The sequence below is a fragment of the Pedosphaera parvula Ellin514 genome (assembly GCF_000172555.1).
GTDB lineage: Bacteria > Verrucomicrobiota > Verrucomicrobiia > Limisphaerales > Pedosphaeraceae > Pedosphaera.
On record NZ_ABOX02000018.1, the window covers coordinates 57,672 to 115,342 of the forward strand.

Here is a 57,671-nt window from a genome sequence, read left to right on the forward strand (position 1 = left end):
ATCGCGCTCCCACTTCCGTCAACCGGCGCGCCAAGAGGCAACCCAACCCAAACTTGCCAGTATTATACTTATCGTAACTCTCCTTCGGCTCGAGCGAGAGATCAAAGGCCTTTGAGGCCGGAGAACTCAACAGTCGATGCGCATTGTCCATCGAGCGCAGCAGCGATTGTTGCTGATAATCGCTTCCATATTCCATAATGGGACTTTTCGCCATCAGCTTGCGGTAAAACTTGTCGCGATTCTCGAACCGCGATGGGCTCATGCCCGCTGGCGGACGCACACTTTGCACGGCTTGCTCCGGATTGGAGATGGCAAACGGCCCATATTCGCTGCCAAGAAAACCAGCCGTATGGAAAGCCTTCAGCTCTTCCCCTTCACCCAGGTCAAAACGCTGCCCAATATCGATGAACGCCGGCACCGCCGGGTTCAATGGCCCCAACGTGCGCGCAATGAAAGCGCCCAGATGCGGTGCCGCCACCGTCTGCGGCGGAGCATAGCCCGTGTGCCATTGGTATTGATGCCGCGAGTGCAGGATGAAACCGAGATCTCCAGCAGTATAGGAACGAATCAGCGTGGCCCGATCCATGACCTTCGCAATATTCTCCAGGCCCTGCGATACCTTGATATTGTCGACCGCCGTATCAATCGCCGGGAACGTGGACAGCACCCGGTTCGATTCCAGCCCCTTCTCATAAGGAGTGTAGCGCTTGGGATCGAACGTCTCGGTATGTGCCATGCCGCCAGCCATCCACAGCACGATCACCGTGTCCGCTGTCGGCTTGATTTTCTCTTCCTCTGCCGCCCACATGGCGCACGGATAGCCTGCAGCCAATGCTCCCAGCGTGGCGGCGCTGGCCGTTTTCAAAAAGTCTCTCCTGCTCCACTCATTACTCATAACAATCCTTCCTCAATAAATTAATTGAAATTCCGGCAGCATCGTCACTGCCCATAACAAATCCTCAATGCCGGCATTCTGGACCGGTTTGCCAACCATCTCCTGGGCCAGTTTCAGCTCCTCACCGGTCGGCTTTCTTCCCAGTGCGCGCAGATACAACCGGGTAACCAAATCCTTGTCGGAACTTTCGGCCATTAATTTCTTCGAACCTTGCTTGATGATGTCGGAGAGTTCATGCCCATTTGTCAGTTCCAAAGCTTGCAACGTGGTGGCAGCGGATAAACGGGTCGTAACCACTTGCTCCCGATTGGGCCGTCCTAACGCCACCTGCAAGGTATCGGCATTCACTAGCGCCGACCGCACCCTCCCGAACTTCTCCGGCGCAATCATGGCACTCTTGAATTGCGGCTCAAGATTCCACGGACCGAGGCCAATGGCCCCCAATTCAGCAGCAGCCGACCAGTTGGCACCGTTAAATTTTGGTTTATCCCAATTCTTCTCCTTGTTACCGGACCATACCCATGATTTATCCGTCCCGAAATCCATTACCTTGGATGCCTTATTTCCAAAACGAACATAGGCATATAAAAACAAACCCGCAGGATTCGGCTTGTCACCATCATTCACCGCGCTGACAGCGATGTAATTGGTTCCCTTTACCAGGTGTTTGCGTAAATCCACGACCTGCAATTCGTCATACTTCTTGCCGGCTCCGGCCTTTTTGCCATTCACAAATAGCGTGAAACTGTTGTCAGCAGTAATGACACCCATGGCTGATGTGGGCTCACCATCAAGCACCACCACCTTGCGAAAATAATTCGTGCCCGGTTTGGCGGCCTGTGCCGCTGTGGCTTCTGTCCAAATCCATTTGGCCGCAAAGGGGGCATCAAAATTCTGGTTGCTGGCACCCGCCGAAAAATCCACCTGCGCCACCGGTTGCTCATACCATATCCCGGCCACTTCCCCCAATGAATCACGGAACTGCTCCGCCGACATCCGCCTCACAATTGGCCCTTTGAAAACGTAGTCCTCGCTGCTCTTCTCATCGAGACTGACCGCCGGCATTTGGTAGGCGCGCGAAGTCAGGATGCGTTCCATGGTCTTCTTCATGTCGAAGTTCTGGTCAGCCATGTCCTCCGCCAGCCAATCCAGCAAATCCTGGTTCCACGCGGTTTTCTCCATCTCATCGGCGGGTTCAATCAAACCACGCCCCATGAATCTCTGCCACAACCGGTTTACGATCGTGCGGGTGAGCCGCGCATCCTGACGTCCTGAAACTACCTCTGCCAACTGCTTCAATCGGGTGGACCGATCGGCCTTGGGATCGATCTGTCCCAGCTCCGGGTAAATAAATTTCAAATCCGCCTTTTTCCCCGTCGGCTTGTCGCAGTGGACCATCTCCAGCGGGCCTTCCGCATAAAGCCCGGCGAGCCCGTAAGCATCCGCCAGAGTAAGATCATTGATGAAACTATCGTGACAGGACGCGCACTTCAAGTTCACTCCCATGAACACCTGTGAAATGCTTTGGGCAGCTTGCATTTGTGGCGCCTGGCTGGCATTCACCGCGCCACGCCAGATAATTCCCCTGGTAAACCCTTCGGATTCGGGAGTGGGATTAATCAACTCTGCGACGAACTTGTCATATGGCATGTTCTTTGCCAAAGCCGTGTAGAGCCAGCCGGTGATCTGTTTGCGACCGCCATCGATGTAGCCCGTCCCGCGATAATCATTCCGCAACATGTCATTCCAGCAGCTCATCCAGTGCACCGCATAATTCTGATTGTCCGCGAGCAAACTCCGCACGAGTTGCTGCCGCTTGTCCGGACGCTTGTCTTTTTCAAACGCATCCAATTGCTCCGGCGTAGGCAGCAGACCAATCGCATCCAGATACACGCGCCTCGCATAGAGCCGGTCATTCACTGGCGTCGCAGGTTTGATATGATGCGCCGCAAAGTAAGGTTGCAAAAAGCGATCAACCGGATTCATTTCCCTGTCCCCGGCGGGAACTTCAGGGCGATGCGGCTTGAGATTCGCGGGCTCCAGTCTTCCGAAGGTGACTCCGGCATCCCACTTTGCTCCCTGGTCTATCCAGGCGCGCAATATTCCAACCTGTTCCGGTGTCAGTTTGGTGCCCTTTTTAGGCATCATTTCATCCGGATCAAATCCCTGGACTAGTTCGATTATATAACTTGCCTCGCTCTTTCCCGGCACCACCGCCACCCCGGAGTCGCCTCCCTTGAGCAACGTTTCACGGCTGTCCAATTGAAAACCACCCTTGTCCCGACCACGACCGTGACACTTGATGCAGCTCGACTCAAAAATCGGCTTCACCTCTTTTGAAAAATCCACCGGATGATTCGCTGGCGGGGGTAATTGTTTTGCTTGCTCAGGCGTGATCTTTGCGCTGAGAACTGCACAACTGCTTATCCACGCAACCAGAGTCAATATTGGAAAATGGGAACGCATCTAGATTTAACTGTACCAAATTAGCATCAAAAATACAGAGAAAGTTTGGTTGCATTTACCTAAACCGCGTGACGGGTCTGCATAAAAATTCAGAAAGCACACCAACTCTAATCTGTAGCCGTAAACCTTGGACGTGTTTTGCGCATTTTCCATTCACAATCGGCACGCGCAAATCTGTGTTTCACAAATTCCGTCAGTCAAAAATTAAAGGACCGCGGTTGCACCAAGGCATTACCGCGGTCCTTTAAATATTTCCAGACTCCCTGGCTTACAAAGCCGTTCGGGCAAGATTATTGGCTGCTTGGAGCGTTAGTGTTGATGTTTACGTTGGGAGTCGTGATATTTACGCTGGGGCTGCTGATGGACTCCGATGGTGCCTTCGTCTGTGATGGTGTGATTGGCTCCGCTGAGGTAGTTGGCGGCCCAGAAGGTGTTATGGTAGTGCCCGAAGTGCCCGAAGTAGTTCCGGTTGTGGTGCCAGTTGCACCGGCTGCATTTCCACCATAATGGGTGGCGGAGGTTTCCGCATCAATACGGCGACCTGTTGGCGCTCCGGTGGGACTAGTGATGCGATTTTCATTGTTAATAACTGGAGCCGGACCGGTTGCGGCCACTTGTGGCTTGATGACAAGACTGTTAACCACCTCCCGTACACCATCAGCGTGCCGGGCGACGTCCGAGGCCCTGTTTTTCTGATCCTGGGTATTAACAAATCCGCTCAGTTGAACCACACCGTCATAGGCCGCGACATGCACATCAGTGAACTTATACACGGGTTCTTCCTTGAGATCCTTCTTGACGCGACTCGCGACTTTCTTGTCGTCCTCGTAGCGACCGGCACTGCGGTCACCGCTTGTTTGACAGCCAGCCAAACCCGCCAAGCCGACGACTGCGCCAAGGCAGACAGTTAGTACTAATTTCTTTGGGTTGAGTTTCATAATTTGATTTTTGGTATCCTTTCCTAATTTGCAAAATACAACACTATCTCCGCGGAGCCATGGGGTATTACCCTTCTGAAATCCGAAATTTTACCCATAGTGTTTGCGGCTGTTTTTGGGCATGCTCGGCTTTCCAACTTGAGGTTGGTAAAGCGTGGTTGCTGAACTCACGCCTTGGTGTTTGCTGAAATAAAATTATACTAAGCCTGAATGGACGAACCGACGCGAAAAAGAGCACCTCTTTGGTTCAAGCTTGGATCAGCGGTAACTGCTTGTGCCGCCATTTTCTTTGTCTTTCGTCACGTCGACATGTCGGATTTGGTGCGCACGTTCCACCACGCCCATCCCGGTTGGTTGCTCGTCTCCATCGCGTTCTACGGAATTGTTTTTCCTCCCAGCGCCTGGAGATGGCACCTGATGTTGCGGTTGACCGGCAACGCGGTTCATTTTGGCGCCACCTTCACCATGTCTCTTATTGGACATTTTTTCTATACGTTACTTTTTGGAGTAGCCGGTGGCGACCTGGCCAAATCCGCCCTCTATGCAAGCTGGTACCAGCTACCCCTCCCGGAGATTCTCGCGGCAGCCCCATTGGATCGTTTGCTCGGTTTTGGAGGTTTAATAATTTTTATAATACTTTCTTTCAGCCTGGCCGCGTGGAACGGCGCCTTCTTTCAGTTAAATACCAGCTCCCTCCATATTTCGACTGCATGGATATTAATCACCCTGGTCCTGATTGGTTTGGCCGTGGCGTTGTTCATGAAGTTCGGACGTATACCGGGAGTAGCAAAGTGGCTGCAAGCATTGCGATTCAGCCTGGCTCAAATGATGGTTTCCAAAAGCATTGTGCTGCAGGGAGTGGCCTGCGGTTTCCTGGTTCAAGTGGGCCTGGCAGGTTCACTGGCGCTCAGCTTGCAAGCTGTCAGCCATACAGAGATACCGTGGGGGCAGTTGCTTTGGACCTTTCCCATCATCTGCATCATTAGTGCCGTTCCCTTTACCGTGGCTGGCCTGGGTTTCCGCGAAGGTGCTGCGTTGAGCCTTCTCGGTCTTTATGGAATTTCACCTGCCGACGCCGTTGCGGCTTCCCTCCTCACTCTCGTTGGCCGGCTGGCGTGGGCTGCCGTGGGTGGAATGGTGTTGTGGAAGGAACGTCAGTTTCAAACCAAAAGCCGGCCTTTGCCCAGGACGATCTCCGTCATCATTCCGACCTACAACGAAGCCCAATGCCTGCCTGAAACCATCCATCACGCGCGAGCCATTCCCGAGGTATCAGAAATTATTGTGGTTGATGGCGGCAGCAAGGATGGGACCCGCGAAGTGGCTGCGGCCTTAGGCTGTAAAGTAATGCAATGTGCTCCAGGCCGGGGGGGACAGATGCGTCTCGGCGCGGCACAGGCCAGTGGCGACATAGTTTTACTCTTGCATGCGGATACCTGGCTTTCCGCAAATGCCGGCAGGGCTGCAATTTCCTGCCTTCGAGATGTGCACGTGGCAGGCGGTGGATTTTGGAAGCAATTTCGTGCTGCGCCTGCTTTGCTGCTCGGTTCCCGTCTTAAATGCGCCATTCGACTTTATCTTGGCCGTCGCATTTTGGGAGATCAAACAATGTTCTTCCGGCGGGAAACTCTGGAGTCCGTTGGAGGTGTGCCCGACATGCCGCTCATGGAAGAGTTTGAACTTTGTCGGCGTTTGCGAAGGGTAGGTAGAATTGCCCTGGCCGAAAGCACCGTGCTTACTTCTGCCAGACGCTTCACCAGGCGCGGAGTGATTCGAACCTATCTGTTGATGTGGCGGGTAACCTGGCGATACCGGTTGGGCGCTTCGCCACAGGAACTGCGTAAATTGTACGAACAGCCTTAGCTTGGAAGCGACGGTGGCATCGCACTTGTGCCCGTAACGCTGGCCTGTCCGATGGCACGGCGCACCGCTACCATGAACTCCTCGTAATTGATCGGCTTCTGAAAGAAGGCAATGGCACCGGCCTCGAGAGCCTTCTCCTTAAATGTTTCTGCTTGATTTGAAGTGATGATAATCACGGGAATCCTGCCTATTTCTTCAAAACGCCGCAGCCACTGCAGAATGTTAAATCCGTTCCACTGCAATCCCGAGCTGCCCACATCTGGTGGAAAATTGATATCCAACACGATAATATCGGGCTTGGCTTGTCGTGCACAACTGACAGCCGCTGAGCCGTCCGTCGCCGTCAAAACTTGGAAGCCGCCGGCCTTTAATTTTAATTCAAAGGCTTTAAGCACTACAGAGTTATCATCCACCACGAGGATTTTCCTGCCCGAACCAATCGCATCCTTGGGGCTGGCACTGAGTTCAGGATTATCGGTGGCCGAAAACGGTTTCGCCTCGGCAAGAGGCTCTTCTTTTTTCCATTTTCCAAACAGTTTCATGTTTGTATTTTATTGTGTTGCCACCGACGTTGTATCATTTCCAGACACTCGACTGGCTTGGTTTCATGCCGTTTTGTCGATCCATCAACCATTTTTTCGATATCAGCCTGTCTTTCAATATAATTTCCGTACTATCAGCCTGTCTTACACAATGACTGTTGCTTATCCTAGCCGAAATCGTGCCAGCTTGGCTTTTTCATTGGTTCAATGCTAGCCTCAAGACCGACGTGACAAATAAATTTTACGATTCAGGCAAGGAACGAGCCGCCAAGGTAAACGCCTTGTTCGCGACCATTGCTCCGCATTATGACCTGATTAATGATCTTCAAAGCTTCGGATTGCACCGTTTTTGGAAACAGCGTCTTCTGAATTTGGCTCACGGCAGGCCGGGAGAACGGGCCTTGGATCTCTGCTGCGGGACAGGTGACGTCACCTTTGCCCTCGCTGCAACAGGCATGGAAGCCGTAGGCTTGGATTTTAGCGAACCCATGTTGAAAGTGGCCCGCCAAAGAACCCAAAGCCAGAATCCCAAACCTTCCGTCCGCTTTCTGAACGGCGACGCTCAAAACATTCCATTTCCGGATGGCAGCTTTGATGTGGTCACAATCAGCTATGGACTTCGCAACCTGGCGGATTTGGATCTGGGTTTGCGCGAAATGAAGCGCGTCGCCAAACCAGGCGGGCGATTGTTGGTGCTGGACTTTGGCAAACCGGACAATGCTGTCTGGCGATCTCTTTATTTCACCTACCTCAAATTCTTTGTGCCAGTCATGGGCAAGGTATTGTGCGGAGATGCTGATACTCATGGCTACATTCTCGAGTCTCTGAAGCACTACGCCGCACAAAGAGGCGTCGCCGCCAAAATGACAAACCTGCAACTCACCGACGTTCGCATCATCAATCTCATGGGTGGCACGATGAGCATCAATTACGCCGAAAAGGCTGCGTGAGAACCCGGGCTGACTTCACACACTTTTCTTAGTTCGCCTGGAGCACAATTCACATCCTCTTCAGGAAAAAACTTTCTTTCATGGAAATACAGCTGTGCCCGATTACAAAAAATCAACCACTCACTAAGGTGAAAAAACCCGATAGAAACGAAGAAGATTTGTAGGATTCGATTCATCAAACTGGAATAGTCCTCCACCAAGCTCCGTGGCATTTCCCAGTACAGGCCAGTTGACCAGGTTGGTTGATCCTTGAATGAGATAGCTCTGCCCGGCGTTGCCGGAAAACTGCGAATGAAACGCTCCATTCGTCAGATGGGCAGCCAGGGTGAATTGCGGCAACGTGATGCTTCGCGTGAAGGTACGATTCGTACCCTGGCTAATTCCAAGATTGTTGGTTGCCATGCCGCGAAAATAATAGGTTTTGGCGGACTGGATACCAGCTATGGAAGCGCCCATCTGGAAATTCGAGCTTCCGTTACCCAAACTTTGCACGGGTGTGATATTACCGAAGTTGGTGGTCGTTCCCCATTCAAACCAGCCTGATGTTAAAACATGATTGGGATTAACCACAGCGTTCAACACCGCCCCAGTCGACGTGATACTTGTGGCAGCTGTCGTGACAATGGCAGGGGGAAAATATCCCGAAACACGCATTTGAACAGAGGTTTCTCCAGGCGTGTAAGGATCATTTCCCGCCTCCCAAATGACGATATAATAAGTCACACCTGCACTCAAAGTGGCGGTGATGACAGCTCGCGTCCCACAGGCATTATCGTTGCAAACCACAAATGTATAGGGTCCACTGCAGCCACTGGGAGAGGTATAAACAGCCATGAGAGTATCGTAGATAGTTGTCGCTGTATCCGCGCACGTCGAAAGCTCGTAAACCGCTGACGCATTCGGAGTGAAACGATACCACACGCTACGGGAAAAATTAGTGTTACACGACGGTGCAGGCGGATCACCCGCGGTTGTAGCCAGGGTTGTATCGGCCACACTCGTCAAATAAGGAAAAGGACCATTTCCAGGAATGATCTCCGCGCCTGCACAAGTATCGTTTGCTGGAACTACCGGTTGGGAAACCCGAAGTTGCACGGCAGTTTTACCCGCTGATGGAGCCACCGAACCTGATATCCAAACAACAAGATAATAAGTCGTTCCAGCATTGAGAGTTTTTGAAATGGCCGCGGCCAAACCACCGGAATCATCATTACAAGCCACCAGGGCGAAAGGACCTCCACAATTGCTGGCGGACGTATAGATAGCCATGACCGTATCAACCACTGTCGTCGCCGTGTCACTGCCGGTGGAAATCGTATATAATTTCGTGGCTGACGGAGTAAACTGGTACCAAACACTTCGCGATATACTGCCGGAAATGCAGGCTGGTGAAGGTGGGTCACCAACTGTCGTCGCGCCGGAAACATCTGCCGCGACTCCTGAAAGATAGGGAAAAGGGCCTGCAGATGGAATCACCTCAGCCCCCGTGCAAGTGTCATTCGGTGGAGCTGTTGCAGCAAACACGACTGTCGAACAGCTGATAAGGACCGCCAGCAGAAAAAAAATCGCAGGATAACGAGCGGAAAACCAGGCTGGCATTTGCCAGCCTGGTTGTCTGAAGCACAGTTTGGTTCCCAACTCGAAACAGGCTTTCTCGGTCATTAAGAAGCATTGGCAGCGTCAATAAGTCGCTGTGCAAAGGTTATAAAGTGATCCGCCAGGGCAGGATTGATCGGAGCAACACTGCTGCGCACCTTGTCCTGGAAGAGAACCAACTGGTTTACATCGTATCCGGTTGACTGCCCGGGCGTGGGAGGCGGATAGACCTGGCTTAAAGTTTCAAACAACGGTCGCTTCTCATTCAGAGTCAGCCCGGAGTCCAGAACCTCCAACTCAAGCTCGAATAAGCCTTCGTATTTATCGAGCACCTCGACCGCAATACTGATTTTTCCAGTCGAGGTCCCATTATTGACCGTCAATGTGATTACCTGGACACCCAAATCAAATGAATTGGTAATGAGCGCTCCAGTCGCAAACGGTGCATTCGTACTTTCACTCCAAGTATACGTCAGCAGCGCATTGGTCGGATCCGATGACAACGAACCATCCAGAATAACCGTGGCATTTGATCCATTTGCAGAAATCACAAACTGATTGGTTGACCTGATCGATGGAATAACCGGGGATGCTGCAATCCTCGCGGTCGGCGCATTGGTATCGGTTGTGGTCGGAGGAACCTGGACCGAATTGGTGGAGGTCTGCACAATCTGGAGACCGGATAGCAGGGCATAACCATTGACTCCGGCACGAATGGTAAGTGTCACCCCTTGCGCGGCATTGGTAATAGCTACGTCCTTGAATACGACATACTGCACGCCCTCCTGCCAATTGACCGGATTCACAATCGCAGCATTGGCTGTGGATTTGCTGCCATAATTGTTCGCATCCACATTCAACTGGTAGCTGGTATCCAATCCATAGACATAGAAGTCGTACTGACCTGTTGCGAGATTGGTGATAATCACCGAGGCGCTGCCACCATCCAGCGGATAGATGTAGCCGTTATACATCGAGTCTGACGAACCGTTGGCCCAGTAGCCAGGGGCATTAACTACGGTCATGCCTGCACCAGACAAGGTTCCATCGACAAATTTCAGGCTTCCGAGTGTTCCGAAAGTTAACCACCCTCCCTGCCCGTCATCACGCGAATAAAAGTTCCAGAAATCGTTCGTTGTCTGGCCGATGGCAGCAAACCCGGATTCGCCAGTACTTGTGCCAGCGCCGAAATCAACATCGATCAAACCTCCGGCGCTCATTTCCAAAACATTCAGGCTCACTGTTCCCGCAGCTGAATTCGTGTGGCCGTCATTCACTTTGAAAGTGAAGCTATCGGATCCGCTATAGCCGGCGGTCGGTTGATATGTGAGGTGCGGAGTGATTCCCGTCAAAGTCCCATGGCTTGGGAGACTGACCAGGCTGTAGGTCAACTCATCGCCATCAACATCGGAACCAGTGACAGTAATGGACGCTGAACCGTTGGCGGCCAAGGTAACCGTCTGATCGTTCGCCACCGGCGTGTGATTCACTGGAGGATTCGTGGCTGCTGTGGAACTTGCGATCTGCATGCCAGCAAGAATGGCGTAACCACTGGCTCCTGGCAGAACAGTTATCGTCGCCGCCTGTCCGCCATTTGCGATCGTCACTCCCCGGAAGACAACATATTGCACACCTTCCTGCCAATTCACAGAATTCCATCCCGCCTGTGCGGTGGTCAGACTGCCGTAGCTGGTTCCAGCCACATTTAATTGATAAGTGCTGTTGCCATCGTTTGCAGGCCCGTGCCCGTAAAGATAAATATCGTAAATGCCCAAATCCAAATTCGTCAGCGTAACGGTAATGTTCCCGCCATTGAACGGATAGAGGTATCCTTGATACATTGGGTCAGAACTGCCGTTGCCCCATGCACCTGGTGCATTGGCTATTGTTAAACCGGCAACCGAGATGGAACCATCGGCCAGTTTAAGGTTCTTCAGGCCACCCAGAGCCAGGTATCCACCATGGCCATCGTCGCGACTATACAAATTCCAGAAGTCGTTTGCACTTTGGCCGGTTGCAGCAACGCCTACCTTGGCGCTGGCGGTTCCCGCATCGAAATCGACATTGATCAAAGGCTTCGATCCGTCCTGCCGCACGATGATGCTGACTGTCGCAATGGCCGAATCAACCTGTCCATCATTCACTTTGAAACTCAGGCTGTCGGCCCCGGCATAATTGCTGCCGGGCAAATAGGTGAAGTTAGGAATCGTGCCGCTCAATGTTCCATGGGCGGTCGTGCTGACCAGGGTATAAGCCAACGGATCACCATCCGCGTCTGTGGCGGTTAAATTGATTGCTGTCGAAGCGTTTTCGTTCAGGACAAAGGTTTGTGAATTTGCCACCGGCGCATGATTGAATGGAGTTACTGTCAGTACTGCATTCGAGCTGTCCACCGAGCCCAGGGCATTAGCCACCGTAACCGAGTAGTTGCCTGCGCTGCTTAACTGCACATGATTCAATGCCAGCGAGGCGCTGGTCGCTCCCACTATATTGCTCCCATTGTAATGCCATTGGAAACTGAGCGGAGACGTCCCCTTCACTCCGACGCTGAAAACGACATCAGCCCCAGTCATCACGGCCTGACTGGTTGGTTGTGTTACAATGTTCGGTGCGGAGGGTGTCGGCGCGCTCACCTGGGCGATCTGCATTCCAGCAATAACCGCATAACTCGAAGCCTGCGGAGATACTACAACTTTCACAACTGAGCCGTTGTTTGCAATGGTAACGCCTCTGAACACCACATACTGCGCGCCTTCCTGCCAGGTCGTGCTATTCCAACCGGAAAGCGCCGTTGTTTGGCTGCCAAAAGAAGTGCCGTCCAAACTTAATGTATAGGTGCTGTTGCCATCGTTCCCCGGAGCGTGACCATAGACGTAAATATCGTAGGTGCCCGCATCCAGATTGGTCACATTTAGGACGATGTTGCCACCATCAAAGGGATAAAGATATCCCTGATACATACCATCGGCCACCCCGTTGCCCCACGCCCCTGGCGCATTGGCGATTGTTAATCCAGCCTGGGAAATCGAACCGTCCGCAAATCTCAGGTTCCCCAATCCGCCAAATGATTTATAGCCTCCGTGCCCATCGTCGCGACTATAAAGGTTCCAGAAGTCGCCTGCACTCAAGCCCGTTGCCGCAAAGCCAGTCTTGGCGCTGGCAGTTCCGGCATCGAAGTCCACATCGATAAGCTGTGAAACGGCCACCGGTGCGGTTACGGTAAGGCTCGCGTTGGAGCTGATCGCACTTCCTAAAGCATTGCTGACGGTTACGGAATAGTTCCCAGCATCGCCTGCCTGCACGTTACTCAAGTTCAGAATAACGTCAGTAGCACCAATGATATTATTCCCATTAAAGGCCCATTGGTAACTCACGGGGCTGCTGCCGCTCGCCAGGACGTTGAAGGCGACGCTGCCACCTGCGGGCACTACTTTGCTCTGTGGTTGGCCAACAATCACAGGTGCCGCCGGTGTCGGAGCAGTGGTCAGGGCGATTTGCATGCCCGCGATAACTGCATAACTGGAAGCCTCCGGCGAAACGATCACCTGCACCGCCGCTCCTGCATTGGTCACCGCCACATTGTGGAAAACCACGTACTGCACTCCCTCCTGCCAGGCTGCACTGTTCCAGCCGCTTTGCGCGGTTGTCTGACTGCCATAGCTGGCTCCGCCCACGCTAAGAGAATAAGTGCTGTTCTGATTATCCGCCGCGCCATGTCCATACAGATAAATCTCATAGTTACCAGCATCCAAATTGGTTACATTTACGACGATATTGCCTCCATCAAAGGGATAGAGATACCCCTGATACATTGCATCGGAAGCCCCATTTCCCCACGCTCCAGGCGCATTCGCCACAGTCAGACCAGCGCCTGACAGACTGCCATCAGCAAATTTCAAGTTGCCAACTCCACCAAAAGCAAGATAGCCGCCGTGGCCGTCATCACGGCTGTACAGGTTCCAGTAATCATTGGTCGTCTGACCGATCGCTGCGAAGCCCACCTCAGCGCTCGCGGTTCCAGCATTAAAGTCCACATCGATCAGGTTCAGCCCGGGAGTTGGGGGCTGCGGCACATTCACCGTCAGCAAAGCAGTCACACTGTTCGTAACTCCAGCCGGGTTACTTAGAGTAACGTAATAATTGCCGGCATTGGCCGGTTGCACGTTATTTAGCGCCAGTGTGGATCCAGTTGCGCCAGCAATTTCAGTTCCATTAAAATTCCACTGATAAGTCAAAGGCTGGTTGCCAGTGGCCGTGACGCTGAACGCCACGTTCGCCCCTTCCATCACAGTCTGGCTGACCGGTTGACTGACGATCACTGGAGGGTCGATTGTTACGGTAAGCGCCGCATTTGAACTGGTTACGCTTCCGGCGGTGTTGCTGACAATCACTGCATAAATACCTGCGTTGACAGGTTGGGCATTGGAGAGACTTAATGAAATCCTGGTCGCCCCCACAATATTGCTGCCATTAAAATTCCATTGATAGCTGATCGGTGCAGTTCCAGATACTGAAACACCGAAATTCGCGGTTTGACCCGCAGTCACTATTAAGCTTTGCGGTTGGCTCACGATAGTCGGAGCAACGGGAGGCGCACTCGTTACGGTCAAAAGCGCGTTGGTGCTTGTCGCAAGTCCGAAAGCATTGGTTACGACGACTGCATATGTCCCGGCATTGGTCGTCTGGACATTGCTCAGCGTCAAGATGCTTCGCGTGGCACCGGCAAGATTTCCCCCATTAAATTTCCATTGGTAAAACAATGTTGGACTGCCCGTGGCCGATACCGCAAAGCTGACTGCCGCGCCAACTCCAACACTTCTGTTCTGAGGTTGAGCCGTTATGGAAGGGGCCGCGCCAGTTACAGTCAGAAGCGCATTGGTGCTTAACACACTCCCCACGGAATTCGCCACCATCACTGAATAATTACCCGCATTCGTGGCTTGCGCGCCCATAGAGATTGATGTCCTGGTAGCTCCAAACAGGTTTGAGCCATTCAAGCGCCATTGATAGGTCAGGGGTGCCGTGCCGGTGGCAGCAACGGTGAAGGTTGCACTTGCACCTACTGGAACCGTCAGGCTATGCGGCTGAGTCGTGATGGTTGGCGCAACGGGTTGGTTGATTGTCAAAACGGCATTCGAACTAACGAGCGAGCCGACGGAATTGCTAACACTCACCGCATAATTGCCCGCATCAGTTGCTTGAACATTTAACAAGGTCAGAGTTGAATTTGTTGCACTGGAGAGATTCGTTCCATTAAAGCTCCATTGATAACCAAAAGGAGACGTGCCGGTCGCGATTACACCGAATGTTACATTCGCTCCTGCAAACACAGTTTGGCTCACAGGCTGACTCGCTATCACCGGGGCCGTTGGGCCAACTGGAGTGCTGCTGGCAATCTGAATTCCAGAGATGACAGCGTAGGTTGATGCAGCGGGCGATACCACCAGAGAAATATTTTGGGCGGAATTGGTGATTTGCACACCGCGAAAAACCACATACTGCACTCCCTCCTGCCAGACCGCCGAGTTCCAGCCTGGACCCGCAGTGGTCAAACTTCCTTGGCTGGCATTATCCGCTCCAAGGGTATAGGTGCTGTTTCCTTCATTTGCCGGTCCGTGACCATAAACATAAATATCATAATTGCCGACGGCCAGATTAGTCACACCAATGCCAATGCTTCCTCCATCGTAAGGATACACATAGCCTTGGTACATAAGATCGGCCACCACCCCGTTGCCATACGCACCCGGCGCATTGGTCACCGAAATGCCGGCCCCTGAAACGCTCTTGTCTGCATAAAGGAGGTTGGCGGCCGCCCCATTGGGAGTAGGACTGATTAAATTCCAGAAATCCCCGGAGGTCTGGCCGGTTGCGGCAAACCCAACCTCGGCGCTGCTGGTACCGGAGTTAAAATCGATGTTGATTAAGGTTGTGGGCGCATTGCTCTGCCCGTGGACGGAAAACTGCAGTCCAATCGCGCAAACCAACCATGCGGAAAGAAAAAAAACTTTCGGCTTAATTTTCTGATATCCTTTTTTAAACATATGGGCCTTCCTTGATTTAATGCTTCGCTATGAATTCCCCAACCCCATCAACTAAGCCAAACCGACTAAAACCTGTCAACTACTTTAGTAACCATACCAGCACCACCTCGAAGCACTTTGCATACCAACAATCTGGAAATTTGTCTGAGGTGCGGTTCAATTCTCTCGTTGCCAACACTCCAGCATTTCATTCACAATAATTAAAGCGTTGTGAATTTTCGCGAAAAAATTATTTCCTGGGAAAACCTGCCCGCCTGGCGGGCCGCCATGCGTGCTCGCAACCAAAAACTGGTGGTCACCAATGGCTGCTTCGACCTGCTACACCTAGGGCATGTGACCTACCTTGAGACCGCCAGAAATCTTGGGGATGCCTTGTTAATTGGTGTCAACGGAGATTCTGCGGTGCGCGAGCTCAAAGGGCCGAATCGTCCCGTAAACATCGAGGGCGACCGCGCTGCTGTCCTGGCTGCTTTGGAAAGTGTCGACGGAGTTTGCATTTTCGAGGACCGCGACGCCACGAGGTTTTTGACTGCCACCCAACCTGACATTTATGTCAAGGGTGGTGATTACACGTTGGAAACCTTGAACCAGGAGGAACGACGCACCGTTGAAAACGCCGGAGGCAGGATTGTAATTATTCCTTTTGTGCCGGGAAAATCCACCACGTCGCTCTTGCAGAAGATTACCAGGTTGTAGCAAAGTGCGGGCCTGCATTGGATGAACGGTTGTTTTTCATCCGGGTCAGGTTGTGGAGGATTTTGCGTGAAAGTTGTCCGGCCTGCACGACGTTACTTTTTTCCGATGAGCAAGGCACAATTCCATGCCAGGAATTCCCGCACCACCGGTATGTGCATCAAAAATGAGAACTCCGTATAATAACGCGGGGCAATCTTCACCACGCGCAGATTTGGATTCCGCCGAATAATCCCAAGAATTTCACCAATATATGTGGGAAATAAATTCACATAAGGTGTATGCTTGCGCTTGCCGCCCACCACTTTGTCATAGATTAGATGCCCACGATTTCTCCCCAAATAATGAAACGGCGAAAACTCATGCCCACCCCAAATTGAGAGCCAGTTTGTCCAACTCAGGTACAACACCCCGGAAGGAGTTAAAATGTTTTTTACGGCATTGATAAAGTCCACTGGCTTGGCCAGATGTTCCAATACATTGGAACAAATAACGAGATCATAGCTACCGAGCTTGGAAACATCCTCCTTATCGATATTGATTTGACGAAAAGGGGCTCCAGCGAGTTCCGGAAGCAGATAGTTCTCCTCGTCCGCAAAAGTGACCTGGCATCCTTTTTTTACCAGTTCGGATCCGAATACTCCGTGGCCGCACCCAAGATCCAATACCCGCGTCCCTTTCCCCAATGCCACTCCCGACTGCTCCAGCCACCGAATCGCATCCTGCGCCTGCAGTAAATAGAAATAAGCGTCGTCTTTGTGTTTAAGGTGGTGGGCCACCAATTTGTGCAATATCATAATGTGCAGCAATCTTGAAACTGACCGGATTTTCGCCATTTCGCAAGGTTATCCTGTTAATATTCAATCTGCCTTAGAATTAACCAGCCAGAAATAAAGGCTGCGCTCTTCGGGTAATAATGTTCGATCCTTCATTTTGAGATTGTTTCCAACCGCGTGTTTTTAGTTTCATTTCCGCACAAAAATGCCATAAGCTCAGCCTCTTAAACTAATGCGTTTTTTAATGTTGAACTGGAGAGATCCGCACAACCCGAAGTCCGGTGGGGCTGAACGGGTTTCCAAGGCCTATCTTTCCGCCCTGATTGGGCGAGGCCACGAGGCTTTCTGGTTTGCAAACAATTTCCCCGGCTCTAAGCGGGAGGACACCATCGACGGCATCCGGATTGTTCGTGGAGGTGGCTTGGGATCGTCAGTTCTGGCCGCGATCAAGTGGTACCGGCAACAGAAACCCTTTGATCTGGTCATTGATCAACACCACGGCATTCCCTGGTATGCTCCATGGTGGTGCAAAACCAATTGCATCGCATACATACACGAAGTTCTCGGTCCCATTTGGAATGCGTTTTATCCGTGGCCAATCAGCACCCTCGGACGGTGGCAGGAAGCCTGGACTCATCGATGCTATCGCAACATTCCTTTTTGGACTCCTTCCGAATCAACCAGGAAAGCCTTATTGGATCATGGAGTAAAGAGCGTTCAGGTTTTTCCAAACGGGGTCGACACTGTTGCTCTCCCGACACTGCAGGACAAACCATTAGCCCTTCCACTTCGGCTCATAACCGTTTGTCGGTTGGCCCCCAACAAGCGGGTTGATCATGCCATTCGCGCTCTGAAACACCTTCTGGCCGCTGGTGTGCCATCTCAATTGACCGTCGTAGGTGGAGGAGAAGTTGCCGGGAAACTCAAACAACTTTCTGAAGAACTCGAGCTTGATCATGCGATCGCCTTCACCGGCCCACTAAGTGATGCCGATAAGAATACCGCTTTGCAGCAGGCACATTTTCTCATCCATACCTCCATTCGAGAAGGCTGGGGCTTGAACGTGATTGAAGCCAATGCCATGGGCACTCCGGCAGTGGTCTATCCCGTGGGCGGCCTGGTTGATTCCACCATAGATGGTGTCACCGGGAGGATTGCCCCTGCTGAAAGTCCGGAAACTCTTGCCAGGTGTCTGGTGGAAATCTCCAGGGACCCCGACAAATACGCGAACTACCGTTGGAATGCCTGGGAACGTTCCAAAACTTTTGCCTGGGATAAAGTCTTGCCTCGGGCTTGTGATTGGCTGGAAGAGCAGGCGCGAAAGTCGCGTCCCTCCCCCCTCAAAAAAGCGACCTGAACTTCATGGAAACCACCAATTCCATTGAATCCAAACAACCGCGCATCAGTGTTGTGATTCTGAATTACAACGGAGCGAAATGGTTGCAGCGATGCCTGGCGTCACTTCAAAAACAGACCATCTTTTCACAGATTGAAGTCATCGTTGCTGACAATCTTTCCTCCGATGGCTCGGACGCATTGGCAGAAAAACTGTTGAAGGATTGGCCTAACGGCCATTTTCTACAAAATGGTTCCAACCTTGGTTTCTGCGAAGGCAACAATCGCGGCGCGAAACTGGCTACCGGCAAGTACATTTTCTTTTTGAACAACGATACCTGGCTGGAACCGGATTGCCTGGAAATTCTTCTGTGCGAAACAGAAAAACATCAGGCTGGCGCTTCCATGCCACTGGTCCTGGATTATGAGGATAATACATTTCAGGCTTTGGGTGCCGCCGGTTTTGATATCTTCGGTCTGCCAAGCGCCCGTTTCTACCATGCCGATACCCGCGAAGTATTGATGGCGGAAGGGTGTTCGTATCTGATCGAAAGGAATTTGTTTTACGGTGTCGGCCAGTTTGACTCCGAGTTTTTCATGTTTGCGGATGAATACGATCTCTCCTGGCGGGTTTGGATCGCTGGGCGATCCGTGCTCGCGGTCACCCCGGCACGCCTGCATCATCGGGGGATGGCACACGTGAATCCCCAGGGAGGAGGCGAAGTGGTTGAGTTTAGGACGAGTGATACAAAGAGGTTTTATGCCACACGGAACAATTTGATTTTGCTTCTGAAAAATGCTCATAACCTCTTGCTGCTGCTGGTTCCATTGCAGGTCATGTTACTGACCCTTGAGGCCATGGTGTTATTGCTCTTGACCCGACGCTGGTCCTTTGTTCGGCGCTCTTTCTTTTCTGCCCTGGCAGACTGTTGGCGGCTTCGAGACTACATCGCCGCGCGCCGACGTGAGATTAATGGTTTTCGGAAACGCAGTGATTTTCAAATGCTGCGTTTTTTATCCTGGCGCTGGAATCGCTTCTACGAGTTACAACGACTCCGCCGTTATGGGTTGCCGAAAGTGACCGCGCGCTAAATAGAGTTTGCCACCAGTTCACGAATTGTTTGGTTGAACTCTGTAGACTCGAACTCGCCTCCAAACGCTTTCATTGAAATCATTCCCGCCCTCAATGGACGCAGCGCCTTCTGCCGCAAATCTGCCGTGGGCAACGTTTTCACAGCAAAGTTTGGGTGGGAAATGATTCCTTCGGCTTTGAATGCAGCGATTAATTTTTCAGCCCATTCCGGTCGCGTGCACGTTGGCCACGGTCCGCCGAGATGCCAGGGACCGCGCTCGCGTTTCTCGAGCAAGGTAATCAACCATCTGGCGATGTCGCCGGCATAAGTGGGATTGCCGCATTGGTCGGATGGCAGGGTCAAGGCTTTGCCTTCGCGCAAAGCATTCCAAACTTGATAGGCAAAATTCTTTTTTTGCACTTCCGCGCCGTAGACGCAAATGATGCGTGGAAGCAGCGCAGTCCCATCGGTTTCCTGTTGCACTCGTTGCTCCCCTTCCCACTTGGATTGGGAGTAAACATTGATGGGATTTGGCTTGGCATCTTCGTCGTAGGGACCATCAAGGCCATCAAAAATGTAGCTCGTTGAAAAGTAAGTGAAATGGATTCCGCGCTTCTGGCAGAGGCGGGCGAGGTTTGCCGGTTGCTCAGCATTCTCGGCGAAGGCCCGTTTGGGATCATCCTCGCAACCATCCACCCAGGTCCAACCCGCAGCATGGACCACAGCATCCGGCTTTTCCTGATCCAATAACTTCCCGGCTGCTGCGGCATCACCGGCGTCCAAAGGGACCAAACCCGATAGCGGGGACCTGCGGTAGGTGCCGATCGCTTGATGACCGGCTGCCAGCGCTGCTTTTAAAACGTGGGAGCCAACCAAACCGGAGCCGCCAATGACTAATACTTTCATGCTGAGGTTCGACTAGAATGGTGATTGAAAATCTTTTAATGCCGGAAACGCCTTATCACGATCAGAAAGAATAGGATTTTGCACCGGCCAATCGAAGCCGAAGGAGTTCCAAAGAAATCCTGCATCATGCTGTGGCGAATGCACCGTGCTCGTCTGATAAACCATCATGGTGTTGTCCTCCAACGCGAGAAAACCATGGGCGAAACCGACTGGAATAAACAGCATTTCCCGGTTGCTCCCGCTCAGTTCACGGGACATCGTCTTGCCGTAGTTTTTAGACCATTTTCTCAAGTCCACAACCACATCCAACACTTTGCCAAGCGGACAATAAACCAGCTTGTCATGCGCGGCTCCCACCAACTGGAAGTGCATGCCTCGAACCACATTCTTATGCGACACGGAAAAGAATTCCTCCCTTGGCTTGAATGGAATTCCAAGTTCCTCAAAGAGATTCTCGTTGTAGGTTTTAACAAAGCTGCCGCGTTGATCCTCAAAAACGCGCGGCTTCAAGACAAATACACTGGTTAACTCTGTCTCTAAAAGCTGGATCATGGCTGACATGTTGAGGCACCCGGTGGTCGTCAGGATTTTTTCACCAACGTGTGCATGGTCTCGATCATGTAGCCCAGCATCTCCGGCGTCAGTCCCGGATACGTGCCGACGAATACCGATTCATTCATGATCCGGTCCGCCCCTTTCAGATCGCCAATGACTCGAAATGCATCCGGCTGCTGTTGTTTCAGTGTAACAAAGGCTGGTTGACGCAACAGATTACCGCCAAAGAGCATCCGATTGCCAATCTTCGCGGCATCCAAACCGCGCACAAAATCACGGCGGCTGAACGGAGCGGTTGGCTTCACCAGCATCATGAACCCGAACCAGGAGCATTCGGTTTTGTGGCCAGTTGAATCCCAGGTAAAGCCTTTCGGTGACCAGCCCGTCGCGTGCGTCGGCAGATGGAATTCGAAAAATTCTTCCAAATCAGCCAACCCTGTCCGCAACGTGGTCCAGTTATCCATGCGGGCCTGGATGAAATCGGGCAATTTATCCAACTGCTTGCGACCGATGGCAGCCTGCGGATCCAGCGGCTTCAAGTTATAGCCGAGATGTGAGTAAATGTATTTGTGATCGTAACCTTCGGGCAATTCGCCAAGCTTCCAACCGAAACGTTTGTTGCAGGTATTGTCCTTGCCACTGGCGCACCAGCAATCCCGGCCCCAATCGCGGAAGCTTTCAACCAACACCTTTAGCTTCATGTCGCGAATCACGTTCACTGCCCCACCCTCGCCCATGGTCAGATGATGCGGAGGATAAAAAGATTGGGTGGAAAGATCACCAAAAGTGCCGGTGAGCTGGCCATCATAACGGCAACCCAGCGCATCGCAGTTGTCCTCGATGAGCCATAGATTATGTTTCTTGCAAAATTCGGTGACAGCAGCGAGTTCGAACGGGTTTCCCAACGTGTGAGCCATCATCACGGCTTTTGTTTTGCCCGGGACGTAGGCGGCTTCCAGCTGATCAACACGTCCATTCAGAGTCACCGGATCGTTATCAATAAACACCGGAACGAGATGGTTTTGCAGGATGGGAGCGACGGTGGTCGGGAACCCGGCAGCCACGGTAATGACTTCATCGCCAGGCTTGAGCTGACGTTCACCCAGCTTTGCGCTGGTGAGCGAGGAAATGGCGACAAGGTTGGCGGAAGAACCGGAATTAACGAGAATCGATTTCTTTACCTTGAGGAATTTGGCGAGTTCAGCTTCAAATGCGTCCCCTTCAGGTCCGAGGGTCAGCCAAAAGTCGAGTGTTGCCGAGACTGCGGCTTCGACCTCATCTTCCGAGAAGACGCGTCCCGCATAGGGAACCACGGTTTGCCCGGGAACAAACTTGGGACGGGCAATTTGGTTTTTCTCGTAACCCGGCCGGTTATTTTGGTGTGTCAAAGCCGAATATTCGCGGGTAAGGCGAAGGATTTCGGCTTTCAGTTCAGTTGCTGTCTTCGACATGATAAAAGTTAATGTAAGGCCCAGGAAATGGCCAACTGCTGTGCGTGTTGGGAGTATTCTTCAATCTGGCGGGAGGTAAGTTCCTGCGCTGCCTTGAGGTCATTTTTCCCACTCATTTGGTAATACCACTGAGCTGTATGCGCAATGGCTTCTGAAAAATTCCAGACCGGCGACCATCCCAGGAGGCTGTGCGCCTTATCGGTCGCCAACTGAAGCAATTTGGCTTCGTGCAGAGCCTTGGGATCGCTCTTGTCCTCCCATCCCCCAGCCCAATGCTTCAACACCTCAGTTACGAGTTCCGCCACGGTGCGATTAGACTCATGCGAGGGACCAAAATTGAAGGCCGGCGCAACTTTGCTCAGGTCGTATTTTGAAAGCTTCGGATTTGACAGCACGGCTGCGAGCCAGAGATAGCCGCTCAATGGCTCCAGCACATGCTGCCAGGGACGCGTTGCCGTCTTGTTCCGGACTGGAATCGCGTCACCCTTTTGCAATGCTCGCACACAGTCGGGAACAATGCGGTCGAGCGCCCAATCGCCGCCGCCAATGACATTCCCCGCACGGGCGCTGGAAATTTTCACGGGATGATCATGAAAAAAGGAACGATTGTAAGCGCTGGTTACAATCTCCGCAGCCGCCTTGCTGGAACTATAGGGATCATGCCCGCCCAGCGGATCCTCTTCGCGATAACCATACACCCATTCCTTGTTCTCGTAGCATTTATCCGTCGTCACCATGACAGCGGAACAGGGTTTTTTGAGCGAACGCAGCGACTCGAGCACATGGGCTGTGCCCATGACGTTGGTGGCATAAGTTTCCAATGGTTGCTCGTAGGAGAGGCGCACCAAAGGTTGAGCGGCGAGATGAAGAACAAAATCAGGTTGCGTCGCCAGAATGGACTTTTTGACGGCTGCAAAGTCGCGAATGTCAGCAATTTCGCTGCTCAGGCGACCTTCCAGTGCCAGTTGCTGAAATAGAGAAGGTTGAGTGTTGGGAGCGAGCGCATATCCGTGCACCTTGGCGCCGAGATTCAGAAGCCACTGCGCCAGCCAAGCACCTTTGAACCCCGTGTGGCCGGAGAGCCAGACCGTTTTGTTGCGAAAAGTGTCGCCGAACATTACCAAACCTTCCAGGGTGCCTGGTTTCTGACCCAAAGTTGATTAAGCATCTCGAATTCGCGGAACGTATCCATTGGTTGCCAAAAGCCATCGTGCGGAAAGCACACGAGTTGGCGGTCAGCGGCCAATTTTCGGAGCGGCTCCTGCTCCAGAATGGAACCGGCATCGGCACTCAAATATTTGAAAGCATCACGTGAGAAAACAAAGAAACCGCCGTTGATGCGGCCACCCGAAGTTTGGGGTTTTTCATTGAATTCAGTAATGAGTGAGTTGTCAGTCATTAACTCCCCGAAGCGTCCCGGAGGTCGGACACCAGTGAGAGTGGCCAGTTTTCCATGCTGTTTATGAAATTCCAGCAAGGCATTGATATCGACATTGCCCACCCCATCGCCATAGGTGAGCATGATCAAGTCACCTTTGATGTATTTTTCAATACGCTTGACGCGTCCGCCCGTCATGGTGTCCTCGCCGGTGTTGGCCATGGTGATGACCCAATCATCCTCGCCGCCGGAAGTGCCATGAAAGGCGAGTTGCTGATCCTGTCCCAGCTTGAGAGTAAAATCGTTGGACTGGTAGCGGTAATTGAGAAAGTAGTCCTTGATGACGTGTCCCTTATAGCCCAGGCAAAGAATGAATTCCTTGTGCCCGTAATGAGCGTAGGTTTTCATGATGTGCCACAAAATCGGATGCTCCCCAACCGGAACCATCGGTTTTGGCCGAAATTCGGTTTCCTCACGAAGGCGGGTACCCTTGCCGCCGCATAGAATCACTACTTGCATAAGGGCTGATAATGGGCAAATCAGGAACTAAAGCAAAGGCCAAACTTTTCGAAAATCTAGCCCCTGAATAGCAACCAATGATCCAGGCCCGGGAAGCCAAAACTCCCGGAGCAGCGGTCTCAGATTGAATCAAAGGTCCGGGCGAACGCATCTAAATGGGTTCTCCCCTCAGAACGTTGGGTGTAATTAAAAGTGGATGAGGCTAAACAGCCGCGATTCCGAAGAATTACAGTATTTCACTCAATTTAGTGAATTTCCCTCATTCACTTTTAATTACACCCCCAGAATGTTTGCCGCCACACCATTTCTCTCGACACGGAGTCCATCCGTTTTTAAAATACCCTTATTGCCCACTTCCAATAAGGGTATTTTGTTTATGCTGCATCCCGCCAGTTCGTTACTGTGCTAATTAATGCCATGTGCAACTTTCTCGGAGCCATCTTAAACTCTGGCTCCATCGAGAGTTACGGAAGCGGCAAAATACCGTCGAATCCGGACAAAATACCTCATCCTGTTTTGCAAGGGCTTACGACGAAAAGTTGCACATGGCATTAATTAGGTGTTTTGAATTCATCAGGCAACCAGGGTTTACTGCATGTTTAAAGGAGATATCGATTCACCTGCAACCTGTTCGGAGGAAAGGCAACTTGCTTTTGACAGCAACTGATCGCCAGTCGAATCCTTGGCAATAATACGGTTTTCAGCACTCTGGATCGCCTGATTTGGACACCAGTGAGTTCGTTAATTATTTGGCTCAGGGCGGTTTCTATTGGTGACGCATTGGCTGTGGCAGGATTTCCGAGTTGCGGAGGCATTGAACCTGAATCAAAAGGAAACTGTGGTTGCATGCGTCTTCCCGTTCTGATAATGAAAAAATCATCAAGAGTATTTTTCCGAACGGGCTTAAAATGCAAAACCGCCATTATCAGTCAAGCCGTGTCAAAGGCTTTACATTAATCGAGTTACTGGTGGTTATCGCCATAATTGCGATTTTGGCCGGCCTGCTTTTACCCGCCCTCTCCCAAGCCAAGGCTAAAGGTCAGCAAATTGCCTGCCTCAACAATATCCGCCAGTTGCAAATCGCGTGGACCATGTTCATCGACGACAACGGCGATGTGCTTCCCGAAAACAAGTCCGATGGCGCCGGCCAGTTAACTGCCAGCAGCAGGACCAACTCATGGATCATGGGAAATGCTCAAGCAAGCGCAGATCCAATGCTAATTCAAGGAGGAACGCTCTATCCCTACACCTCCAATATGAAGGTCTATCTATGTCCGGCGGACCACTCAACGGTTTACGGCACCAAAACACCACGCATTCGCAGTTTCTCGATGAATGCCTATCTGAACGGTATTCGCACTGACATTGTAACGAAGTATAGCGGCATGACTCGCGGACAATCAGGAGTGTTTGTTTTCCTGGATGAACATCAAGACAGCATTGACGATGGTTATTATCTCATTGGCCGTGACCCGGACAGCTCCTGGCCCAACCTGGCTTCCGATCGACATTCCCAAGGGGCCAACCTGTCCTTTGCTGATGGTCATTGTGAACGCTGGAAATGGCGTGCATCGAAAAAGTTTACCATTTGGTTCCAGTCCAACAGCGGTGCCCAGGATCTTCAAGATCTGCGCCGCCTGCAGGCCGCATTGCCTACTGTCAACTGACCTTGTTTTCAGGATTGGAATTTATTGACCTGATCAGTCGCGGTCTTTCAGGATTTTTGGAGTGCCCACGCTCTCTGTCGACGAATCAATTGCTTCAATCCAGGGAAACCCTTTTGTCTCTGCGCTCCTTCTTGTATATGTTGGGGCTATGCAGCGGCTGACCACGGTCATTCCGGTTTACAACGGCGAGCGATACCTGGCTGAAACTCTTCAATCAGTGGCAACCCAGTCCCGTCGCCCGGACCGACTGGTGGTGCTCGATAACTGCTCCACCGATGGAACTCGAAAGGTGGTGGAGCGGTTTAACGGCATGCCTTGCGAGTGGCGGCAGAATGAAAAGAATCTTGGACTTTTCGGCAACTGCAATCGCGCTCTTGAATTTGCCGCCGAAACGGACTTCTTGCACATTTTGCACGCAGACGACGTCCTTATACCCACATTCTACGAAACCTTGCTGAAATCTGGATCTGATATGCCTGGACGTGCACTCATATACTCCGGGTGTGATTTTATCGATGAGAACAGCCTCGCTATCGCCGCCAGCAGAGCGGATTTGCCGGAGCAACAGGCCCGACAAATCGCCGTACGAACCTTCCTGATCGGGCGGTCAGAACTTCGTCCGTTTTATTTTCCAACTGTGGTCTTAAAAACAAATCGGCAGCCCAGCCCGTGCCAATTCAGAATGGACATGCCGCAACTGGCCGATTTGGTGTTTTGGGCCGATTGGGCATCACATTGCGAGCGAATCATCGAAACTCAAGCCAGGCTGTGCCACTACCGCATTCATCAGAATAACGATACCAGCCGGAACGTTTCCAGCCTCCAAGCCTGGGTGCTGGATGAATGGAAAGCCATGCAATTGATAAAACCGCTGCTTGGGGAGAAGGGCTTGCCCAGATGGATTCGACAACAAAAGCTGAAGTGCATTCTGGCCGCCCGGGCACACGTAAAGATTAAACTTGTCCAAGGCAATTCACCTGAATTTGCGCGTCAGATACATGAGTCCGTCCGGGCCACCACCGGCCTGGCGCCCTGGTCACTGGGCAAGTTAGCGGTTGGCCTGCGTGATTTTCTTCTGTATAATCGCAAGAAATAATCTTTCTGCCCTGGTTTTTGGAAAACTGAAAAGGTGCAGTCAGCCCAAATATGAAATCAGGCAATCCGGCAAACGACCGTCAAATTACCAATGGTTATTATTTTCTTTTTTCCTTCGCGTGCCTCGTGCTCATACTCGGATTGCTTTTCCATAAGAGCTTTGAACCAGGCATAATTGTTCACTCCAATGATGGCCCACTCGGAGCCATCAGCTCAAAGTCTGCTGCTGTTCCCTATGTTTACTCTGGTTTCTGGCAGGATTTAAATTGGATCGGCGGGCCGCAGCCCAGCGCCACCCCAAGTCTGAGTGTCACTCTCGACCTGATCTTTGGCCCGTATATTTTTGCGAAGTTTTATCCTGCCATCTCCCTGCTGATCCTTGGAGTCAGTGCCTGGCTCTTTTTTAGGCAGACAAAATTGGCCCCGATGGCCTGCCTTCTTGGTGCACTCGCAGCCGCCCTCAACTCGGATTACTTTTCCATCGCCAACTGGGGCGTAGCGGCCCAACCCATTTGCGTGGCCATGAACTTTCTGGCACTGGCGGCCGTGGCGGATCTCTCCACGCATCGCTGGCCCAAGATCATTCTGGCCGGATTAGCCGTTGGCATGGGGGTCATGGAAGGTTTCGATATCGGCGCCATCTTCAGTTTGTTTGTCGCGGCCTACGTGGTATTTCAAGCGTGGAACACGGAGGAGAAAGCACCTTCAGGTAAGAAGTTAGGACAAGGCGTATTACGGGTGGCGGTGATCGGCATCTTCGCCGCCTTCATTGCAACGCAAACCTTATTCGTTCTGTACAACACTCAAATTAAAGGCGTCGTAGGCGCCGGACAGGATCCGGCAACCAAACAGGCCCAGTGGGGCGAAAAAACCCAATGGAGCCTGCCGAAAGCTGAAACATTTCAAATATTGATCCCCGGTATTTTTGGCTATCGAATGGATAGCCCCAATGGCGCCGCTTACTGGGGCACAGTTGGAAAATCGCCTTTCATCGACGAACTTGAACAAGCGGCCCCTTCGAACCCCCGGGCAGCAGCAGCCTTAAAACAAGGCGGATTGATGTGGCGCTTCTCGGGTGGTGGAATTTATGCCGGCGTCCTGGTGGTAGTGGTTTCGATCTGGGCATTCTTTCAATCGTTTCGAGGCAAAAACTCAGTTTATTCTCTACCTCAGCGAAGGATCATCTGGTTTTGGGCAATCGCTGCCTTCATCTCGCTGCTGTTGTCATTTGGACGCTTTGCTCCTTTTTACAAGCTCTTCTACGCCCTGCCTTTTGCCTCAACTATTCGTAACCCGGCCAAGTTCATCCATGTCGTTACCTGGGCAATGCTCATCATCTTCGGCTATGGCGTGCATGGGTTGTACCGTGGTTATATGCAGGATTCAGCAGGCAAAATTCAAAGCTTAAGGGCGCAGTTTAAAACCTGGTGGGCCAAGGCTCCCGCTTTTGATAAAGGCTGGCTGAAAGGGAGTGTATTTGCCATAATCGCGGCGCTTGTGGCATGGGGGATTTATGCATCCAAGAGCTCGGATCTGGAAGCCTATATTCGTAGCGTCGGATTTGATCCCGAAATTAACGGTGCTGATCCAGGCATGGCGCAGAGGCTGGCAAGCTTCAGCCTCCACAGCGTGGGTTGGTTTATTCTCTTTCTGGTATTGAGCGTCATCACGCTGGGATTCATCTTTTGTGGGCTATTCACCGGCCCACGCGCCAAGTGGGGCGGGCTTCTTTTGGGCCTGGTATTGGTCGCGGATCTCTCACGCGCTAATCTGCCGTGGATCATTCACTGGGACGTCAACCATAAGTATGCAGGCAATCCAGTCATCGACATCCTGCGAACCAAGGCTTACGAACATCGGGTAAGCCTTCTTCCTATTAGCGTTCCCGACCCGCAGGTGGACCTTTTACACAACCTCTACAAATATGAGTGGACCCAACACCTCTTTCTCTACAATAACATCCAGTCGATCGATCGGGTGCAGGAGCCCCGAGTTAGCCTGGCGAACGAAGCTTATCGGAGCACTCTTTTTGAAGACCAGGGGAGGCCAAAGCTAAACGAATTCCTCCGGGAGTGGAAGCTCACGAATACACGTTACCTGCTCGGACCGTACATGTATGGAACAAACAACATTGTTGATTATTTAAACCAGCAAATCAATCCTGGCAAAACCACCTTCAGGGTGCTGCAGCCCTTCAACGTGGTTCCCAAGCCCGGTTATCCGCAACCGAAAGGGTTAACCGATTTTACTGCCCAGACCAACGACACTGGCAGCCTTGCAATCATCGAGTTCACTGATGCATTGCCGCGGGCAAAGCTTTATTCAAACTGGCAGGTGATCACCAATGATGAAGTAACGCTGAGCACCCTGACCAACAGCGCATTTGATCCCCATCAATTGGTGCTGCTGGCGGATGCCATCCCCGCTCCTTCCCCGGCGAATACCAACCAGCCTTCCGGCACCGTGCAAATCAAGGATAATTACGAGCCCAAACGTGTGGAGTTGGCGGCTGACGTGAAGGTTCCTTCCGTGCTGTTATTGAATGATAAGTTCGATCCAGATTGGAAAGTCTGGGTGGATGGCAAACCCGCAACCATGTTGCGCAGTAATTTCATCATGCGCGGTGTTTACCTGCAGCCAGGCCAACACGAGATAGTGTTCAAGTATTTGCCACCCTTTGGAGTCTTCTATGTCAGCCTCTCCGCTGTCATCCTGGCAATCCTGTTGATCGGTTTTCTCGCGATCTCCTCGGGAAAACCGGAACCGAAGTTGGCCGCTGAAAAGAAGGCCAAGGATTCCGCCAGGTAATTCAACCTGTACAGGTTAACTTAACTGTAAACGTTTTTCGGATGCTTGGGACGACCGAGTATCCGATAAACGACAAGATCGCGTGTTTCCACCACGACCTGGCCCAATAGCCAGGCAATTGGTCCGGTGATTTTTTTCACGGCGGAGACGATCTGCCTGGAGTAATCCAATTTTTGCTGTTCCTTGAAACGTTTGGCTTTGATGCCGGAACGCACCGCGAACAACCCCTTCAATTTAAACCACCTTACCGAACCGGCTTTCTGTCCGCGGAATCCCTCCACCATTTGCATCACCTGCCATTCGTCCAGAACCAGGGTTTGCAGGCCGGGCACATAAGCGGTGGTTGTGTTGTCTCCATGCCAGCGATACTTGGAAAGCGGAAGATTGATCTTCACAATTTTTTTGCAGTGACGCCCCCAATCAGGCCAATAAACCATGTCGGCCAGAATGGGCATATCCAGGCGGAATTGACACGGCGCTTTTTGATAATGGCTCTTCAGCAAGGTGCCGCTGAACGCCTGATTTCCGATCTCCGCCTTTTGCTTGAGATAATCATCCACCGCCTGGATGGTCACAGTACCGTCTGCCTTGCCGGAGATGCTCAGGTGCTTATTGTTTTCATCGATGCGCTCGTCGAGGCAGTAGCCCATGCCGAAACCATCACAGTCCTCCAGATTCCTGACCATCATCTCATAATACTCAGGAACGATCAGGTCATCAGCATGGAGGATGTGCAGGTAATCGGTTTCTTCACAAAATTCCAGGGCTCGATTGCAATTTCCAAAAAGCCCCAGGTTCGTCGCATTCCGTTGCCATTCGCATTTGATGCCAGTGAACTCCTTGACGATCTTTTCCGTGCCATCAGTCGAACAGTTGTCGATGACAATCACCCGGTCCGGTTTCAACCTCTGGGCCGCCACCGATTCCAAGGTCTGCAGGATAAACTTCTCCCCGTTAAAAACTGGAATTACTGTGATGATCTTCGACTTTGCCATGAGTGGAGAAAATAGGGTTACAACCGACGCTCTACAAGCCCGTAGGATGGTCCAGAAAAACCCAGGGCACACTAAACTTTTTGGATAACTCAGCCGCGAGTGCCTTCACGCCAAATGTTTCCGTCGCATAATGTCCTCCATAGAGAACATTGATCCCCTCCTCTTCTGCCAGTGCGTAGGTCCAGTGCTGTCCTTCACCCGTGATAAACGTATCCACCCCTTCGGCAGCAGCTTGCTTGAGATAACTTCCCGCGCCGCCGGTTACCACGCCGATTTTTTTACAAACCGCCGGTCCGCCCGGAAGAACGGTCACTTTCCCACCCACAACCGCTTGCAAACGTTTGACCAGGTCTGCACGCGAAATTTTTTGGGTGGTTTCCAATCCGGAGCATTGCCCTTTTTGCATCAAAAAAGGTGTAAGCTTCTTGAAGCCAAGGGCCTTGCATAACTGAGCATTGTTTCCAAGTTGAGGATGGAAATCGAGAGGCAGGTGGGAACTATAGATCGCGAGATTGTTATCCATCAGCAAACGAAGCATTTCGCGACGTTTGCCAGTCCAGGGATGAGTGGGCGCCCAAAACAGTCCGTGGTGGACGATCAACAAATCTGCCTGTGCGGCAATGGCCAGTTTGATGGTGGCAAGGCTCGCATCCACTGTGGCGGCAACCCGCGTCACCTTGCCATCATTCTCCACCTGCAACCCGTTCACCGCGCCATCATAGTCCTTTATTTCGTCGGTGCGCAACGTGCGCTCGCAATATTCAACGATCGCGGAGAGAGATGCCTTTGCCATATGCCCCCATGGAAGCAAAGCGGACGCCGCTTGTAAAATCCGAACATTCTCAGTCGCAGGAGACAAAATGCTTTTAAAGCACTAAATTTTTTTGAATCGTTCTATTGAATTCTGGCCACATAATCCTATAGTGCGCTGGTTTGAAGTATAAAAATGAGTAATCCGATTGACCCCGCTCAACCCTGGGACCTCCAGACCGCTCGCAGCTTGTACAACATCAATCGCTGGGGCGCGAAGTATTTTGATATCAACGAAGCCGGTCATGTGGTGGCCACGCCGCTGCAGGAAGCCGGCGCTTCGGTGGACATCACCGACGTGATCGAGGAGGCCAAGGGACGCGGTCTGAAGTTTCCCGTGCTCATCCGGTTCCAGGACATCCTGCGTAATCGGGTGGAGTCAATCAACACCGCGTTTCGCAACTCCATCACCGAGTTCAACTACCAAGGTTCCTACCGCGGCGTCTTCCCGATCAAGGTGAACCAGCTCCGCGAAGTCGTGGAGGAAATCCTCGAGGCTGGCAAGCCGTTCAACTTCGGCCTCGAAGTAGGCAGCAAACCGGAACTGTTCGCCGGACTGGCCCTGCAAAATCAAATCGGGTCACTCATTATTTGTAATGGCTATAAGGATGCCGGCTTCATCAAAATGGCCATCCTTGGCCAGAAGCTGGGCAAGAAGGTCATCATGGTGGTGGAGAAGTTGGAAGAACTTCGCCAGATCATCACCATCTCGAAACAACTCGGGGTGGAACCTTCCGTGGGTATCCGCGCCCGATTGCATAGCAAAGGGGCGGGCAAATGGGCGGAAAGCGGCGGTGAAAATGCCAAGTTCGGCCTGAGCACCTCTGAACTCCTGGCGGCCACGGAAATGCTGAAAAGCGAAGGCTTGGGCCAATGCTTCAAGTTACTGCATTTCCACATTGGCTCCCAGGTTCCGGATATTCTCACTGTCAAGAAAGCCGTTCAGGAAGCTTCCCGCTTTTACGCCAAGCTGTTCAAGATGGGTTTCAACATTGAATACATGGACGTCGGCGGTGGCCTGGGCGTGGATTATGACGGCAGCCGTTCCGCCTTTGATAGCTCCACCAACTACACTTTGCAGGAATACACCAACGACATCGTCTACTATGTCGGGGACGTGTGTAACGCTGAGAAGGTCCCCCACCCGCATATCATCAGCGAAAGCGGCCGGGCAATCGTTGCCCATCATAGCATGTTGGTCGTGGAAGTCTTTGGAGCCATCGAAAAAATCCGCTCCGGGAACGGGATTCATTATACGGAAAACGAACATCCTCTCGTAAAAGAGTTGCTCGATATTCGCAAAAACATTTCCAAACTGAACAAGCTCGAAGCGTATCACGATGCCTTGGAACGCAAGGATGACGCTCATCACATGTTCACGTTGGGCATGCTGGAATTGCCTGACAAAGCCAAGATCGAAAATCTCTATTGGGATATCGGGCAGGAAGTGGTCCAAAGCTTCAAGGGCCAGGCTTATATCCCCGAGGAAATCGTCAAACTCGAAGACAGCCTGGGTGATCAGTATCTCTGCAACTTCTCGGTCTTCCAATCCCTGCTGGATCATTGGGCTCTGGGGCAATTATTCCCCATCATGCCCTTGAGCAAGCTGAATGAACGTCCCACCCGTGAAGGAACTTTGGTGGATATCACCTGCGATTCCGACGGTCAGATAAACAAGTTCATTGATCTCCGCGACGTCCGTGACACCCTGCCGCTTCACAAGTTGGGCACCAACGGAAACGGCCAGCAGGAACCTTATTATATTGGCATCTTCCTGATGGGCGCCTATCAGGACATCATGGGCGACCTGCACAACCTGTTCGGCCGCGTAAACGAAGTCCACGTCTTCCTCGATCCGGATGAGCCGGCTGGTTATTACGTCGAGGAGATCATCGAAGGCACCACCATCGGCCAGGCACTCGCCTCGGTCCAGTATGATGAAAATGAATTGAAGCGCCGAATGAAGGCTCAAATTGACGAGGCCATCAAATCCGACCGCATGAAACCCTCGGAGGCGATGCGGTTGCTCGATGATTACGAGCGCGGTCTGAAGGATTATACTTACCTAACTTTTTAGCCTGAATTCATCCACTCAAAACTGGCTGCCAACCGCAATGCCCGAAACACCACCCAATGCCGACTTGTTACGCTCGCTGGGCCGGTTGGTGCGAGGACTTTCAGCCCTTTTTTGGGGTTTGCCGGTGGCTCTCCTCGTGTGTGTGGAAACCGCCAAAACCGAAGTGCTCAGGAGCTTCGGAATTTTCCCCTGCGTCGTAGTCACTGGCTGGCTGCTCTTTGGTCTTTGGCAGCTCGGTTACTTCCAAAAGCAGGAGCGCATCTGGCATAGCGCCCTGGACCGCGCCAAACTCCTGGCAATGATCAATTTTGGACTGAGTCCTTTTTTGCACTGGTGGAATCAGGTGCCGAACATACCTTTTTTTACGGCCATGGTAGGGGTTTTTGCAGTTTCCGGACTGCTCTTCCTTAGTAATCTGAACCTGGTCTTGCATCGCCTCAGCGCCATGCTTCCCGACGAAGGTCTGCGCCAGGAAACCAGATATTTCACAACTCTGAATCGCTACTTGATACTCGGCATCTTGACCGTTGGCGCTGTGCTCTTCCTGCTCCTGCGCTTTCCGAATTTGCTGCCTTACCAGCTCAACTTTCTCCTCATCATGGGGCCGGGAATTTTGTGGCTCATGATCTTCCTGGTGCTTCTCCCATTGGCCATGACCATGGCGCTTATCTGGAAGACCAAGGAAGTCATCCTGGACAGTGTTTTCGGCCAGGGCCACTGAACCAGGTCAGTTTATCTTCTCGGCCACCTCGAAACGGAACATCCGCTTCTTCATCCAGCGCACAGCCAACAAATCATAAAACGAGGCAAACAACCGATTCCAAACTCCATAATTACTTTTGCCGGCGAATCGCGGGTTGTTGCTCACCGCTATCTCAGTCACGGTGTGACCTTCGATTTTGAATAGCGTCGGCAGAAAACGGTGCATGCCTTTGAAAAACTTCAAATTGCCGATGCATTCGCGCTTAAACGCACGATAGGTGCAACCGGCATCGCTGATTTTTTCGCCCGACAATTTATTGCGCACGCTGTTGGCGATCCGTGACGAAATAATGCGAACGATGTTGTCCCCCTGTCCGCGCGATTCCACACGGGTTCCACAAACGCAATCGCAGCTCTTCAATGCTTCGATGAACTTCGGCAGATCACGGGGATCATTCTGCAGGTCGGCATCCAGCGTCACCAGATATTGGCCACGCGCTGCTTTTAGCCCGGCCCAACTCGCGGCCGATTCACCACAATTGAAAACGAATCGCTGCACGCGAATCCGCGGGTCTTTCGCGGCCAGGTCTTTGAGAATGTTCCAGGAATTATCCTTGCTGCAATCATCGGTAATCACAACCTCGTAAGGCAGGTTCAAAGGGTCAACGGCCTCGCGGATCGCTGCGATTAAATGCCGCAGATTCCCCTCCTCATTGTAGCAAGGGATGACGAGACTCAAAATAGGTGCTGGATCGCTCATGAGCTTTGCTTACGACTTCCGGAAACTCGCTATTTTCGTCCGTGGAACTCTGCAATCGCATCGCACACTTTGTCGGCATCCTCCACTGGCATTTCGCCGTGGACTGGCAGTGACAATATTTCTTTCACTGCGGCCTCTGTCTTCGGCAAGCTCGGAATGTTGCTGAACTTCGAGGTGACTGCTGGCTGTTGGTGGTTCGGTACCGGATAATGAATGCCGGTCTCGATTCCTTTTTCCTTCAAAAACTTTTGCAACTCATCGCGTTTCTGCACGCGGATCACGTACATGTGATAAACCGCCTTCGCCCACGGCATTTCCTTGGGGGTGACTACGAGTCCTTTGAGGCGTTGATTGTAGCGGGCGGCCACGGCGCGGCGTTGGTCATTGAAACCGTCCAGATGTTTCAGCATGACCCGTCCAATTGCGCCTTGGATCTCATTGAAGCGCACATTAAAGCCGGTGAATTCGTGCAGGTACTTATCCTTGCGACCGTGATTGCGGAGCATCCGCACTTTCTCGGCGAGTGCGTCGTCATTGGTCGTCAAACAACCGCCGTCGCCGAGCACGGTCAGATTCTTGGAAGGGAAGAAAGAGTAAGCGCCGAAATTGCCCATGGAACCGACGGTTTTGCCGTTGTATTTGGCACCCTGTGCCTGGGCGCAATCTTCAATTACCCAAAGCTTATGCTTCGACGCAATCGCCAGGATGCGGTCCACGTTCACCGGATGACCGTAGAGATGAACTGGAATGATGCCAACTGTTCGGGGTGTGATCGCAGCCTCCACTTGGTCCACATCCATGCAAAACGTGTCATCGATATCGACGAACACCGGTTTGGCTCCGCAATGGATGAGCGGCTCCATGGTGGGAAACGCGGTGTGCGACGGAACGATGATTTCATCGCCTGGCTTTACTTCCTGCGCCAGATGGAGCATATAAACGATCATCGTCCAGGAGGAACCAAGGATGCAATGTTTGGTGCCGGTGTGCGCAGCGATTTCTTCCTCAAAGGCTTTGCACTCTTTGCCCAAAATGTACTGTCCGGATTCCAACGCGCGAATGGCAGCGTTGCGGACTTCATCATTTACAAAACATTTCGAAAGCGGAATTTTTTGCATATTTGTTTTCCATCCGCGAATTACGCGAATTACGCGAATTTAAGTTTGATTTAATGTCTAGGCCAACAAAATTTGGGATTGAGGCGGTTCAGTTTTCATTAGCGTCTTTTCGCGAAATTCGCGGATGAACCTATGGTAGTGTCACGGTTCGGCCAGTCTTCGCTGATTCCTGAGCGGCTTCGAGGATGCGCACGGATTCGTAACCGGCCCAACCATCGGCCAGCGGCGCTTTACGGGTTTGGATGGAATCAATAAATGCCTGGAGTTCGGCTTTTAGCGGTTCCTCCGCTTTCGTCTCGATGACTTGAGAAGCTCCTTCCACGGCTTTGAACTCGTTGCCTTCCTTTACGTGCTTGTTCGCGAAGGTTTTGATTTTATCCTTGGGCGCGTTCAAATCGCAGAGGGCGCTCAGCTCGCTGCCCATGACGCTCACTTCGCGGTATTTGCCGGGCAAAAAGTAGTTGGTCTCGATGGTCGCCCAGGTCAAGCCCTTATCCGTTTCATATTCGAGCGACAGGAAGCACGCATCGTCCTTATCCCCGCGCCCGAGGAAATCCTGCAGGATGGCGTGGACCCGTTTCGGCGTTTTGCCGAGGAAATAGTTAAAGAGATCCACGAAATGAATCGCATCGGCGAACATCATGCCGCTGTCGTTGCGCGGGCGTTTGAAGCCGCTGAAATTGCTGCGCAACATTTGCACACGGCCAAACTGTCCCGACCGAATGGCGTTCTTAAGCCATTGCGAGGCGGGGTCGAAGCGGAAAATGTGTCCGACTTGGAGGATGCGTTTATTCTTCTCCGCGAGTTCGGTCAATTCCTTCGCTTCCTTCGAGGTCAGCGTAATCGGTTTCTCAACGAATACGTCCTTGCCGGCCTCAAGGAATTCTTTGCACAACGGAAAGTGGGTTTGCGCGGGCGTGACCACTACGGCCCCATCCACCTTGGATAGGAAATCCTTGTAGTTCGTGGTGAGACGTGCTTCGGGCAAGCCCAACTTGCGGGCGGGATCGAGTAATTTCGCATCTCGCTCGGCTACGTATAATTCAATCGGCAGCGCGTTTAAATTGCGCAAATGATTTGCACCCCAGCGGCCCAGACCCAACAATAAAATTTTGGTCATGTTCTTCGTTGCGGCGCGCAGGACCTCATTATCAAAGACCTGTGTGGATGAGCAAACAGGCGGGCCAAAGCACCAGCATGGCTTATTTTGAGGAAATCAAAAAAGCCAGCAAGCCAAAATGTCCAAGCCAGAGGTATCTCAATGCCGCCGCAAATCCGGGGGAACCACTTGGGTTTGTGATTTGGTGAAATTCCAAAATCCTACCGCGCCCATACATGCGTCCTGAGCCAAATAGACGAATTACCAGAGACACAAAATAAACTACCCGCATTGGAATCAGGCAATGCGGGTAGTTTAAAAATGTATGAACTCCCTGTCGAGAGAAATTGAGTGATGGCAAAATTCTGGAATACAGCCCGTTCAAATGCATCCCGCGCCGCCAAAAATGGCGAGGCTTAATCCTTTACTGCCTCAACATGCCAATCGAAGAAGAGGTTGTTCCGCACTTTCCCGTGGGCTTTATTGGCGGGAATAAAAGTGTAATACTGGGCGAGGCTGATGGCATTCATCTGGTCGGCATCGACCATGGCCCATGAAGTGGTGGGACTGCGAATCTCGTGTAATCTCTTGGGCGGCTCATTCGTGGTCTGTCCGTTGCTGTTCGGCAGGCTCTTGTAGGGATAGCCAAAGGGACGCGTCACGACATCATCCTTAATATTTGTCACGGTGATGCTGATGATATAGCTCAACGGCTGGCGCAAGGTCGTGGAAAGGTTTCCCGAGAGTGACATTTTGGTGAGCGCGGCTGACTCCGGACAGGTGGCCACCTCTACTCCTTTTATCGTGGAGCTGGGAGCAGGTTGCCCCAAGTAGGTAGCAAGATACCGTAGCAGAAAAAGTTCCTCGTTGTCGTCATAAACCGGATAAAAGCCCTGCCACGCCGGGCCAGGCAGATAATCATTGTGATCATCCGCGTAGAGTTGCATGCCGGCGGCGAGTTGCTTGAGGTTGCTGGCGCACTTGATGCGGCGGGCGGTTTTTTTGGCGCTGGCGAGCGTGGGCAACAGCAAGGCAGCGAGGATGCCGATGATCGCAATCACCACCAGCAGTTCAATGAGGGTAAAGGCACGACACTTCTTTACCACGTTTGTTTGAGCGGAAGAATTCATATCCTTTAATGTCTAACCAGCCACGGAATACGATATCTGTCAGCGGAGGGCAAGAGAAATGCGGTTTAACCACGGATGAAGCCAACAGTTGCCTTTATCTTAGTCTGTTTATGGGCTACTCCCGCCCGAGGCCCAACGGGTCGGCCTTATCTTAGCCCAGACCACCGGTCTGGGTAACTGCCCAAAATAAGATTGTAAGGCCTGAAGGGCCGGTTTAGAAACCCATTACATTCCTATACTTCGAAATCCTGGCCTGATCAAAACGGTTCAATCCCAGACATACCGTTCGTCGTAGGGGACCTGATAACGTTCCAGGAATTTTCTGTATTCTTCCTGGAAGGTCATTTTGCGGTGATGCTCGGATTGGTTGGTGATGTATTTGATCACGTCATCAGCCTGGGAGCTGCCGATGGAAAAGGAGCCGTAGCCCAGTTGCCAGTGAAAATGGGATAGTGCGGGTGATTTGGTTTTCAGCCATTTGGAGGAGGTCGTTTTGATGTGTTCGACGGTTTCGGCAATGGAGAGTGTGCGGGAAAGTCCGAAGAGGAGATGCAGGTGATCCGTGTGGCCCCCGACCTGGAGTGCGGGGCAACCCATATCGCGGAGCACCGTTGCCGCGTAGGGATAAAGTTGGATTGAGATTTCCGGAGTAAGAACGGGGGAACGGTCTTTGGTGCTGAATATGAGATGCACGAGGATGCGTGAGAGGGATTGTGGCATGGGTGGTAGTTAAGCCGGCCCTTCAGGCCTTGCAATGTTTTTTGGCTGTTACCCAGACCGATGGTCTGGGCTAAGATAAAGCCGGCCCGTTGGGCCTGGGAAATGACCTGCGACCTTCTCATTGTTACAACCTCCATTTCCCAATGCTGGATAATATTTACTGCCATTCCTCGCACCAACCCCCACGTCCGAACACGCACCACGCAATACGCAACATTACGCCTAATTCAACAAATTATACCAATTATCCCGTTGATGCGCCTCGTAACCGAGATCGGTAATTAACCGCTTCATGTCGGCCACGCCCATGCGGAAGGTGGTGCCAGCCTGGCTGACGACGTTTTCCTCTATCATGATACTGCCCAAATCATTCGCGCCGTACTTCAGGGCGATCTGGCCAATCTCCTGTCCCTGGGTAACCCATGAGCTTTGGATGTTCGGCACGTTATCGAGGTAAATCCGGCTGAGCGCCTGCATGCGGAGATATTCGTGGGCGCCGACGGTGGTAGCCTTCAACATTGTATGTTCCGCCTGGAAGGTCCACGCGATGAAGGCAGTGAACCCCTTGGTCTTGTCCTGTTGAGCGCGGACGCGTTCGAGATGTTCGATGCGTTCTTCCACGGTCTCGACATGGCCGAACATCATGGTCGCGGTCGAAGCCAGACCCAATTTATGCGCCACATCCATCACGCTCATCCAATCATCGCTCATCGCTTTGAGTGGCGAAATCCGTTTGCGCACGCGATCGACCAGAATTTCTCCGCCACCGCCGGGAATGGAGCCCAGGCCGGCTTTCACGAATTGCGAAATGATTTCCTCCAGCGGCAGATTGAACACTTCGCGGAAATGAATGAATTCGCTCGGGCTGAATCCGTGGATGTTGATCTGCGGGAACTTGGTCTTGATATGCGAAAGCAAATCGAGATACCACTGCAGGCTGAGCTTGGGATGATGCCCGCCCTGCATCAAAATCTGGGTGCCACCCAGCGCGATGGTTTCCTCGATCTTCTTATCCATCTCCTCGTGCGTGATGACATATGAATCATCCTCCTTCTCCGTCCGATAGAATGCGCAGAACTTGCAATACACATTGCAGACGTTCGTGTAATTCACATTGCGATCGACGATGTAAGTGACGATCTTGTTCCCGTGACCATTATAAGCCGGCGCCTTGATCAACTGGCGTCGCCGATCGGACAACGCCCCCAACTCTTCTAGGGGCAAATGATACAGCCGCAACGCCTCAACCGCGGTCACCCGCTGACCATCCCAAACCCGCTGCAGCAATTCATCCAATGACGCATCGTAGATCACGTCTTTAGATTAGCGGATTTTGGACGTGAAACAAGGGGATTGGCGGAGGCCTCGAGTAAATGACTCAATCAATAGCCAACCCGCCATTTCCATATCGGGTTATTTCCCCAATAGCTTTGAGTTACTTACAGGTTATGTTTCTTTGTAAAAGATTATAATCGTAAAGGTCAGCTTCGGGGGAGGCTGGCCTTTTTTGCCAGATATATGCCGACTTCTTAAAATCATCCGCAACCCATCATAAGATGGTGGTTGATTAGTTCTGGCCGGTCCTGGAAGCAGGGCTGGCCCTTTCTTTGTCATCAAATTTGGTGACTACCAAAGTCCGGGGGACTGGATAGCCTTTGTTCGCCTACGGGCAGTCTCCGGCATCGTTATAAGTGCTTTTCAGCCTACGAACCGGAGACTTTCCCCTTATGAACGAACGGCGGTGGCGGCGCTGGTTTAACCGAATGAGGTAGAGCCAGCGGACGCTTTCGTGGATACTTCATCGTAAGCCGGTTGGGAAACCGGCGCTCCGGCACCTCTTGGTCTGCCAACCAGGTCTGATTTGAGGTGTATTTTTCCCAGCTTTTTGGGAGGGTATGGGCACTATGCGCGTATTGATCATGACGGACATGGAAGGGGTGAGCGGGATTGTCGTTTGGGAACAGGTAGAAGGGGGCAAACCGTTGTATGAGGAATGTCGCCGACTCTATACCGAGGAGATCAATGCCGCGGTGCGTGGCGCGAAGGCGGCGGGTGCGACCGAGATTGTGGTGGTCGATTGCCATGGTGCGGGCGGTGGTTGGACCTTCAACTCGCTTGTCCCAGAATTGCTCGATCCGGCTTGTGAATGGGTGAATCATCATCCGTGGGGACGCTATACGGAACTGCTCGAAAAAGGTTGCGACGCCGCGCTCTTTGTCGGCATGCATGCCCGTGCCGGAACTCCTGACGGGGTGCTTTGCCACACGATTTCCTCGACGACGTGGCGCAATTTATATTTCAACGATTTTCCAGTTGGGGAAACCGGCATCAATGCGGCTGTGTGCGGTCATTACAATTGTCCCGTGCTGCTGGTTACTGGCGATGAAGCGACCTGTCGCGAGGCGAAGGAGCTTTTGGGCGAAGGAGTCACCACCGTAGCGGTGAAGAAGGGGCTTTCACGTTTTTCCGCACGTAACATTCCGCCGGTGCGCGCCCGTCAGATGATCGAAGACGGTGCCCGCGAGGCTTTGAAAAATTTGAAAGCGGTCAAGCCTTACAAACCGAAGTCACCTTGCACGATCACGATTGATCTTCCCACGGTGGACAGGGCCGGTGAATTTCGCGGGCGTCATGGCGTGACGATTCCCGATCCGTTGAAAGTGGTGAGCAAGGGAAAGAACTGGATGGAAGCGTGGAATCAGATCTGGCATTGGCGGGTTTGAGGAAAAATTCCCGATGCAGTTGTCGGTGTAAATGCAACTTTCCTCGCCCTGCCCTCACTGATTTCAAAGGTGAATTCCGTTTCGGGTTGAGTATGTTGAGCCGCCTAGAAATCGTGGGCCGAAGTGGGGTCTGCTGACGTTTTAGCGTGCAAATTTTTGGGAGTACGTGGGAATTCCGCCTTATCCTAACCAGAATTCGGACTAGCGTTCGCGTTTAATGCATCGTTTCGATTAGAAACTGCCTTAGTTTTACTAAGTGAGAAATACATGAAAATATATATTGACTCAGTATGCTTTTCACATTAAAAGAGAGCCGCATATAAAACAATGATTTAAAATATAGGTAGGGTTTATTGGCAAGAAGCGATTGCGGCATCGCACATTTCCAAGTTGAGACCGCGACATGGGTTTGATTGAAAGCTATTTTAATCAGGTATCGGAAAGAAAACCGAGGACAGGATGAAGCAAGGAGCGCAACGATGAATGAATATGAACCGACCGGAACAAAAATTTGGGACTCGGTTGGTGTTGGAGGGTTGGGAGTTCTGAAGGCACAGGAAATGGGAGTTTCGAGTTGTGAACGCAAAGTCGGAAGGTATCGGAAGGTATCGGAAGGTATCGGAAGGTATCGGAAGGTATCGGAAGGTATCGGAAGGTATCGGAAGGTATCGGAAGGTATCGGAAGGTATCGGAAGGTATCGGAAGGTATCGGAAGGTATCGGAAGGTATCGGAAGGTATCGGAAGGTATCGGAAGGTATCGGAAGGTATCGGAAGGTATCGGAAGGTATCGGAAGGCTAGGAAAAGTTCGAATGGCGAATTTCAAATTTCAAATGCAACAATGTGACGGCGGATGATGGTGGAAAAAATATTAAGGGACTGGAAAATGGACGGAAGCCAGCGGAAGTTATTGGTCGGTTAAAATTTAATACGTGTATGAGGGTTCGGTCGGTAAAGGTTGGTAATAGTCGCCAAAGGTCGGTAATGGTCGGTTAAAAAAATTTCAGAGACCAGAATGCAAAATTCAGGGGGCAGAATGAAAACCAGTTATTTGGGATGAACGACATGCGGGAAACATTTTGGATCAGAATTTTATACAGAATGCTAAAATTAATTTCGAATGGGAAAAGAGCCGGAATGAAAGAAGACAATAAGCCTGATGAATCTGGAGACTGAACAGAGTCCGGGCCGGTTAGCCGCCAGTCCGGTTATATGTCATATTAGCAGGGAAATTATTTCCCACAAATTTCGATAGACGCAAATATGCGACGTTTCGAAGACCATTATCAGGTGTTGTTCGAGAATAACCCTCTACCAATGTGGGTGTATGATCTTGATTCGCTCGCATTTGTGGCAGTCAACACAGCTGCGATTCAACACTACGGTTACTCGCGGGAAGAGTTCCTGAAGATGACCATCCTGGATATCCGTCCTTTGGAAGATATTCCCCGTTTGAAAGCCGCCATTCCCAAACAGCAAACAGCAAGCAATATTGGCTTCCAGAAAGTCGGTGTCTGGCGACATCGCAAAAAGGACGGCTCACTGATCCATGTGGATGTTTCATCTGAGCAGGTAACCTATGAAGGGAAAGCGGCGCGGCTGGCTCTTTTGAATGACGTCACTGAACTGAAGCGTTCCACGGCCCAAGTTCATCTCCTGGAAACCTGCATCGCACGGGTCAATGACGTGGTGATTATCACCGAAGCCGAACCGCTCGATGAACCGGGGCCGCGGATCGTGTTTGTAAACGAAGCATTCACCAAGTACACCGGTTATTCCCAGGAGGAAGCGATTGGCCAGAGTCCGCGCTTCCTGCAAGGTCCCAAAACCAGCCACACCATTCGCCAGCGAATCCGCGCGGCGTTGGAATCCAAAACCCCGACGCGTGAGGAAATAATTAATTACACCAAGAGCGGCGAGCAGGTTTGGTGGGAAATCGAAATTACCCCCATCATCGATGAACGCGGCAGATGCACTCACTTCGTGGCGATTCAACGTGATGTCACGGAACGGAAGCGCTCTGAAAAGGCACTTAAACAAAGCGAAACCAGGTTGAAGGAGGCGCAACGGGTTGCCAATATTGGGAGTTGGGAATGGAATGTCACGGAGCGCAAGGTGATGTGGTCGGATGAGCTTTACCGGATCTTTGGTTTGGAACCACAGTCTTTTCCCATCACGGCAAATTCCTTTCTGGAGAGCATTCATCCGGACGACCGGCCGATGATGCGTGAAAAAATCGAAGAAATGCGCAAACATGCGCGTCCTTTCCGGGAACACTACCGTATTGTTCGCCCGGATGGCGCGGTGCGGCATATTTTCGCGCATGGTGAGTTTGCCTGTGATAATAATACCAAAGTCGTTCGTTTGATGGGGACTGTCCAGGACATCACGGATCGGAAGATCGCGGAAGAGAGTCGTATTCGCACCGCCAAATTGGAAACTGCCAACAAGGAATTGGAATCGTTTTCGTATTCGGTGTCCCACGATTTGCGCGCGCCGTTGCGAACGATTGATGGCTTTAGCCGCATGTTGATCGAGGACTACGGCGACAAACTGGATGAAACGGGAAAGAGTTATCTCGAATTCATCAGCTCCGCCGCCCATCGGATGAGCCAGTTGATTCAAGATTTATTGGAACTCTCCCGGGTGACCAGCAGTCAGATTCATAGAAACGAATTTAACCTCAGCGCTTTGACGGAAACCGTGGCGGGTGAATTACGTCAACAGGATCCTGAACGAAAAGCCGCTTTTTATATTCAGCCGGACTTAATGGTAAATGCCGATCAACGGCTGATGCGGATCGTGATGGAAAACCTGCTTCGCAATGCGTGGAAGTTTACGAGCAAGATTCCGGCGGCACGGATTGAGTTTGGCATGTTCGCGAGGGACACTGAGAAGGTTTACTTTGTGCGGGATAACGGTGCCGGCTTTGACATGGCTTTTGCCGATAGACTGTTTGGTGTGTTTCAACGGTTGCATCCGGAAGCAGATTTTGCCGGCACAGGCATCGGGTTGGCGACGGTACACCGCATCATCGGTCGTCATGGTGGCAGGGTATGGGCGGAAGGAGCGGTGGATCAAGGGGCCACTTTTTATTTCACACTTCCTGCATGAGTCGGCTCACTCAAACTCGATCAGTAAAATATTTGAGCGCGGGCACTGGTTGAACTTGAGATAATTTTTCAACTTCGTTGGCAGCACGCAGGCAATACCAAACAGGAACAATCCCAATGACTCCAAATGAACAATCGATCAACCTCCAATAAACCGGGATGCCCCGCACTGCGCCCATGATAAACGCATAAGGAATGATCATTACACAGGCAATCATGCCGAAGTTGAACAGCCATTTGTTGCGAATTGGATCCTTCAATGCCCCAACAAAAGCAACTGCGATGGCAAAATGCCCGAACGCAAGCCAGTCAGTTCCATACGCCATGAACGGATACCGCGCGCCATTATCGCGCAGAGCCTCCCGCACCCGCAGTATCCAATGGGCCAATCCCGAGTTCACCTGCGAGCTCGTCTGGCCACCCACGCCCAGAATCTTGGCGAGAATATCCAGTTCCCATTCCAAAGGAATGGCGGTGGCACCGCTGATAACCAGACCAAAAATAAAGAACCAGGTCAGGAACTTTATTCTCCGACGAAGGATGATTTCACGATTCATGTTGCGAGTTTGGAAGGATTATCTCATTTCCACAAATTCTTGCTTCACTTCCAAATCAATTTGTCACTTCACGTTGCTGCGCTGGCTGCAAATGCGTCAGCGCATATAACATTAAATAACCAAGAAACAAAAAAGTTGCGAACAAAGCGGTGAAGCCAATCCAGGTTCTATTAGCCATGGGATGTGTCACCCAATGAGCCATATCACGAACAATTCCCATCGGATCAACCACAACGTCCCAACTATTCCACCGACGAACACGTCCAAGATAAATTCCAAATCCACCCAAACCTGCCGTGACCATGATAAACAGCCAACTCATAGTCCCACCAAAACGATCCGCCACTACTCGCTGCATCAGGTAAAGGGACATGAACCCGAGCAGGAATCCTGTGAAGGCAAACAATAAAATCAAACTCATGTCGGTCCAATAACGGTGCTTGAACCAGGTGGTCAGATGGATGAGATCGGTAAAAATATATGGCGCATTGGGAAAAAACAACAGCCACAACGCTGCGAGTGAGTAAATGGCAAAGCCCAGACGTTCTCCCTTTCGGTATCGACGCGATACACCCACCGCAAACACCAGCGGCATCCAGGCCAGAAATAAATTCCAGATCAGGAAACAGTAATTCCAGTCGCGAGTCCATAGCACTCTCAAGCCCACCAAAACTGCTCCCACCCCAGAAACAAAAAGCAGAGTCAACAAAGGTATCGCTACTTCCTGTTTCAAATTCAGATTATTTGGCTTCATAATTTCTTGTCTGTTCCGATTGGCCGGATTTACCGGCACACTCTCCAATGGGCAATAAGTAACAGCTCCTTGAGCAAATTAGCAAATGACTTAATACTTGGCCGCACTGCTCTCGACCGCATTTGGCCGATCTTCACTTTTCATGCAATCAAGCCAATGGCTGATGAAAAACTTCTTTTCACTTTGTGGCGGAAGAAACCTATCCGAGGTGCCGATCAAAGGACGCAAGGCGGTGGTCATTTGCAAAGCAACCAGAATAAAAATGACCACCCAAATTCTTAATCCTCCTTCTGACTTCGAGCCAAGATACCTGAAACCTGAATTCATAAACCGAACCCCAAATATGGTGGCTACCAACCAGAAACCCAAATGCATGGTTCCCATCACGGCAGCTGATTTGGTGGACTGCGAAAACACCCATGCCACGGGAGCAAAACCCACCAGCAAAACGGTCATCAAAGTCATCAATCCCGCAACCAATCCAAACACCTCTGCGAGACGCGCCTGTGAACCACCAAGGCAGGAAAAAATGTAAAGGCTCGGCAGACAGATCAAACCAGCGATAAGCAGACCTGCGGCAATCTTTACCGGTGCCGCCCAAAGTTGCTGGCCGCCGGAAAATGTTCCGACAATAATTCCATAAATCAGGCTGCAAAGGATGGCGATGATCAATAGCGCGGTGGTTACCCGGCTGGCATTGGGCTGCTTAAGCTGGAACAGCACCCGCCTTGGCTGGCGTAGAATGGCTTCCACCGCGCTTATGATCCCCGTGATCGGCACCTGTTCGGAAGGGTGCGAGCCGAGCGGTTGAAAGCTTGCATTAACCAGTGCGCTCGCATTGGCTGAAGGAATCAAAGGAGGACTGGGCGGCAAAATGGGATTATTGCCTGCGGGAGTTTGGCCGAATGTCTCAGGATTGTTACCGTTCATAGTTTTGTCTGGCTGTGGTTGTTTGGTCAGGAAAAAAGCAAATATTGGACGGATCGAAAAACGCTTTCAAAAAAATTGCCCTTGAAAGCATCCGGTCGCAGGAATTCCACCGGCAAACCTGGCGAACCAATAAATGGCCTTAGAATCCAGCAGAGCTGGCTGCCCAGGAAAAGATTCACCGTCAGCCAGGTAAAAAGCACACGGCGACTCACCGCGATACTTCCACTAAGGCGTTGCAGCAGTTGAACCAACCTCACGTTCGCCGTTATCCCGGCGAAAGCGATAATTATGACATGCGTCAGCTGAATAAAGCTATAAGCGCCGGCGACATGGGCAGACATCGCCGGAGCATTCCACACCAGGAAGAATACCAGCGGGCTGAAGGATCCTAAAATGGTTGCTGCGATGGTGAAACTGATGAGGACAGCCTGCATGGATTGGCGAAAGCCCAGGTTCAAACCGAGCAAGGGCGCAAACATTCCGTTGATCAATCCGTTGCCGAGCGTGGTTAGGAGAATAATCAATGGAAACTTGATGGCGACGTACAACCCCTGCCAGGGATCGCGCCAGCAACCCATGGCAGCACCATATAGACCGGCTCCGATGAAGATTGTGAACACATGCAGGGTCGTTCGCCTCAAACTCCATGTCTGAACCCACTCACTCATCAATGTGGGCTCACCTCGCAGCACAACGCCGATCTGATTCGGGTTCAAAATGTTCGAGCGGGCTGTCATTGGAATTTAGGATGCTTTTCCCCCATTGGAGTTTGATGCAGCTTCATAAGATGGACATCAAATCATTCTCCACGTTCATTCTGCCTCAACGAGTGCCGCCGGCCTGACAAAGGCCCGGGTTGGTGCATAGCTGAATATGCCCGCTGCCACCTCATCAAAAATAAGCCCGCAGTCCCACCAAAATTGTGCAGTCGAAACACCCGCTTCACGCAAAATCTTCCGGTGGTCCCACAATACCACCATGCATGAGGCTCTGAATAGGATTCTCCAGACAGTTCGCAACGCCAGTCGGGACGGAATTGAAAGGTCCACAAACGCGCCTTGTAAAAATTCCATATGGAAAGCCACATGCCCTTCTTCGTCGTGTACAATCTGCGCACAGACCGCACGCACTACCGGGTCATCAACACCGTCACGCACCGCGCGGAAGTAACGCTTGGCAATCATCTCTGGCATCAGCAGCACAAGCAGTTCCTGGTTCAATCCGAAAAGCCGACGCAGCAGGATAAAGCAGGTGTCGCTCCAATGATGCCCAATCAAGGGTGCATCCAGAAGTTTAAGCACCTCTGCCATCAAGCGCGCATGCTCCTGCTCTTCCTTGATGAAAAGATCGATACTTTCCATATAGACCGAATCGTTGGTGGTCGCCGCTTGTTTGCGAAGATGGCGGCCCTCGCCAGATTCGCCAACCTGAAATCGCTGCAACGAATGTATCAACGGTCCGCGTAATCGAGTCGCGACATTCACTCCTTTATTCCAGGGAACCTCCCGGCGATGAACGCGATTGTAATCAAAGTATCTAAGCCAGTTCTTCATTCGATTGCTCCTTTAGTGAGTGTGAGTTCACAGATGGATTCGTGCGCCAGATCCTGTAAATCAGGCCGAGCACCGGCGCTGACATCAGTACCAAAGCAATTAGAAACAAGGACCAATCAAACGAGGTTGGCAACATGGCACGCAATGCATCCTCCCCCTTGCCGGCCACTCGAATGGCGTCCTCCATGAATACGTATAAGGCCAGCAGCATCCCTGCAAAGTTTAACACCCATGCCTTCCATTCAGTTCGAAACGGACAATCCAGCCGGTGTTCCCACTGAGTGGCCAAGGTTCCCCAAATAATCATTAACAATGCGATCAGGACGGGCGCAATGACCGGGCCCCACCAGGGCAATGGCAGCAGGAAGAGAATATCCCAATCCGTCAGCGCATGCGGCCAGCCGGTAATCACCTTTAGAAAAACATAATAAAAAATATCCCACACGCCGAAAGCTATGGCCGCATACCCCCATCGACTCCGCCACGTACGACCTGCCAGCATCCCCATCGTGAAGAGCATGATTAATGTCGCTGCTTCCCGAACCACCTCCACCAAGGCAAGCCCGGCAACCGCCGGCAAAGGATCATTCTGAAAGGGTTCGATGCGATCAGACAAGGTGCGGAGATAGAAAACCACCGCCGATTCCATCCAAGCCATGGCGATTCCAAACACAACCACCGTTAACCACCGTGTTCCTTGTTTCATGACTGTTCTCCTCGATTGATTGAGCCTCTCCCTGCTCTAGTTATGGATACTCCTACCGGGCCATTTCTGCCAGCACCTTCCGGGTTTTGCCATAAAACCAACCTCCGCTTCCACACATTGCGAGCTATTTCCAAAACCGGTGTCGCCATTAAAACCAGTGCGGCCAGGAACAAAGGCCAGTTAAAACTGTTTGGAAGGACATTCCGCGCGGCTTCGCCTCCTTGAGGTGCCACGCGAATAGTATCGGCCATGAAAACGTAAAGCGCCACTGCTGCACCGCCAAAGCTGATAATCCAGGTCAGCCCTCCAGGCCAAAGGCGAACCCCTGCCCGGCTGAATTGCGTGACCAGCGTTCCCCCGAGGATCATCAGCGTTGCGATGCAGCAGGGTGCCAGCACGGGTCCCCACCATGGTAAAGGAATTAAAAACAACAAATCCCAATTGAATATCGAGTGTGGCCACCCACTTATTACCTTGAGAAAAATGTAATAGAAAATATCCCACACACCGAAGGCGATAAACATGTAAGCCACGCGCGAACGCCAGTTCTTAGCCGCCAGCCAACCCACGGTTAAGAGCATCACCATCGTTGCCGCTTCGCGAACCAGTTCTGCGTGACCTATGCCTTTGGCCAGATGCACAGGATAAGGATGATACGGGTCCATTTGAGCCATCATCGTTCTCAAATAGAACGCAACCGCCGATTCCACCCATGCCATTGCCATGGCATATAACACCACCGTCACCCAACGTTTTCTCTCCCTCATAATTCTCCTCGTTCGACTTAACCCGTATTAATCACAGAATTCGTTTCTGCCGCTTGCGTTTGACGCATCACTGCTTTACGTGGACTTCAATCCAGTTATCGCCCCTTTGCCAACATGAGGATTACCTCGCCTGGCAAAAGAGAATTCCTTCTTCGCCCCTTTGATGAGTTGATAAAGTGATACGATAAAGTGCCTCAGTTGCTGCCGCACTTCGCGAAAATACTCCACTCGCGACCCACCAATCGCTGTAAGGCAAGGACCATGATTCACCCAAAGCATCGTCGCTGCCGCAAGCCCAAGCACGCAAAATTGCGTCCTCCAAAGCGCGTTACTGCCCCCCTTCACATGTTGTCGAGAATCTGCCAACCGATCGCGATGAAACGCAACATGCCCTGCTTCATCTCTCAAAATGAGTGTGCACATTTGCGCCACCGGAATATCAGGAGAATGAGCGCGCAACACCCGGTAATAAGCAGTGCTCACAAGCTCGGTGAGCAATAGGACCTGCAGCTCGAATCGCACTCCGAGAGCACGCCGGCACCAGCAGAAAGCAGTGAAGCTCCAATGCGAATTGATGGCCCGCCCTCCCAAACGCTCCACGGCGCAGCCAAGCAATCGCGCATGCTCTGCCTCCTCGGCAAACCACAAATCTACGATCTTTCGCATCTGCTCTGTACTGCTGCGAAACCGTTCCGCGTCAAAAGCGATCAATGACGCAGGTCCTCCGCCATCACCCAAACGAAACTGTTCGATTGATTTTAAGAAAAGACCAAACGTCCTCTCTGAAATCGATACCGGAGCCGACCAGTCAGGCTCCAGGCGATCCAGGCGGTTACGTTCAAAATACGCGATCCATTTGGCATGGTTCATGGTGCATCCTCCTGATTGATTTCATTTTAATTCTGCTCCGCTAGTTTCTGTTACATACGTTGTCGGCCAACTGGCGCAGAGCCTGTTCCACCTCATTAATGGTGCTGTCAGGCGTTGAAGTTCCCGCTGTAATTCCCACTATCCCGGCATTCTCAAACCACTCGCTTCGCAAATCGTTCGCGAACTGCACGTGATGAACCCGGGGACAATATCGCCCACATGTTTTCACCAGTTCGTGCGTGTTGTTGCTATGCGCCCCGCCGACCACCACTACCACGTCACTTTTTTGTGCGAGTTCAACTGCTGCAAATTGGCGTTGTTTCGTCGGACGGCACACGGTGTCTACAAATCGAACTTCTGAATTGGGAAATTTCTTTCTGACGATGCCGACGAGTCGCTGCACTTTTTCAATCGGTTGCGTTGTCTGTGCCGCAATTCCAAAACGGGCACGCTCCTGTAGATTCTCGATATCGGCTTCGCTCAGAACAACGTCGAACGCCTTCAAGTCCCCCGTGAGACCGCGCACTTCCACATGGTCGCGCTTGCCAATAATCACCGGATGATAACCGTCCCTCGCCAACTCGGCCACCGAGCGATGCGCAAAGTGTACCAATGGGCAGGTTGCTTCCAGGACCTTCAATCCTCTGGCTTTGATTTCGTTGATCGACTTTTCCGAAGCGCCATGGGCCGTAATCATGACGGAGTCCGTTGTAACCGCCTCAATTTCCTGCTCAAATTTAATTCCGTGTGCCCGGAGATTGGAAAGCACGGTTTCATTATGGACCAAATCACCGAGAATGGTAAGCGGTGTGGACGCAGTTTCCTTCGTGGCAAGCGTAATGGCATCTCGCACACCAAAGCACATGCCCATATGTTCAGCTCGAATAATATTCATAAGACAAATATCACTTTGTGATACAAAGTTAAAGACCATGCGAGTTTCATTTTCGTTCAACAAAAAATTATTTAAGTTTGGTTTGCTGGACAATCTCCTCCAGCAAATTGATGTACGTGGTGAAAGCTTTTCTGCCGGCAGGAGTCAACGAACAGGTGGTGAGCGGCCGATTTTTCTGAAAAGTTTTTGCGACCGATATATAACCCGCTTCCTGCAAAGTACGAATGTGCGTGGTTACGTTCCCGTCGGTCATGTTCAAAGAGTTGCGCAGATCCGTAAATGAGAGCTCTGGCGAGGCGGCCAGCAGAGACATAATTGCCAGGCGACCCTTCTCGTGTATGACACGATCCAGGTTGAGAAATGGTTCTGGATTCACGCTCACGTTTCATTCTTCCTCTGTTCCGTGAAGTAGAGATAGACTCCATAGGCCAGTTGAAATACTCCGAAGAACAGCCCCATTTCGGCATGCCCCAACTTGATCGGCATCTGTATATCCGCAAATCTCAGGCTGACGAGGAGGACGCAGCCAAGTATTATAAAACCCCATGCGAAAAGCCTGATACCACGTGGCATAAAGAAGCCGGCCGCATGAATGGCACAGCCATAAAGCAACATCCAAAGTATCGGAAGCAATACCGGGATTTCAGCATTTTCCACCCAAAGTAAACAAATGACTCCGGCCATCATTCCCACAAACAAAGCCGGCATCATGGCTTGTGTCACCCGCCGCGTCGGTGGCGACCAAAATGGTTCCCTATCCTTCAATGATTGCCCGCGCACGAGGATGTAATCGCCTCCAACTGCAATCAAACTGACAGTCATCCAGTAAGCGGCAAAAGCCTTGGCGCTCTCAATATTTAAATACCAACCCACTACGGCAGCCACCACCCCCACCAAACCGGTGAAAGTCATCACTGGAGCCAGGGCGCGCCGATAGATGGCGGAGCGCTCCATCAAGGTGCGTATCGCTTGAAGGTTCTGCGCGGCCCAGTTGGTTTCCATGCCTTCACTTTGTATCACAAAGTGTAATTGTCAAGCAAGTTTTTACAGCAGGAATTCTGAACTTAAATGTCTAGGCCATCGCTCCGGCCCGTGAGATTGGTTCGTAGGGTTCTATCAAAACCTTGCCCAACACATTGCGAGAGCGGAGATGAGCAAAGGCATCATCGGTTTCATCCAGCGGGTAGATGCTGTCGATGACCGGTATGAGCTTTCCGGCGGCAACCCATTTCAACGTGGCCTCAATGTCTGCCTTGTTTCGTCCATAACTACCAATCAGTCGTTGTTGCTTTACGAAGAACGGCCATAAATTAATTGTGACATCTCGTCCCGCCGTGGCGCCGCAGGTTACCACTGTGCCACCACGCGCCAGACACTCAAAGACCTTCGGCAACACCTCACCACCGATGTGTTCCACCGCGACATCCACGCCGCGCTTTTCCGTAATCTTCCGCACCTCGGCTGGCCAGTTCGGATCGTTGGAATCCACAACGTGATCGGCGCCCAATTGCTTTCCGAGAACACGCTTTGCTTCAGTGGATGCAGTGGTCACGACACGAGCACCCAAACCTTTCGCGATTTGGATTGCTGCGGAACCGACTCCGCTGGAGGCTCCCATGACCAGCACCCAATCATTGGGATGGACCGCTGTTCGATTGGTCAACATGTGCATGGCCGTGCTGCCGGCCAGTGTCAATGCCGCAGAAGCATCGAAATCAGCACTCTCCGGCAAACGCACCAGCGCACGCACTGGGACAACTACCTTCTCAGCAAAACCTCCATCACGTTGCACACCGAGAAGCTCCCCCTTCAAGCAGAGCGACTCTTCGCCTTTTCTACAGAATTCGCATTCACCACAAAAAAGATTGGATTGCACCGCGACCCTGTCTCCCGGCTTCCAATCCTCAACCGAAGCACCAATCTCCAAAATTCTCCCTGCAATTTCGCCCCCTGGCGTGCGAGGAAGCGCAACCGGGACCGGCAACGCTCCCTCCTCCAGCCAGAGATCCAGGTGATTCAATCCACACGATTGCACCTGCACCAACACCTCGTCAGGCGCAGGCTTCGGCTCAGGCACTTCACGCAACTCGAATTTCCCCGGCGCGCCATGAGCGATCAGTTGAAATGCTTCCATGTATCCATTCAACACCGGAAGCAGCCATTCTGCAAGTGATGCACTGCTATTGAACCTTCTTTGCCTTCTGATCAATTCCGTTTTGATGAAGAATCAGGGCGGTAACTTTCCCATTCGCATCCTTTTCAAAGGTCAATTGTGCTTCCACCTCCTTATAAAAGAACTCCGTTGCACTTTGCGGGAAAATCCCGAGGAAGGATTGCCCCGTCAACTTGGCCAACAAATTGTTCCCTGAGCGCTTGATCGTGAACTCTGCAAAAAGCCCCAATTCATATTTTCCAACATAGTCATCGTACGTTTTCGGGTCTAATTTAACCGCCACCCGCTGCTTGAGCGGCTGATCAGAAATCTTTTTGGCCTTCTGGTCGAATCCGTTTTGATGGAGCACCAGGCTGGTTATCCTACCTTGCTTATCCTTGTTGAAGGTCAACTGCGCATCCACCGCCTCGTAGAAAAACTCACTTTCCGATTCCGGATAAACTTCCAGATAAGATTGTCCTGTGAGCTGAACCAGCAACTGATCTCCATTGTTGCGCACATTGAACACGACAGCCGGATTCAGCCGGTAAACGCCCACATAGTTGACTAAGGCATCCGCGCTCAAGGCAATGGTGTTGCGAGGTTTCTTTACCTCGACCTTGGCCAGGTTGAACTTCGGGTTCAGTAAATGAAATCCGATGTCGTCGATGTCATTGGCTGAATTCGACAGGATGACAACGCCTCGCTTGCTCTTTTTATCGAAGCCGATAAAGGAGTGATAGCCACCCGTCTCGCCGTTGTGCCACACGAGTTCCGTGCCATGCCGCAGGTTGATATGCCAGCAGAGGCCAATCTTCATGTTTGGCCCACCGGCTGGGCGGTGGGCTTCCTGAGCCAGGTCCATCGCTGTAGTCAGCGGGGACTGCAGGACTCCCATGTTCGCTGAAAGGAATTTCAACATGTCATTCACAGTGGATCTCAGTCCCCCTGCCCCTGCAAGCGTAACGATATCCCAGTTTGAAACCGGACGGCCTGACTCATTGTGCGGAATGGCCAACCGCGCTTTCAATTCCGGCGTAATCATAACCACCGTGTTGGTCATGCCTAAAGGCCGGCAAACGCGTTCCTTCACCAGCGCCTCGTAATTAGTGCCCGCCTTCAACGCCAACACATGCCCCAGCAAGCCCACGCCCAGATTGGAGTACTCGTATTTTACTCCAATATCTCTTTTGAGATTGTAGTCAGAAAGAAACTCATAAAGCTGGTCCACGGTATAGTCTACATAGGGATTCCTCTCGTCGGCAGATTCCAGATTATCCGGCAGGCGTGGCAGGCCGGAGGATTGGGTCGCCAAATCCAGCAACGTAATCTCCTTACCGTTACGAGTCGGCATATGAACTGAGGTCGGCAGATACTTGGAAACAGGATCATCCAATTTCACTTCGCCCCGTTGCACCATGTCTGCCAGCAAGGAAGCTGTAAGAACTTTGGAGACGGAACCAATTTCAAAAAGTGTGTCGCCGTTCAAGGTTTGGTTGGTGCGGCCCATCTCACCGCACTGGATGATCTTCGTTCCGCTTTCGTCAATAAGGCCAAGCACGATGCCCACACCCTTCCCGGTGGCATCGACGCGTTCCTGCAGCATTTGCTTTATTTCTGCCGGCGTCGGTTCGGCTGGCTGCGCGCGACCAATGGTCGCAATCAATAGGAGGAGGGAGGCTATAAGGTTGCTCTTTAACATAGATTTTTACGAGTTGAATGTTGATTAAATTGAAATGTTACCTGGGCACAGGGAAAGTTCCCGCCAGACGATCTTGCAGGCTGCGTCCGGGAAGAATTGAGGAGACAATCGTCAGTATGGCAAGCAAGGGCAATAAAACAGACGTCGCTTGTTCCAGGCCAATGAGGAGTCCAAGCAGTACCGCCAATCTTGGCAACAGCATCAAGGGCAGCCAGGCCAGCAGGTTTCGCCACAGCACTCTGCCTCGTGATGCAAGTTTGCCATCTTTTGTCACCAGCACAATTCCGAGCCCATGCATCAAGGCCCCTCCACGGAAGAGCAATGCAGAGATCAGACACGGGACTACAACAACTGAAATCGCATACTTCCAAAAAAGTCTTACAAACCAAAGCATCTCCATATGGGCCAGCGAAGAACCGTCCTCGTCTTTCATGAAAACCAGCGAGAGTGGAAGAAAAATAGGAAACCAAAGCCCGCCCATGATCAGAGCCAGACGGCGCGCACGCGAGATTGTTGCGATTTTGCCCAGCAAAGGTCTGAGCTGATTCGCCACCTCTTGCGGAGATATTTCTCTCCTTATTTTCTCAAGCAGGTTTCTCGCGTGCAGGGCAATCGGCAAGGCAACACTCATCCGTTTCGCTTCCCGCATGCCAAGCGCAGGCCCGCACAGAGCCGATGCTGCCACCACATACAAAAATTCATGACTGGCAGGTGGGCTCACTGGCGGATTTTCCTCTGAAGCAGAAATTGCCAGGACCGCACCCGGAGCAGGAAAATCAAGCAGCTTGGCGTGACCATCATCCGTGATCCACAAGTGATCCAGTTTCATCACTGGAATGGAATCGCTCTTTTGTGCAGCGTGTAGTTCCTCCGCCAAGTCCAGAAGCCAAAAGCGTACCCGCTCCCAGCTCTGCTGCTCGCTAAGCAAGTTACTCAATGGCCGACCCGACAAGGCCTCGTAAGCATCCCAGGCTTCGACCTCGGTTCGTTTGTCATTCAACCAGCGGAGTCGCCCTGCTCGAGCCCGGTTTCGCACTTCTCCGCCTAAAGAAGGAGTGCCCAACGGCAGCTTGCGTATCCATACTTTTCGCAGGAGCCGGGCATCATAGCCCAACAATATCTCGCCACCATCGGTTTCGCCGACTTTGCCGAGCACATGATAAGGGCCGATGCGCACGGAGGTCTCGGTGTTCGGAGTTTGTTCGTCTTTGGACGGCAATCCCGGTCTTGTTACCATGGAGCTTTTCAGCATGACGCGAGTTCGGCTACCAAAGTCATGAAGTCCGAGAAAGCCATTGCTCTTGCGAGCAGGAACGAATGTAAGCGCCAAAAGCACAAAGTAAACGCATATCGCAATCAACCCTTCAATCACTTTGTTGCCAATGTGATCAGACACCAGCACTCCGACTACATCGATGCCAACCATGGAGACGCCAACGAAAATCACTGCGCGTAAAAACGCTCGCATCAATCCCGGCGGATTCCCGACCCGATTAACCGTTCTCAAACCGAACAAAGCCTTGCCAGCACCGGCGCCGAGAATGCCTTCGAACAAGCAGTAATAGCTCAGAATAATTGTCCAGAAAGTCAGGGTGGAAACGAGGAGCCAGCTACGAGATTCGAAAAACTGTGCGCCAAAGGAACAAAACGGTATCGGCAGGGATACATCAATGCAACCTGCCAGAAAACGTACTCCCGGCGTGGCGAGCCCCGGAGCACTGGAGCCATACGGCAACAGTGCCTCACGCAATTTGTCATAACTTGCGAAGCGGTCTCCAGCATCCTTCTCCAGACAACGCAGCACCACACGCCCCAGTCCTTTTGGAATTTCTGGTCGCCATTTCGCAGGCGATTCAGCCCGACGCTCCAGCACAGTGGCCAGCAGTTGCACTACATTGGCTGCTTCAAAGGGCATTCGACCAGTCAGCAATTGATACAGCATCACCCCAACGGAGTAGATATCCGAGCGCACGCTTAATTCATCCCCAC

General features: G+C 51.8%; 47 protein-coding genes (2 of these 47 cut by a window edge). 13 read left to right on the plus strand and 34 right to left on the minus strand.

Going from position 1 to position 57,671, the window contains the following annotated elements; genetic code table 11:
* The 3 genes from CFLAV_RS15315 to CFLAV_RS32380 form a co-directional block, all read right to left on the minus strand.
* Positions 1 to 895, minus strand: the 5' portion of a protein-coding gene (locus CFLAV_RS15315) for a DUF1501 domain-containing protein (RefSeq protein ID WP_007415672.1). The gene continues 524 nt to the left of window position 1, outside the view; only the first 895 of its 1,419 coding nucleotides appear in the window; it begins with the start codon at positions 893 to 895; its stop codon lies off the left edge, out of view.
* A 12-nt stretch (positions 896 to 907) separates the two neighbouring features.
* Entirely contained in the window at positions 908 to 3,244 is a 2,337-nt protein-coding gene (locus tag CFLAV_RS15320) for a DUF1549 domain-containing protein (protein WP_160164590.1), read from the minus strand.
* Positions 3,245 to 3,651: 407 nt separating this feature from the next.
* Positions 3,652 to 4,299 carry a BON domain-containing protein gene (locus tag CFLAV_RS32380; RefSeq protein WP_007415675.1) on the minus strand — a complete coding sequence of 216 codons (648 nt, stop codon included), beginning with the start codon at positions 4,297 to 4,299 and terminating at the stop codon, positions 3,652 to 3,654.
* 210 nt (positions 4,300 to 4,509) lie between these two features.
* Here CFLAV_RS32380 and CFLAV_RS34160 point away from each other — a divergent pair, with 210 nt between their 5' ends.
* On the plus strand, positions 4,510 to 6,162 hold the full coding sequence (locus tag CFLAV_RS34160; RefSeq protein WP_007415676.1) for a TIGR04283 family arsenosugar biosynthesis glycosyltransferase: 1,653 nt from the start codon (positions 4,510 to 4,512) through the stop codon (positions 6,160 to 6,162).
* Here the strand turns inward: CFLAV_RS34160 and CFLAV_RS15335 are convergent.
* A complete protein-coding gene (locus CFLAV_RS15335; protein ID WP_007415677.1) occupies positions 6,159 to 6,704 on the minus strand; it encodes a response regulator in 546 nt (181 codons plus the stop codon). The genes CFLAV_RS34160 and CFLAV_RS15335 overlap by 4 nt on opposite strands.
* Positions 6,705 to 6,931: 227 nt before the next feature.
* Here CFLAV_RS15335 and ubiE point away from each other — a divergent pair, with 227 nt between their 5' ends.
* On the plus strand, positions 6,932 to 7,654 hold the full coding sequence (ubiE, locus tag CFLAV_RS15340; protein ID WP_040548992.1) for a bifunctional demethylmenaquinone methyltransferase/2-methoxy-6-polyprenyl-1,4-benzoquinol methylase UbiE: 723 nt from the start codon (positions 6,932 to 6,934) through the stop codon (positions 7,652 to 7,654).
* Positions 7,655 to 7,777: 123 nt separating this feature from the next.
* Here the strand turns inward: ubiE and CFLAV_RS15345 are convergent, their stop codons facing one another.
* Both CFLAV_RS15345 and CFLAV_RS15350 read right to left on the minus strand, forming a co-directional pair.
* Entirely contained in the window at positions 7,778 to 9,253 is a 1,476-nt protein-coding gene (locus CFLAV_RS15345; RefSeq protein WP_150107443.1) for a hypothetical protein, read from the minus strand.
* Between the two features lie 62 nt (positions 9,254 to 9,315).
* Positions 9,316 to 15,294, minus strand: coding sequence for a beta strand repeat-containing protein (locus CFLAV_RS15350; RefSeq protein WP_007415680.1), 5,979 nt, complete (start codon positions 15,292 to 15,294; stop codon positions 9,316 to 9,318).
* A gap of 210 nt (positions 15,295 to 15,504) precedes the next feature.
* On the opposite strand from CFLAV_RS15350, the gene rfaE2 reads away from it, so the two are divergent.
* Positions 15,505 to 15,990 (plus strand): D-glycero-beta-D-manno-heptose 1-phosphate adenylyltransferase, encoded by a 486-nt coding sequence (gene rfaE2 / locus CFLAV_RS15355; protein WP_040548965.1) that lies wholly within the window; start codon positions 15,505 to 15,507, stop codon positions 15,988 to 15,990.
* A gap of 92 nt (positions 15,991 to 16,082) precedes the next feature.
* On the opposite strand, the gene CFLAV_RS15360 is transcribed toward rfaE2, so the two are convergent.
* Positions 16,083 to 16,784 (minus strand): class I SAM-dependent methyltransferase, encoded by a 702-nt coding sequence (locus tag CFLAV_RS15360; RefSeq protein WP_040548994.1) that lies wholly within the window; start codon positions 16,782 to 16,784, stop codon positions 16,083 to 16,085.
* Between the two features lie 223 nt (positions 16,785 to 17,007).
* Here CFLAV_RS15360 and CFLAV_RS15365 point away from each other — a divergent pair, with 223 nt between their 5' ends.
* Together CFLAV_RS15365 and CFLAV_RS15370 are read left to right on the plus strand one after the other, a co-directional pair.
* The gene (locus tag CFLAV_RS15365) at positions 17,008 to 18,120 is read left to right on the plus strand and encodes a glycosyltransferase family 4 protein (protein ID WP_202796905.1); all 1,113 of its coding nucleotides are present in this window, start codon (positions 17,008 to 17,010) and stop codon (positions 18,118 to 18,120) included.
* A 5-nt stretch (positions 18,121 to 18,125) separates the two neighbouring features.
* On the plus strand, positions 18,126 to 19,190 hold the full coding sequence (locus CFLAV_RS15370; RefSeq protein ID WP_007415684.1) for a glycosyltransferase family 2 protein: 1,065 nt from the start codon (positions 18,126 to 18,128) through the stop codon (positions 19,188 to 19,190).
* Here CFLAV_RS15370 and CFLAV_RS15375 read toward each other — a convergent pair.
* The 5 genes from CFLAV_RS15375 to rfbF are packed head-to-tail and all read right to left on the minus strand — an operon-like array spanning position 19,187 to position 23,980.
* On the minus strand, positions 19,187 to 20,077 hold the full coding sequence (locus CFLAV_RS15375) for an SDR family oxidoreductase (protein WP_007415685.1): 891 nt from the start codon (positions 20,075 to 20,077) through the stop codon (positions 19,187 to 19,189). The two genes, CFLAV_RS15370 and CFLAV_RS15375, sit on opposite strands and share 4 nt — an antisense overlap.
* 12 nt (positions 20,078 to 20,089) lie before the next feature.
* The gene (rfbC, locus tag CFLAV_RS15380) at positions 20,090 to 20,629 is read right to left on the minus strand and encodes a dTDP-4-dehydrorhamnose 3,5-epimerase (protein WP_040548998.1); all 540 of its coding nucleotides are present in this window, start codon (positions 20,627 to 20,629) and stop codon (positions 20,090 to 20,092) included.
* A 29-nt stretch (positions 20,630 to 20,658) separates the two neighbouring features.
* Entirely contained in the window at positions 20,659 to 22,083 is a 1,425-nt protein-coding gene (rfbH, locus tag CFLAV_RS15385; protein ID WP_007415687.1) for a lipopolysaccharide biosynthesis protein RfbH, read from the minus strand.
* 8 nt (positions 22,084 to 22,091) lie between these two features.
* Positions 22,092 to 23,201, minus strand: coding sequence for a CDP-glucose 4,6-dehydratase (gene rfbG, locus CFLAV_RS15390; protein ID WP_007415688.1), 1,110 nt, complete (start codon positions 23,199 to 23,201; stop codon positions 22,092 to 22,094).
* On the minus strand, positions 23,201 to 23,980 hold the full coding sequence (gene rfbF / locus CFLAV_RS15395) for a glucose-1-phosphate cytidylyltransferase (RefSeq protein WP_007415689.1): 780 nt from the start codon (positions 23,978 to 23,980) through the stop codon (positions 23,201 to 23,203). Before rfbF ends, rfbG begins: the two co-directional genes overlap by 1 nt.
* 908 nt (positions 23,981 to 24,888) lie before the next feature.
* On the opposite strand from rfbF, the gene CFLAV_RS15405 reads away from it, so the two are divergent.
* The 3 genes from CFLAV_RS15405 (at position 24,889) to CFLAV_RS15415 (ending at position 29,550) form a co-directional block, all read left to right on the plus strand.
* Positions 24,889 to 25,647: a prepilin-type N-terminal cleavage/methylation domain-containing protein gene (locus tag CFLAV_RS15405; RefSeq protein WP_007415691.1), complete on the plus strand. Its 759-nt coding sequence runs from the start codon at positions 24,889 to 24,891 to the stop codon at positions 25,645 to 25,647.
* 148 nt (positions 25,648 to 25,795) lie between these two features.
* Positions 25,796 to 26,743 (plus strand): glycosyltransferase family 2 protein, encoded by a 948-nt coding sequence (locus CFLAV_RS15410; RefSeq protein WP_007415692.1) that lies wholly within the window; start codon positions 25,796 to 25,798, stop codon positions 26,741 to 26,743.
* Between the two features lie 50 nt (positions 26,744 to 26,793).
* Positions 26,794 to 29,550, plus strand: a complete 2,757-nt coding sequence (locus CFLAV_RS15415) for a YfhO family protein (protein WP_007415693.1) — start codon at positions 26,794 to 26,796, stop codon at positions 29,548 to 29,550.
* A gap of 20 nt (positions 29,551 to 29,570) precedes the next feature.
* Here the strand turns inward: CFLAV_RS15415 and CFLAV_RS15420 are convergent, their stop codons facing one another.
* Together CFLAV_RS15420 and CFLAV_RS15425 are read right to left on the minus strand one after the other, a co-directional pair.
* Positions 29,571 to 30,545 (minus strand): glycosyltransferase family 2 protein, encoded by a 975-nt coding sequence (locus CFLAV_RS15420; protein WP_007415694.1) that lies wholly within the window; start codon positions 30,543 to 30,545, stop codon positions 29,571 to 29,573.
* A 31-nt stretch (positions 30,546 to 30,576) separates the two neighbouring features.
* Positions 30,577 to 31,338 carry a Nif3-like dinuclear metal center hexameric protein gene (locus CFLAV_RS15425; protein WP_007415695.1) on the minus strand — a complete coding sequence of 254 codons (762 nt, stop codon included), beginning with the start codon at positions 31,336 to 31,338 and terminating at the stop codon, positions 30,577 to 30,579.
* A 153-nt stretch (positions 31,339 to 31,491) separates the two neighbouring features.
* Here CFLAV_RS15425 and speA point away from each other — a divergent pair, with 153 nt between their 5' ends.
* Together speA and CFLAV_RS15435 are read left to right on the plus strand one after the other, a co-directional pair.
* Positions 31,492 to 33,432: a biosynthetic arginine decarboxylase gene (gene speA, locus CFLAV_RS15430; RefSeq protein WP_007415696.1), complete on the plus strand. Its 1,941-nt coding sequence runs from the start codon at positions 31,492 to 31,494 to the stop codon at positions 33,430 to 33,432.
* A 37-nt stretch (positions 33,433 to 33,469) separates the two neighbouring features.
* Positions 33,470 to 34,153, plus strand: coding sequence for a hypothetical protein (locus CFLAV_RS15435; protein WP_007415697.1), 684 nt, complete (start codon positions 33,470 to 33,472; stop codon positions 34,151 to 34,153).
* A 6-nt stretch (positions 34,154 to 34,159) separates the two neighbouring features.
* On the opposite strand, the gene CFLAV_RS15440 is transcribed toward CFLAV_RS15435, so the two are convergent.
* From CFLAV_RS15440 to mqnC, 6 genes are all read right to left on the minus strand, one after another.
* Complete coding sequence (locus CFLAV_RS15440; RefSeq protein WP_007415698.1) at positions 34,160 to 34,894, minus strand: glycosyltransferase family 2 protein; 735 nt, start codon at positions 34,892 to 34,894, stop codon at positions 34,160 to 34,162.
* Positions 34,895 to 34,923: 29 nt separating this feature from the next.
* On the minus strand, positions 34,924 to 36,012 hold the full coding sequence (locus tag CFLAV_RS15445; protein WP_007415699.1) for a DegT/DnrJ/EryC1/StrS family aminotransferase: 1,089 nt from the start codon (positions 36,010 to 36,012) through the stop codon (positions 34,924 to 34,926).
* A gap of 130 nt (positions 36,013 to 36,142) precedes the next feature.
* Complete coding sequence (locus tag CFLAV_RS15450; RefSeq protein WP_007415700.1) at positions 36,143 to 37,132, minus strand: Gfo/Idh/MocA family protein; 990 nt, start codon at positions 37,130 to 37,132, stop codon at positions 36,143 to 36,145.
* Between the two features lie 395 nt (positions 37,133 to 37,527).
* Positions 37,528 to 38,241, minus strand: a complete 714-nt coding sequence (locus CFLAV_RS32390; protein WP_007415702.1) for a prepilin-type N-terminal cleavage/methylation domain-containing protein — start codon at positions 38,239 to 38,241, stop codon at positions 37,528 to 37,530.
* A 267-nt stretch (positions 38,242 to 38,508) separates the two neighbouring features.
* Positions 38,509 to 38,961: an IS200/IS605 family transposase gene (gene tnpA / locus CFLAV_RS15460; protein ID WP_007415703.1), complete on the minus strand. Its 453-nt coding sequence runs from the start codon at positions 38,959 to 38,961 to the stop codon at positions 38,509 to 38,511.
* 222 nt (positions 38,962 to 39,183) lie between these two features.
* The gene (gene mqnC / locus CFLAV_RS15465) at positions 39,184 to 40,275 is read right to left on the minus strand and encodes a cyclic dehypoxanthinyl futalosine synthase (RefSeq protein WP_007415704.1); all 1,092 of its coding nucleotides are present in this window, start codon (positions 40,273 to 40,275) and stop codon (positions 39,184 to 39,186) included.
* A 590-nt stretch (positions 40,276 to 40,865) separates the two neighbouring features.
* Here mqnC and CFLAV_RS15470 point away from each other — a divergent pair.
* From CFLAV_RS15470 to CFLAV_RS32395, 3 genes are all read left to right on the plus strand, one after another.
* Positions 40,866 to 41,684 (plus strand): M55 family metallopeptidase, encoded by an 819-nt coding sequence (locus CFLAV_RS15470; RefSeq protein WP_007415705.1) that lies wholly within the window; start codon positions 40,866 to 40,868, stop codon positions 41,682 to 41,684.
* Between the two features lie 479 nt (positions 41,685 to 42,163).
* Positions 42,164 to 42,484, plus strand: a complete 321-nt coding sequence (locus CFLAV_RS15475) for a hypothetical protein (protein ID WP_007415706.1) — start codon at positions 42,164 to 42,166, stop codon at positions 42,482 to 42,484.
* A gap of 462 nt (positions 42,485 to 42,946) precedes the next feature.
* On the plus strand, positions 42,947 to 44,797 hold the full coding sequence (locus CFLAV_RS32395) for a PAS domain-containing sensor histidine kinase (protein ID WP_007415707.1): 1,851 nt from the start codon (positions 42,947 to 42,949) through the stop codon (positions 44,795 to 44,797).
* Between the two features lie 10 nt (positions 44,798 to 44,807).
* On the opposite strand, the gene CFLAV_RS15485 is transcribed toward CFLAV_RS32395, so the two are convergent.
* From CFLAV_RS15485 to CFLAV_RS15550, 14 genes are all read right to left on the minus strand, one after another.
* A complete protein-coding gene (locus tag CFLAV_RS15485; protein ID WP_007415708.1) occupies positions 44,808 to 45,353 on the minus strand; it encodes a hypothetical protein in 546 nt (181 codons plus the stop codon).
* Positions 45,354 to 45,408: 55 nt separating this feature from the next.
* Positions 45,409 to 46,107 (minus strand): DUF1361 domain-containing protein, encoded by a 699-nt coding sequence (locus CFLAV_RS32400; protein WP_007415709.1) that lies wholly within the window; start codon positions 46,105 to 46,107, stop codon positions 45,409 to 45,411.
* A 90-nt stretch (positions 46,108 to 46,197) separates the two neighbouring features.
* Entirely contained in the window at positions 46,198 to 47,037 is an 840-nt protein-coding gene (locus tag CFLAV_RS32405; protein ID WP_007415710.1) for a hypothetical protein, read from the minus strand.
* A gap of 26 nt (positions 47,038 to 47,063) precedes the next feature.
* A complete protein-coding gene (locus tag CFLAV_RS15500; RefSeq protein WP_007415711.1) occupies positions 47,064 to 47,774 on the minus strand; it encodes a hypothetical protein in 711 nt (236 codons plus the stop codon).
* Positions 47,775 to 47,849: 75 nt separating this feature from the next.
* Positions 47,850 to 48,590 (minus strand): ferritin-like domain-containing protein, encoded by a 741-nt coding sequence (locus tag CFLAV_RS15505; RefSeq protein ID WP_007415712.1) that lies wholly within the window; start codon positions 48,588 to 48,590, stop codon positions 47,850 to 47,852.
* The gene (locus tag CFLAV_RS32410; RefSeq protein ID WP_007415713.1) at positions 48,574 to 49,296 is read right to left on the minus strand and encodes a hypothetical protein; all 723 of its coding nucleotides are present in this window, start codon (positions 49,294 to 49,296) and stop codon (positions 48,574 to 48,576) included. Before CFLAV_RS32410 ends, CFLAV_RS15505 begins: the two co-directional genes overlap by 17 nt.
* Positions 49,293 to 50,063 carry a hypothetical protein gene (locus tag CFLAV_RS32415; RefSeq protein ID WP_007415714.1) on the minus strand — a complete coding sequence of 257 codons (771 nt, stop codon included), beginning with the start codon at positions 50,061 to 50,063 and terminating at the stop codon, positions 49,293 to 49,295. The genes CFLAV_RS32410 and CFLAV_RS32415 overlap by 4 nt, the downstream gene beginning before the upstream one ends.
* Positions 50,064 to 50,138: 75 nt before the next feature.
* On the minus strand, positions 50,139 to 50,933 hold the full coding sequence (locus CFLAV_RS32420) for a ferritin-like domain-containing protein (RefSeq protein ID WP_007415715.1): 795 nt from the start codon (positions 50,931 to 50,933) through the stop codon (positions 50,139 to 50,141).
* A 40-nt stretch (positions 50,934 to 50,973) separates the two neighbouring features.
* The gene (ispH, locus tag CFLAV_RS15525; protein ID WP_040549024.1) at positions 50,974 to 51,828 is read right to left on the minus strand and encodes a 4-hydroxy-3-methylbut-2-enyl diphosphate reductase; all 855 of its coding nucleotides are present in this window, start codon (positions 51,826 to 51,828) and stop codon (positions 50,974 to 50,976) included.
* Between the two features lie 67 nt (positions 51,829 to 51,895).
* Positions 51,896 to 52,210: a winged helix-turn-helix domain-containing protein gene (locus tag CFLAV_RS15530; RefSeq protein ID WP_007415717.1), complete on the minus strand. Its 315-nt coding sequence runs from the start codon at positions 52,208 to 52,210 to the stop codon at positions 51,896 to 51,898.
* Positions 52,207 to 52,848, minus strand: coding sequence for a hypothetical protein (locus CFLAV_RS15535; RefSeq protein ID WP_160164591.1), 642 nt, complete (start codon positions 52,846 to 52,848; stop codon positions 52,207 to 52,209). Before CFLAV_RS15535 ends, CFLAV_RS15530 begins: the two co-directional genes overlap by 4 nt.
* A 52-nt stretch (positions 52,849 to 52,900) precedes the next feature.
* Positions 52,901 to 53,962, minus strand: a complete 1,062-nt coding sequence (locus CFLAV_RS15540; RefSeq protein WP_007415719.1) for a zinc-binding dehydrogenase — start codon at positions 53,960 to 53,962, stop codon at positions 52,901 to 52,903.
* A 46-nt stretch (positions 53,963 to 54,008) separates the two neighbouring features.
* Positions 54,009 to 55,682: a serine hydrolase gene (locus tag CFLAV_RS15545; protein ID WP_007415720.1), complete on the minus strand. Its 1,674-nt coding sequence runs from the start codon at positions 55,680 to 55,682 to the stop codon at positions 54,009 to 54,011.
* Between the two features lie 37 nt (positions 55,683 to 55,719).
* Positions 55,720 to 57,671: the 3' portion of a protein kinase domain-containing protein gene (locus CFLAV_RS15550; RefSeq protein ID WP_160164592.1), read on the minus strand. Its footprint extends 667 nt past the window's final position; the window shows 1,952 of its 2,619 coding nt (coding positions 668-2,619); its start codon lies beyond the right edge, outside the window; the stop codon is at positions 55,720 to 55,722.

Excerpts from the sequence above, each read along its gene's own strand:
- CFLAV_RS32380 (WP_007415675.1), bottom strand. The coding sequence starts at position 4,299 with ATGAAACTCAACCCAAAGAAATTAGTACTAACTGTCTGCCTTGGCGCA.
- CFLAV_RS34160 (WP_007415676.1), top strand. The coding sequence starts at position 4,510 with ATGGACGAACCGACGCGAAAAAGAGCACCTCTTTGGTTCAAGCTTGGA.
- CFLAV_RS15335 (WP_007415677.1), bottom strand. The coding sequence starts at position 6,704 with ATGAAACTGTTTGGAAAATGGAAAAAAGAAGAGCCTCTTGCCGAGGCG.
- CFLAV_RS15345 (WP_150107443.1), bottom strand. The coding sequence starts at position 9,253 with ATGCCAGCCTGGTTTTCCGCTCGTTATCCTGCGATTTTTTTTCTGCTG.
- CFLAV_RS15350 (WP_007415680.1), bottom strand. The coding sequence starts at position 15,294 with ATGTTTAAAAAAGGATATCAGAAAATTAAGCCGAAAGTTTTTTTTCTT.
- CFLAV_RS15360 (WP_040548994.1), bottom strand. The coding sequence starts at position 16,784 with ATGATATTGCACAAATTGGTGGCCCACCACCTTAAACACAAAGACGAC.
- CFLAV_RS15365 (WP_202796905.1), top strand. The coding sequence starts at position 17,008 with ATGTTGAACTGGAGAGATCCGCACAACCCGAAGTCCGGTGGGGCTGAA.
- CFLAV_RS15370 (WP_007415684.1), top strand. The coding sequence starts at position 18,126 with ATGGAAACCACCAATTCCATTGAATCCAAACAACCGCGCATCAGTGTT.
- CFLAV_RS15375 (WP_007415685.1), bottom strand. The coding sequence starts at position 20,077 with ATGAAAGTATTAGTCATTGGCGGCTCCGGTTTGGTTGGCTCCCACGTT.
- rfbC (WP_040548998.1), bottom strand. The coding sequence starts at position 20,629 with ATGATCCAGCTTTTAGAGACAGAGTTAACCAGTGTATTTGTCTTGAAG.
- rfbH (WP_007415687.1), bottom strand. The coding sequence starts at position 22,083 with ATGTCGAAGACAGCAACTGAACTGAAAGCCGAAATCCTTCGCCTTACC.
- rfbG (WP_007415688.1), bottom strand. The coding sequence starts at position 23,201 with ATGTTCGGCGACACTTTTCGCAACAAAACGGTCTGGCTCTCCGGCCAC.
- rfbF (WP_007415689.1), bottom strand. The coding sequence starts at position 23,980 with ATGCAAGTAGTGATTCTATGCGGCGGCAAGGGTACCCGCCTTCGTGAG.
- CFLAV_RS15405 (WP_007415691.1), top strand. The coding sequence starts at position 24,889 with ATGCAAAACCGCCATTATCAGTCAAGCCGTGTCAAAGGCTTTACATTA.
- CFLAV_RS15410 (WP_007415692.1), top strand. The coding sequence starts at position 25,796 with ATGCAGCGGCTGACCACGGTCATTCCGGTTTACAACGGCGAGCGATAC.
- CFLAV_RS15415 (WP_007415693.1), top strand. The coding sequence starts at position 26,794 with ATGAAATCAGGCAATCCGGCAAACGACCGTCAAATTACCAATGGTTAT.
- CFLAV_RS15420 (WP_007415694.1), bottom strand. The coding sequence starts at position 30,545 with ATGGCAAAGTCGAAGATCATCACAGTAATTCCAGTTTTTAACGGGGAG.
- CFLAV_RS15425 (WP_007415695.1), bottom strand. The coding sequence starts at position 31,338 with ATGGCAAAGGCATCTCTCTCCGCGATCGTTGAATATTGCGAGCGCACG.
- speA (WP_007415696.1), top strand. The coding sequence starts at position 31,492 with ATGAGTAATCCGATTGACCCCGCTCAACCCTGGGACCTCCAGACCGCT.
- CFLAV_RS15435 (WP_007415697.1), top strand. The coding sequence starts at position 33,470 with ATGCCCGAAACACCACCCAATGCCGACTTGTTACGCTCGCTGGGCCGG.
- CFLAV_RS15440 (WP_007415698.1), bottom strand. The coding sequence starts at position 34,894 with ATGAGCGATCCAGCACCTATTTTGAGTCTCGTCATCCCTTGCTACAAT.
- CFLAV_RS15445 (WP_007415699.1), bottom strand. The coding sequence starts at position 36,012 with ATGCAAAAAATTCCGCTTTCGAAATGTTTTGTAAATGATGAAGTCCGC.
- CFLAV_RS15450 (WP_007415700.1), bottom strand. The coding sequence starts at position 37,132 with ATGACCAAAATTTTATTGTTGGGTCTGGGCCGCTGGGGTGCAAATCAT.
- CFLAV_RS32390 (WP_007415702.1), bottom strand. The coding sequence starts at position 38,241 with ATGAATTCTTCCGCTCAAACAAACGTGGTAAAGAAGTGTCGTGCCTTT.
- tnpA (WP_007415703.1), bottom strand. The coding sequence starts at position 38,961 with ATGCCACAATCCCTCTCACGCATCCTCGTGCATCTCATATTCAGCACC.
- CFLAV_RS15470 (WP_007415705.1), top strand. The coding sequence starts at position 40,866 with ATGCGCGTATTGATCATGACGGACATGGAAGGGGTGAGCGGGATTGTC.
- CFLAV_RS15475 (WP_007415706.1), top strand. The coding sequence starts at position 42,164 with ATGAATGAATATGAACCGACCGGAACAAAAATTTGGGACTCGGTTGGT.
- CFLAV_RS32395 (WP_007415707.1), top strand. The coding sequence starts at position 42,947 with ATGCGACGTTTCGAAGACCATTATCAGGTGTTGTTCGAGAATAACCCT.
- CFLAV_RS15485 (WP_007415708.1), bottom strand. The coding sequence starts at position 45,353 with ATGAATCGTGAAATCATCCTTCGTCGGAGAATAAAGTTCCTGACCTGG.
- CFLAV_RS32400 (WP_007415709.1), bottom strand. The coding sequence starts at position 46,107 with ATGAAGCCAAATAATCTGAATTTGAAACAGGAAGTAGCGATACCTTTG.
- CFLAV_RS32405 (WP_007415710.1), bottom strand. The coding sequence starts at position 47,037 with ATGAACGGTAACAATCCTGAGACATTCGGCCAAACTCCCGCAGGCAAT.
- CFLAV_RS15500 (WP_007415711.1), bottom strand. The coding sequence starts at position 47,774 with ATGACAGCCCGCTCGAACATTTTGAACCCGAATCAGATCGGCGTTGTG.
- CFLAV_RS15505 (WP_007415712.1), bottom strand. The coding sequence starts at position 48,590 with ATGAAGAACTGGCTTAGATACTTTGATTACAATCGCGTTCATCGCCGG.
- CFLAV_RS32410 (WP_007415713.1), bottom strand. The coding sequence starts at position 49,296 with ATGAAACAAGGAACACGGTGGTTAACGGTGGTTGTGTTTGGAATCGCC.
- CFLAV_RS32415 (WP_007415714.1), bottom strand. The coding sequence starts at position 50,063 with ATGAGGGAGAGAAAACGTTGGGTGACGGTGGTGTTATATGCCATGGCA.
- CFLAV_RS32420 (WP_007415715.1), bottom strand. The coding sequence starts at position 50,933 with ATGAACCATGCCAAATGGATCGCGTATTTTGAACGTAACCGCCTGGAT.
- ispH (WP_040549024.1), bottom strand. The coding sequence starts at position 51,828 with ATGAATATTATTCGAGCTGAACATATGGGCATGTGCTTTGGTGTGCGA.
- CFLAV_RS15540 (WP_007415719.1), bottom strand. The coding sequence starts at position 53,962 with ATGGAAGCATTTCAACTGATCGCTCATGGCGCGCCGGGGAAATTCGAG.
- CFLAV_RS15545 (WP_007415720.1), bottom strand. The coding sequence starts at position 55,682 with ATGTTAAAGAGCAACCTTATAGCCTCCCTCCTCCTATTGATTGCGACC.